Origin of the sequence: Acinetobacter lactucae, assembly GCF_001605885.1 — a bacterium.
Lineage (GTDB): Bacteria > Pseudomonadota > Gammaproteobacteria > Pseudomonadales > Moraxellaceae > Acinetobacter > Acinetobacter lactucae.
In genome coordinates, this window is sequence record NZ_LRPE01000012.1 from 115,344 (window position 1) to 172,395 (window position 57,052).

General features: G+C 37.4%; 63 protein-coding genes and 2 tRNA genes (1 of these 65 running past the window's edge). 22 read left to right on the forward strand and 43 right to left on the reverse strand.

The window, feature by feature from the left end; genetic code table 11:
• Positions 1-177 precede the first annotated feature (177 nt).
• The 5 genes from mutS (at position 178) to AWW73_RS06850 (ending at position 5,737) form a co-directional block, all read left to right on the forward strand.
• A complete protein-coding gene (gene mutS / locus AWW73_RS06830) occupies positions 178-2,817 on the forward strand; it encodes a DNA mismatch repair protein MutS (protein ID WP_062849199.1) in 2,640 nt (879 codons plus the stop codon).
• Positions 2,818-2,878: 61 nt separating this feature from the next.
• Positions 2,879-3,409, forward strand: coding sequence for a GNAT family N-acetyltransferase (locus AWW73_RS06835; protein ID WP_062849200.1), 531 nt, complete (start codon positions 2,879-2,881; stop codon positions 3,407-3,409).
• Positions 3,410-3,752: 343 nt separating this feature from the next.
• Positions 3,753-4,076 (forward strand): ferredoxin FdxA, encoded by a 324-nt coding sequence (gene fdxA, locus AWW73_RS06840; protein ID WP_003650851.1) that lies wholly within the window; start codon positions 3,753-3,755, stop codon positions 4,074-4,076.
• 130 nt (positions 4,077-4,206) lie between these two features.
• The gene (locus AWW73_RS06845; protein ID WP_005802595.1) at positions 4,207-4,929 is read left to right on the forward strand and encodes a D-Ala-D-Ala carboxypeptidase family metallohydrolase; all 723 of its coding nucleotides are present in this window, start codon (positions 4,207-4,209) and stop codon (positions 4,927-4,929) included.
• A 139-nt stretch (positions 4,930-5,068) separates the two neighbouring features.
• The gene (locus AWW73_RS06850; RefSeq protein WP_016144769.1) at positions 5,069-5,737 is read left to right on the forward strand and encodes an O-methyltransferase; all 669 of its coding nucleotides are present in this window, start codon (positions 5,069-5,071) and stop codon (positions 5,735-5,737) included.
• A 116-nt stretch (positions 5,738-5,853) separates the two neighbouring features.
• On the opposite strand, the gene AWW73_RS06855 is transcribed toward AWW73_RS06850, so the two are convergent.
• From AWW73_RS06855 to AWW73_RS06905, 11 genes are all read right to left on the reverse strand, one after another.
• The gene (locus AWW73_RS06855; protein ID WP_002115820.1) at positions 5,854-6,696 is read right to left on the reverse strand and encodes a universal stress protein; all 843 of its coding nucleotides are present in this window, start codon (positions 6,694-6,696) and stop codon (positions 5,854-5,856) included.
• Between the two features lie 155 nt (positions 6,697-6,851).
• Positions 6,852-7,463, reverse strand: a complete 612-nt coding sequence (locus AWW73_RS06860) for a DapH/DapD/GlmU-related protein (RefSeq protein ID WP_062849201.1) — start codon at positions 7,461-7,463, stop codon at positions 6,852-6,854.
• Positions 7,456-8,055 (reverse strand): IMPACT family protein, encoded by a 600-nt coding sequence (locus AWW73_RS06865; protein ID WP_031947863.1) that lies wholly within the window; start codon positions 8,053-8,055, stop codon positions 7,456-7,458. Before AWW73_RS06865 ends, AWW73_RS06860 begins: the two co-directional genes overlap by 8 nt.
• A 95-nt stretch (positions 8,056-8,150) precedes the next feature.
• Positions 8,151-9,347, reverse strand: coding sequence for an HlyD family type I secretion periplasmic adaptor subunit (locus AWW73_RS06870; protein WP_057105265.1), 1,197 nt, complete (start codon positions 9,345-9,347; stop codon positions 8,151-8,153).
• A complete protein-coding gene (locus tag AWW73_RS06875) occupies positions 9,344-11,485 on the reverse strand; it encodes a type I secretion system permease/ATPase (RefSeq protein ID WP_057105266.1) in 2,142 nt (713 codons plus the stop codon). Before AWW73_RS06875 ends, AWW73_RS06870 begins: the two co-directional genes overlap by 4 nt.
• On the reverse strand, positions 11,482-12,948 hold the full coding sequence (locus AWW73_RS19285; RefSeq protein ID WP_062849202.1) for a TolC family protein: 1,467 nt from the start codon (positions 12,946-12,948) through the stop codon (positions 11,482-11,484). Before AWW73_RS19285 ends, AWW73_RS06875 begins: the two co-directional genes overlap by 4 nt.
• Before the next feature lie 274 nt (positions 12,949-13,222).
• Complete coding sequence (lptB, locus tag AWW73_RS06885; RefSeq protein ID WP_031947859.1) at positions 13,223-13,966, reverse strand: LPS export ABC transporter ATP-binding protein; 744 nt, start codon at positions 13,964-13,966, stop codon at positions 13,223-13,225.
• Complete coding sequence (gene lptA, locus AWW73_RS06890) at positions 13,966-14,514, reverse strand: lipopolysaccharide transport periplasmic protein LptA (protein WP_016144762.1); 549 nt, start codon at positions 14,512-14,514, stop codon at positions 13,966-13,968. The genes lptB and lptA overlap by 1 nt, the downstream gene beginning before the upstream one ends.
• Positions 14,498-15,046, reverse strand: a complete 549-nt coding sequence (gene lptC, locus AWW73_RS06895; RefSeq protein WP_016144761.1) for an LPS export ABC transporter periplasmic protein LptC — start codon at positions 15,044-15,046, stop codon at positions 14,498-14,500. The genes lptA and lptC overlap by 17 nt, the downstream gene beginning before the upstream one ends.
• A gap of 37 nt (positions 15,047-15,083) precedes the next feature.
• Positions 15,084-15,623, reverse strand: coding sequence for a KdsC family phosphatase (locus AWW73_RS06900; protein ID WP_016141540.1), 540 nt, complete (start codon positions 15,621-15,623; stop codon positions 15,084-15,086).
• Positions 15,624-15,626: 3 nt separating this feature from the next.
• On the reverse strand, positions 15,627-16,604 hold the full coding sequence (locus tag AWW73_RS06905) for a KpsF/GutQ family sugar-phosphate isomerase (RefSeq protein WP_031947858.1): 978 nt from the start codon (positions 16,602-16,604) through the stop codon (positions 15,627-15,629).
• A gap of 213 nt (positions 16,605-16,817) precedes the next feature.
• Between AWW73_RS06905 and cysS the strand changes: the two genes are divergently transcribed.
• The 3 genes from cysS (at position 16,818) to AWW73_RS06920 (ending at position 19,109) form a co-directional block, all read left to right on the forward strand.
• Positions 16,818-18,239: a cysteine--tRNA ligase gene (gene cysS / locus AWW73_RS06910; protein ID WP_062849203.1), complete on the forward strand. Its 1,422-nt coding sequence runs from the start codon at positions 16,818-16,820 to the stop codon at positions 18,237-18,239.
• A 63-nt stretch (positions 18,240-18,302) separates the two neighbouring features.
• Positions 18,303-18,378, forward strand: a tRNA-Gly gene (locus AWW73_RS06915).
• Positions 18,379-18,647: 269 nt separating this feature from the next.
• Positions 18,648-19,109, forward strand: a complete 462-nt coding sequence (locus tag AWW73_RS06920) for a very short patch repair endonuclease (protein WP_062849204.1) — start codon at positions 18,648-18,650, stop codon at positions 19,107-19,109.
• A 102-nt stretch (positions 19,110-19,211) separates the two neighbouring features.
• Here the strand turns inward: AWW73_RS06920 and AWW73_RS06925 are convergent, their stop codons facing one another.
• The 5 genes from AWW73_RS06925 to AWW73_RS06945 all read right to left on the reverse strand — a co-directional run bounded on the left by AWW73_RS06925 (position 19,212) and on the right by AWW73_RS06945 (position 25,175).
• The gene (locus AWW73_RS06925; RefSeq protein WP_062849205.1) at positions 19,212-20,366 is read right to left on the reverse strand and encodes a hypothetical protein; all 1,155 of its coding nucleotides are present in this window, start codon (positions 20,364-20,366) and stop codon (positions 19,212-19,214) included.
• Position 20,367: 1 nt separating this feature from the next.
• Positions 20,368-22,605, reverse strand: coding sequence for a sensor histidine kinase (locus tag AWW73_RS06930; protein WP_062849206.1), 2,238 nt, complete (start codon positions 22,603-22,605; stop codon positions 20,368-20,370).
• Positions 22,598-23,866, reverse strand: a complete 1,269-nt coding sequence (locus AWW73_RS06935; protein WP_062849207.1) for a DNA cytosine methyltransferase — start codon at positions 23,864-23,866, stop codon at positions 22,598-22,600. Before AWW73_RS06935 ends, AWW73_RS06930 begins: the two co-directional genes overlap by 8 nt.
• 447 nt (positions 23,867-24,313) lie before the next feature.
• Entirely contained in the window at positions 24,314-24,643 is a 330-nt protein-coding gene (locus AWW73_RS06940) for a hypothetical protein (protein WP_062849208.1), read from the reverse strand.
• A gap of 85 nt (positions 24,644-24,728) precedes the next feature.
• Positions 24,729-25,175, reverse strand: a complete 447-nt coding sequence (locus tag AWW73_RS06945) for a winged helix-turn-helix transcriptional regulator (RefSeq protein WP_062849209.1) — start codon at positions 25,173-25,175, stop codon at positions 24,729-24,731.
• Positions 25,176-25,286: 111 nt separating this feature from the next.
• On the opposite strand from AWW73_RS06945, the gene AWW73_RS06950 reads away from it, so the two are divergent.
• The gene (locus AWW73_RS06950) at positions 25,287-26,552 is read left to right on the forward strand and encodes an MFS transporter (protein WP_062849210.1); all 1,266 of its coding nucleotides are present in this window, start codon (positions 25,287-25,289) and stop codon (positions 26,550-26,552) included.
• A 132-nt stretch (positions 26,553-26,684) separates the two neighbouring features.
• Positions 26,685-27,089, forward strand: a complete 405-nt coding sequence (locus tag AWW73_RS06955; RefSeq protein WP_061875821.1) for a hypothetical protein — start codon at positions 26,685-26,687, stop codon at positions 27,087-27,089.
• A 68-nt stretch (positions 27,090-27,157) separates the two neighbouring features.
• Here AWW73_RS06955 and AWW73_RS06960 read toward each other — a convergent pair whose 3' ends face one another.
• The 5 genes from AWW73_RS06960 to AWW73_RS06980 all read right to left on the reverse strand — a co-directional run bounded on the left by AWW73_RS06960 (position 27,158) and on the right by AWW73_RS06980 (position 31,392).
• On the reverse strand, positions 27,158-27,622 hold the full coding sequence (locus AWW73_RS06960) for a DUF6632 domain-containing protein (protein ID WP_031947850.1): 465 nt from the start codon (positions 27,620-27,622) through the stop codon (positions 27,158-27,160).
• Between the two features lie 32 nt (positions 27,623-27,654).
• Positions 27,655-28,059 (reverse strand): oxidoreductase, encoded by a 405-nt coding sequence (locus tag AWW73_RS06965; protein WP_062849211.1) that lies wholly within the window; start codon positions 28,057-28,059, stop codon positions 27,655-27,657.
• A gap of 24 nt (positions 28,060-28,083) precedes the next feature.
• The gene (locus AWW73_RS06970; protein ID WP_062849212.1) at positions 28,084-28,980 is read right to left on the reverse strand and encodes an alpha/beta fold hydrolase; all 897 of its coding nucleotides are present in this window, start codon (positions 28,978-28,980) and stop codon (positions 28,084-28,086) included.
• Between the two features lies 1 nt (position 28,981).
• Positions 28,982-29,923: a metal-dependent hydrolase gene (locus tag AWW73_RS06975; protein WP_062849213.1), complete on the reverse strand. Its 942-nt coding sequence runs from the start codon at positions 29,921-29,923 to the stop codon at positions 28,982-28,984.
• A 215-nt stretch (positions 29,924-30,138) separates the two neighbouring features.
• A complete protein-coding gene (locus tag AWW73_RS06980; RefSeq protein ID WP_062849214.1) occupies positions 30,139-31,392 on the reverse strand; it encodes a mechanosensitive ion channel family protein in 1,254 nt (417 codons plus the stop codon).
• 242 nt (positions 31,393-31,634) lie between these two features.
• Between AWW73_RS06980 and AWW73_RS06985 the strand changes: the two genes are divergently transcribed.
• Positions 31,635-31,997: a hypothetical protein gene (locus AWW73_RS06985; RefSeq protein ID WP_062849215.1), complete on the forward strand. Its 363-nt coding sequence runs from the start codon at positions 31,635-31,637 to the stop codon at positions 31,995-31,997.
• A 4-nt stretch (positions 31,998-32,001) separates the two neighbouring features.
• On the opposite strand, the gene AWW73_RS06990 is transcribed toward AWW73_RS06985, so the two are convergent.
• From AWW73_RS06990 to AWW73_RS07005, 4 genes are read right to left on the reverse strand one after another with little or no spacing between them, the layout of a single operon-like run.
• Positions 32,002-32,646, reverse strand: a complete 645-nt coding sequence (locus AWW73_RS06990; RefSeq protein ID WP_057105775.1) for a glycosyltransferase family 2 protein — start codon at positions 32,644-32,646, stop codon at positions 32,002-32,004.
• Entirely contained in the window at positions 32,643-33,242 is a 600-nt protein-coding gene (locus AWW73_RS06995; protein ID WP_081409524.1) for a class I SAM-dependent methyltransferase, read from the reverse strand. Before AWW73_RS06995 ends, AWW73_RS06990 begins: the two co-directional genes overlap by 4 nt.
• On the reverse strand, positions 33,217-34,011 hold the full coding sequence (locus tag AWW73_RS07000) for a PIG-L deacetylase family protein (RefSeq protein WP_062849217.1): 795 nt from the start codon (positions 34,009-34,011) through the stop codon (positions 33,217-33,219). The genes AWW73_RS06995 and AWW73_RS07000 overlap by 26 nt, the downstream gene beginning before the upstream one ends.
• Complete coding sequence (locus AWW73_RS07005; RefSeq protein ID WP_062849218.1) at positions 33,999-35,012, reverse strand: acyl-CoA dehydrogenase family protein; 1,014 nt, start codon at positions 35,010-35,012, stop codon at positions 33,999-34,001. The genes AWW73_RS07000 and AWW73_RS07005 overlap by 13 nt, the downstream gene beginning before the upstream one ends.
• A 249-nt stretch (positions 35,013-35,261) precedes the next feature.
• Here AWW73_RS07005 and AWW73_RS07010 point away from each other — a divergent pair, with 249 nt between their 5' ends.
• Positions 35,262-35,495 (forward strand): DUF2171 domain-containing protein, encoded by a 234-nt coding sequence (locus AWW73_RS07010; RefSeq protein WP_016144745.1) that lies wholly within the window; start codon positions 35,262-35,264, stop codon positions 35,493-35,495.
• 297 nt (positions 35,496-35,792) lie between these two features.
• The gene (locus AWW73_RS07015) at positions 35,793-36,728 is read left to right on the forward strand and encodes a metal-dependent hydrolase (protein WP_057104705.1); all 936 of its coding nucleotides are present in this window, start codon (positions 35,793-35,795) and stop codon (positions 36,726-36,728) included.
• Between the two features lie 65 nt (positions 36,729-36,793).
• Here the strand turns inward: AWW73_RS07015 and AWW73_RS07020 are convergent, their stop codons facing one another.
• The 3 genes from AWW73_RS07020 to AWW73_RS07030 all read right to left on the reverse strand — a co-directional run bounded on the left by AWW73_RS07020 (position 36,794) and on the right by AWW73_RS07030 (position 39,604).
• Positions 36,794-37,354 (reverse strand): TetR/AcrR family transcriptional regulator, encoded by a 561-nt coding sequence (locus AWW73_RS07020; RefSeq protein ID WP_062849219.1) that lies wholly within the window; start codon positions 37,352-37,354, stop codon positions 36,794-36,796.
• A gap of 868 nt (positions 37,355-38,222) precedes the next feature.
• Positions 38,223-38,561 (reverse strand): hypothetical protein, encoded by a 339-nt coding sequence (locus AWW73_RS07025; RefSeq protein WP_062849220.1) that lies wholly within the window; start codon positions 38,559-38,561, stop codon positions 38,223-38,225.
• Between the two features lie 275 nt (positions 38,562-38,836).
• The gene (locus AWW73_RS07030; protein WP_062849221.1) at positions 38,837-39,604 is read right to left on the reverse strand and encodes a class I SAM-dependent methyltransferase; all 768 of its coding nucleotides are present in this window, start codon (positions 39,602-39,604) and stop codon (positions 38,837-38,839) included.
• A gap of 363 nt (positions 39,605-39,967) precedes the next feature.
• Here AWW73_RS07030 and AWW73_RS07035 point away from each other — a divergent pair, with 363 nt between their 5' ends.
• Together AWW73_RS07035 and AWW73_RS18475 are read left to right on the forward strand one after the other, a co-directional pair.
• On the forward strand, positions 39,968-40,453 hold the full coding sequence (locus tag AWW73_RS07035; protein WP_031944142.1) for an Lrp/AsnC family transcriptional regulator: 486 nt from the start codon (positions 39,968-39,970) through the stop codon (positions 40,451-40,453).
• 178 nt (positions 40,454-40,631) lie between these two features.
• Positions 40,632-40,748 (forward strand): hypothetical protein, encoded by a 117-nt coding sequence (locus AWW73_RS18475; protein ID WP_004793556.1) that lies wholly within the window; start codon positions 40,632-40,634, stop codon positions 40,746-40,748.
• A gap of 15 nt (positions 40,749-40,763) precedes the next feature.
• On the opposite strand, the gene AWW73_RS07040 is transcribed toward AWW73_RS18475, so the two are convergent.
• The 4 genes from AWW73_RS07040 to AWW73_RS07055 all read right to left on the reverse strand — a co-directional run bounded on the left by AWW73_RS07040 (position 40,764) and on the right by AWW73_RS07055 (position 43,737).
• The gene (locus tag AWW73_RS07040; RefSeq protein ID WP_062849222.1) at positions 40,764-41,573 is read right to left on the reverse strand and encodes a pyrroline-5-carboxylate reductase family protein; all 810 of its coding nucleotides are present in this window, start codon (positions 41,571-41,573) and stop codon (positions 40,764-40,766) included.
• A 331-nt stretch (positions 41,574-41,904) separates the two neighbouring features.
• The gene (locus tag AWW73_RS07045) at positions 41,905-42,129 is read right to left on the reverse strand and encodes a hypothetical protein (RefSeq protein WP_031947830.1); all 225 of its coding nucleotides are present in this window, start codon (positions 42,127-42,129) and stop codon (positions 41,905-41,907) included.
• A 220-nt stretch (positions 42,130-42,349) separates the two neighbouring features.
• Positions 42,350-42,565: a cold-shock protein gene (locus AWW73_RS07050; protein ID WP_016144737.1), complete on the reverse strand. Its 216-nt coding sequence runs from the start codon at positions 42,563-42,565 to the stop codon at positions 42,350-42,352.
• 239 nt (positions 42,566-42,804) lie between these two features.
• Positions 42,805-43,737, reverse strand: coding sequence for an LpxL/LpxP family acyltransferase (locus tag AWW73_RS07055; protein WP_031947829.1), 933 nt, complete (start codon positions 43,735-43,737; stop codon positions 42,805-42,807).
• A 240-nt stretch (positions 43,738-43,977) separates the two neighbouring features.
• Between AWW73_RS07055 and AWW73_RS07060 the strand changes: the two genes are divergently transcribed.
• A complete protein-coding gene (locus tag AWW73_RS07060; RefSeq protein WP_016144735.1) occupies positions 43,978-44,595 on the forward strand; it encodes a LysE family translocator in 618 nt (205 codons plus the stop codon).
• 96 nt (positions 44,596-44,691) lie between these two features.
• Here AWW73_RS07060 and AWW73_RS07065 read toward each other — a convergent pair whose 3' ends face one another.
• The 3 genes from AWW73_RS07065 to AWW73_RS07075 form a co-directional block, all read right to left on the reverse strand.
• Complete coding sequence (locus AWW73_RS07065; RefSeq protein ID WP_062849223.1) at positions 44,692-45,237, reverse strand: glycoside hydrolase family 108 protein; 546 nt, start codon at positions 45,235-45,237, stop codon at positions 44,692-44,694.
• Between the two features lie 30 nt (positions 45,238-45,267).
• Positions 45,268-45,657, reverse strand: a complete 390-nt coding sequence (locus AWW73_RS07070; RefSeq protein WP_016144733.1) for a hypothetical protein — start codon at positions 45,655-45,657, stop codon at positions 45,268-45,270.
• A 206-nt stretch (positions 45,658-45,863) separates the two neighbouring features.
• Entirely contained in the window at positions 45,864-46,118 is a 255-nt protein-coding gene (locus AWW73_RS07075) for a hypothetical protein (RefSeq protein ID WP_016144732.1), read from the reverse strand.
• A 674-nt stretch (positions 46,119-46,792) separates the two neighbouring features.
• Here AWW73_RS07075 and AWW73_RS07080 point away from each other — a divergent pair.
• A complete protein-coding gene (locus tag AWW73_RS07080) occupies positions 46,793-47,464 on the forward strand; it encodes an XRE family transcriptional regulator (RefSeq protein ID WP_057106560.1) in 672 nt (223 codons plus the stop codon).
• A 151-nt stretch (positions 47,465-47,615) separates the two neighbouring features.
• Here AWW73_RS07080 and AWW73_RS07085 read toward each other — a convergent pair whose 3' ends face one another.
• Complete coding sequence (locus AWW73_RS07085; RefSeq protein ID WP_062849224.1) at positions 47,616-47,849, reverse strand: hypothetical protein; 234 nt, start codon at positions 47,847-47,849, stop codon at positions 47,616-47,618.
• A gap of 175 nt (positions 47,850-48,024) precedes the next feature.
• Positions 48,025-48,101 (reverse strand) — tRNA-Met (locus tag AWW73_RS07090).
• A 256-nt stretch (positions 48,102-48,357) separates the two neighbouring features.
• Here AWW73_RS07090 and xseA point away from each other — a divergent pair.
• Complete coding sequence (gene xseA / locus AWW73_RS07095) at positions 48,358-49,623, forward strand: exodeoxyribonuclease VII large subunit (protein WP_062849225.1); 1,266 nt, start codon at positions 48,358-48,360, stop codon at positions 49,621-49,623.
• Entirely contained in the window at positions 49,613-49,807 is a 195-nt protein-coding gene (xseB, locus tag AWW73_RS07100; protein ID WP_002119890.1) for an exodeoxyribonuclease VII small subunit, read from the forward strand. Before xseA ends, xseB begins: the two co-directional genes overlap by 11 nt.
• Positions 49,808-50,061: 254 nt before the next feature.
• Here the strand turns inward: xseB and AWW73_RS07105 are convergent, their stop codons facing one another.
• Entirely contained in the window at positions 50,062-50,280 is a 219-nt protein-coding gene (locus AWW73_RS07105) for a hypothetical protein (RefSeq protein ID WP_062849226.1), read from the reverse strand.
• 48 nt (positions 50,281-50,328) lie between these two features.
• On the reverse strand, positions 50,329-50,922 hold the full coding sequence (locus AWW73_RS07110) for a LysE family translocator (RefSeq protein WP_031947824.1): 594 nt from the start codon (positions 50,920-50,922) through the stop codon (positions 50,329-50,331).
• A gap of 438 nt (positions 50,923-51,360) precedes the next feature.
• Here AWW73_RS07110 and AWW73_RS07115 point away from each other — a divergent pair, with 438 nt between their 5' ends.
• Positions 51,361-51,690 (forward strand): hypothetical protein, encoded by a 330-nt coding sequence (locus AWW73_RS07115; RefSeq protein ID WP_016144727.1) that lies wholly within the window; start codon positions 51,361-51,363, stop codon positions 51,688-51,690.
• A gap of 457 nt (positions 51,691-52,147) precedes the next feature.
• The gene (locus AWW73_RS07120) at positions 52,148-52,504 is read left to right on the forward strand and encodes a four-helix bundle copper-binding protein (RefSeq protein ID WP_016144726.1); all 357 of its coding nucleotides are present in this window, start codon (positions 52,148-52,150) and stop codon (positions 52,502-52,504) included.
• Positions 52,505-53,103: 599 nt separating this feature from the next.
• Here AWW73_RS07120 and AWW73_RS07125 read toward each other — a convergent pair.
• From AWW73_RS07125 to AWW73_RS07135, 3 genes are all read right to left on the reverse strand, one after another.
• Positions 53,104-53,511 (reverse strand): GFA family protein, encoded by a 408-nt coding sequence (locus AWW73_RS07125; protein WP_062849227.1) that lies wholly within the window; start codon positions 53,509-53,511, stop codon positions 53,104-53,106.
• Positions 53,512-53,538: 27 nt separating this feature from the next.
• Positions 53,539-53,940 carry a Cu(I)-responsive transcriptional regulator gene (gene cueR, locus AWW73_RS07130; RefSeq protein WP_031947821.1) on the reverse strand — a complete coding sequence of 134 codons (402 nt, stop codon included), beginning with the start codon at positions 53,938-53,940 and terminating at the stop codon, positions 53,539-53,541.
• 75 nt (positions 53,941-54,015) lie between these two features.
• Positions 54,016-56,487, reverse strand: a complete 2,472-nt coding sequence (locus AWW73_RS07135) for a heavy metal translocating P-type ATPase (RefSeq protein ID WP_062849228.1) — start codon at positions 56,485-56,487, stop codon at positions 54,016-54,018.
• A 167-nt stretch (positions 56,488-56,654) separates the two neighbouring features.
• Here AWW73_RS07135 and AWW73_RS07140 point away from each other — a divergent pair, with 167 nt between their 5' ends.
• Complete coding sequence (locus AWW73_RS07140; RefSeq protein WP_081409527.1) at positions 56,655-56,855, forward strand: heavy-metal-associated domain-containing protein; 201 nt, start codon at positions 56,655-56,657, stop codon at positions 56,853-56,855.
• Between the two features lie 57 nt (positions 56,856-56,912).
• Here AWW73_RS07140 and mobR read toward each other — a convergent pair whose 3' ends face one another.
• Positions 56,913-57,052: the 3' end of a phenol degradation transcriptional regulator MobR gene (mobR, locus tag AWW73_RS07145; protein ID WP_062849230.1), read on the reverse strand. The gene runs 1,531 nt beyond the window's last position; 140 of the gene's 1,671 nt are visible here — the last part of the coding sequence; its start codon lies beyond the right edge, outside the window; its stop codon occupies positions 56,913-56,915.

Consider the following 57,052-nt stretch of genomic DNA (forward strand, 5'->3'; position numbering starts at 1 on the left):
AAATTTGTTACCATTACTCCTCTGGAGTGACTCCAATTCGCTTTATACTATGGATGCCAATTCTCAAAGTTCATCCAGTTGTGTTCTTTTCTTGAATAACATCCATCTTTAAAAGACTTGAAATTGGTTAGATGACCAAACGTAAAATATTATTGATTTTTTAAGGGTTTAATACGCATGAATAGCGCTGAAATCATGGCTGACTTATCTTCTCATACACCTATGATGCAGCAATATCTCAAAGTTAAAACGGACTATCAACATGCGTTGCTGTTCTACCGTATGGGTGACTTTTATGAACTCTTCTTTGAAGATGCTCATTTAGCAGCCAAACTTTTAGGCATCACTTTAACCCATCGTGGTAAAGCCAGTGGTCGACCTATTCCAATGGCAGGTGTTCCCTATCATTCGGCAGAAGGTTATCTTGCTCGCCTTGTCAAAGCTGGGCGCACTGTCGCCATTTGCGAACAAGTTGGAGAAGTGACAGGTAAAGGCCCTGTTGAACGTAAAGTCGTTCGTATTCTGACTCCTGGTACATTAACTGATGATGCATTACTCAGCAGTTATCAATCATCTAATCTCGTTTCGTTATGCATTCATCAAAACCAGATTGGTTTTGCTTTACTCGACTTGAGCGCGGGCATTTTTAAAGTTCAACAACAAGATTACAAGCCAGAACAATTGCCTATTGAACTTGCGCGTTTAATGCCAAGTGAAATTTTGATTGATGAAGATTTAGTCGATACCAATATTATTGAACAAATTAAAAAGCACTTAGATTGCCCTGTCACTAAACGTCCGAATGTGGACTTCAACCTAAATAATGCACAAAAAACCTTATGTGATCAGTTTACGGTATCAACACTTTCTGGCTTTGGTTTAGACCCACTGCCTTTAGCCAAAGCTGCTGCCGCTGCACTTATTCACTATGCAAAAGAAACCCAAAAAACTGCATTACCGCATATTCGTTCAATCCAACTTGAACAAAGCACTGACTTTATTGCGCTCGACCCAATCACGCGCCGTAATCTAGAAATTATTGAACCATTATTTGAACACGGAACGTCATTATTCCAACTGGTAAATGACTGCCAAACTGCAATGGGTGGCCGTTTACTCAGCCGCACGCTGATGCAACCTGTGCGTGATACTGCATTACTTGATGCGCGTTTAGATGCGATTGAGCAACTCATTCAGGGATATCACGAAAACCCAGTTCGTTTAGTACTTAAAGAAATTGGTGATATTGAACGTGTGCTTAGCCGTGTTGCATTAGGTAGTGCGCGACCACGTGATTTAGTGCAGCTTCGTCATGCATGTGCACAAATTCCAGCTCTAAGAACGGCGTTAACTCCAGTCATTCAGGCAAAGAAATCTAAGCTATTAGTTCAACTTGATCAAGAACTTGGAGATTTTAAAGCACTTCATCAACACTTAATGGCAGCGATTGTTGAAAACCCTCCTGTATTACTTCGTGATGGCAATGTAATTGCAGAAGGTTATGATGCTGAACTCGACGAATTACGTCAAATTCGTGATCATGCAGGTCAATTCTTAATTGATTTAGAAATTAAAGAGCGTGAACGTACAGGCATTAATACCCTTAAAATCGGTTATAACCGTGTAAGTGGTTACTATATCGAACTCACTCGTGCTCAAGCAGAACAAGCCCCAGCCGACTATATCCGTCGTCAAACTTTAAAAAATGCTGAACGCTACATTACTCCTGAGCTAAAGAGTTTTGAAGATAAAGTCCTGTCGAGCGAGTCACGTGCACTCTCGCGTGAAAAAGCATTATTCGAAGCTTTACTTGAAAAACTTCGTGAAAATATTGCACATCTACAAATGATGAGTTCAGCAATTGCTCAAATTGATGTGATTGCAAACTTTGCTCATCAAGCGCGTCTAAACAATTGGGCACGTCCTGAATTTACCCCGGAAACGGGCATTAAAATTCAGGCAGGCCGCCATCCTGTCGTTGAAGCATTAAATAAAGCGCCATTTACCCCAAATGATACTTTCCTTGATGCCCAGCACCGTATGGCCATTATTACCGGTCCAAACATGGGCGGTAAATCAACCTTCATGCGTCAAACGGCATTAATCAGTTTACTTGCTTATTGCGGTAGTTATGTTCCAGCTAAGGCCGTCAAACTTGGTCCAATTGACCGAATTTTTACCCGTATTGGTTCAGCCGATGATTTATCTACAGGTAAATCTACCTTTATGGTTGAGATGACTGAAACTTCGCAAATTCTGCACCACGCGACCAATCAATCGCTGGTTTTAATGGATGAGGTGGGCCGCGGAACCAGTACCTACGACGGTTTATCTTTAGCATGGGCATGCGTAGTTGATTTAACTAAACGTGTAAAATGTTTATGTTTATTTGCCACTCATTATTTTGAGTTAACCGAACTTGGTAGTGAAGCAGGAATTGATAACTACCATGTTACGGCACAAGAGCTTAACGGTAACTTGATTTTATTGCATAAGGTTCAGCAAGGTCCTGCAAGCCAAAGTCATGGTTTACAAGTTGCAAAATTAGCGGGCATTCCTGCCAATGTTATTAAAGAAGCGCAGAAGCGTTTGCGCATTTTAGAAAAACAGCAGCAACAACATCTACAAACTAGTTTTCAAAATGATTTGTTTGCTCCACCAGATGCAAACGCTGGCTCACAAATCATAGAAAAAGTAGTTGAGATCGAAGTTTCATCCCCTGCTCTAGATTTACTTAAGCAGATTGAAGTCGATAACTTATCGCCTCGTCAGGCACTTGAACAACTCTATGAGCTGAAAGCTGCCCTCAAATCTTAATAAAGCACTTCCGAATAAGCAGGCTTAGGTCTGCTTATTCATATCGGAGAATAATATTTATATGATCTTAAGATCTTTACAAAATTCAGAAATCGATCTTATTTGGCAGCAGATTAGCCGCCGTGAATTAATCACCCAAATGTATATTCAAAACCAGCAACAGCTTGAATTGGTGGATTGTTTTTTTGATGTGCAACATTGGGATTCATATCATCTAGAAAATGATCCACCTAAGCTCAAACAACTCTTTGCACAAGGTTCAATATTTGTCGGTGCATTTGATGCTACAGAAAAACTCGTTGGCGTGAGTGTGGTATCAAACCAAGGGATAGCTGACTATCCTCAAGCTAAATTACTCCACTATTTTTATGTTGATGCCGATCAGCAAGGTCAAGGCATTGGTGCCAAACTGATGCAAGTCGCAAAAGAATCCGCCCAGCAACTCGGCGCAAAACAATTGTATATTTCAGCAACTCCAAGTCGCCGCACTGTAGACTTCTATATGAAACATGGCGCGCAACCATTAAGTGCTCCAGATCAACAACTTTGGCAGCTCGAACCCGAAGATATCCATTTACTGTGTAACGTTTAGCTTTAAAAATTTAAGGTTTTTTTAGTAAAAAACAGAAAATCAAAACTTGTAAAAGAAAAAATGAAAAGTTAAGGCATTTATTAAAATAGGTGCCTTGACTTAAATGACATCTAAACAACTAAATCAAATATTTTTTAAGTTATTGTTTTATAAAATATATTATTATTTTAATTTTACAGATTAGCACTTCACAAGGTTGGAAGAACTGTTTGATTATCAACGTATTAACTTATCTTCATATGCATGAATAAAGAATATCAATAAAAGCAATTGTTTGTTTACCCCTTTTTTGCCTAAAATAAGCTATTCGAAATGAAACCATATTTTTTAGGTAGCTGTCGCCATGACCTTTGTTGTCACTGAAAATTGTATTAAATGTAAATACCAAGATTGCGTAGAAGTTTGTCCTGTAGACTGTTTTTACGAAGGTCCGAATTTCCTAGTGATTAATCCGGATGAATGTATTGACTGTGCATTATGTGAACCAGAGTGCCCGGCAAATGCAATTTTCTCTGAAGATGAGTTACCAGAAGGTCAAGAAGTATTTATTGAATTAAATGCTGACCTTTCTCAAAAATGGCCTAACATTACTCAAATTGGTGACCAGCCAGCGGACCGTGAAGAATGGAACGGCAAACCTGATAAATTACAATATCTTGAAAAGTAATTTCAAAAAAGATCAGCAACCGCTGATCTTTTTTATACCCTATTCAAACATTTCATTGCAAATTCCTCGTAATTTGTGCACTGTTTTGCATTAAAATAGCCGCAATATTTATAAGTGCTTAATTTTTCTTATGCGGAAGTTTTTGCAGAGTCTGGTGCCCTTATGCATAATCCCAGCGGTTATGGTAGGTTGTGTCAGCTCTCCCCAACACACAACAACAGGCAAAACCTCTCCAAGTGGTAAACGAATCTTTATTCCACAAGAGCGCGTTATTATTGAGCGCCCAATTCCCCCTAAAGTTGAGCCTGCCTCATATCGAAGCTGGTTAAGTTCTGGTGAAAATTACCAACGTGTTCGTGAATACGAAAAATTCTTAACCCGAAACAACGTCGCAGGCATTGTGCCAAGTTTTGAGTTATTACGCTCAGCACGTGATTGGCAAAAATGTGGACGCTCTGAATATGCTGTACCTAACCGCGAACTATGGGGAAATTCTTTATCTACCCTACGCGTATTTAAATATTTAGTTGCAGCAAAAGTTCTCACCGACTTTGAAGTGACCTCAGTTTACCGCGACTTACCTTTAAATGAATGTGCAGGCGGCGCAAGCTCATCTAAACATTTATTTAACTCGGCAATCGATTTCCGTATTGGTCCTGAGTTCCCACAAGCTCAAGATTATGCATTTATCGAAAATACCAAGTTTAAACTTTGTCAGTTCTGGGCTCAGCATGGTCAAAGCTTAAATATGGGTATTGGCTTATATAGTTCAGGACAGATTCATATCGATACTCAAGGCTATCGCACTTGGGGACCTGACCTCACCCGAAACAGTTCGATGTGTAATTTCTAATTTAAAAAACTCCTTTCAACTGAAAGGAGTTTTTTTATTGTTCATTTCCCAATCAACCAAAATTTCTTCAACCGAAGATTTTTGCACTCTATGCATAAACGTTTAAAATAGCCCGATCAACATATAGGTAAATTTGATTATGCAGCAGATGTGGACAGACATTGACCAATATATCGATTCACATTTAATTCCCGAAGACCCGCGACTCGAATATGCATTAAAGAATACCGACGAACACGGCTTTTCAAATCATCTTGCAGTGGCACCTAACCAAGGTATGTTCTTGCAGATGCTTATTCAAATGAATAAATGCAAACGAGTCTTAGAAATTGGAACCTTTGCTGCATACAGTACCATCTGGTTAGGCCGTGCTTTACCTGAAGATGGTTATTTACTCACAATAGAAGGCCGTGCTACTCATGCAGAAATGGCTCAAAAAAATATCGACCATGCCAATCTTCCTGTAAAAGTTGATCTTCGAGCTGGTCGTGCCGCAGATATCCTATCTGCAATTGATCCTGAATCTATCGAGCCTTTTGATTTTATTTTCATTGATGCTGATAAACAGGGTTATCCGGAATATTTAGAATTGAGTCTGAAATTTTCAAGATCAGGTACGATTATCGTGCTCGACAATGTTATTCGTGCAGGTGATATTTTAAATCCTGACAATAAAAAACCGAGTATTGAAGGCATCCGTGAAATGTTTAAAGCCTTAGAAAACCATCCACAAATTCTGTCTTGTACAGCCCTACAAACGGTTGGCTCAAAAGGTCATGATGGCTTCGCAATTGCAATTGTGAAATAATGGTTAAAAAATCATCTTTTTTATTTTATTATTTATAATCAATTAATTACTTTTATTACTGTTGCTTTTCCATATAGTTATCCACAAGATTTGCGGATAACTATATGCAAATCTTATTATTTAGCCACAAGTAACGGTACAGTCGCGTTTCGGAATATGGTTGTCGCAATACTTCCCAAGAAGAACTGGTGAATTTTGCTATGGCTAAATGCCCCTAACACAATAATTTGAATGCCGTGCTCTTGTTGGTACTCTAGAATATTCTGCGCGACATCACCATAACGGTAAACAGTGACAACATCGAGGCCCGCTTGTTTAAGGTAATGCTCAGGTTCATTTAATATTTCTGGATGATCACCTACATACACCAAATGACATTGCAATGTTCGCAATAAGTCACTTTGAGCAATACGGCGCATCATTTTTTGACAAGTTGGCGAGTATTCATAAGCAAAGATAAAACGGGTTGGGACTTTAAAGTTTTCACCAATCGTCAAAACTGTACAGTTAGCCCCACGAATAAAGTTTTCGACATTACTACCAATTGGTTTATGTTTTTCGGCAGCTCGCTCCCCGACTCGACCTAAAATCACAATGTCATTTTCGTGTAAGAGATTAAAACTTTGTTCTAGAAAATCGCCTTTTTCTTGGATTTTTGAACTGGTAATTCCATGTTTTTCTTGAATAAGATCAGAAATATGGCGGAGTAAATTATTACTATAGTCTAACGCGAGTTCACTTTGTTTTTGCTCTAGCTCAGCTAACTCTTTTAGTAGCATTGCATTGCTTTCAAAGCCGATTACCCCACTAATTTCACCAAGATGATAACTGGCTGGGTAATAGTCCAGAATTTGTAGTAATACAAGTTCCCGTCCGGTTGCTTTAGCAACCCATGCTGCTGCATCCGCAATAGCATTAATACACGGTGATGAATCAATACACGCAATAACACGGTTCATGTTAGCCTCTCTTCTTCAGGTCTTTTGCCTTGGAGATTATTATTAAAACTTAGCTTTAACTTAACATAGATAAAAATTGGTATGTTAAGGTTTATGTATAAAAACCAACTTTTTTGTTTAAAGATCAAACATTTTATTACATTCTTAAGACTGCATTATTCCCTTAAACGAATAAATTTTGCTGGGTTCCCACCGACAATATGGTACGGCTCAACATCTTTGGTCACCATACTATTCATCCCGACCACAGCATGTTTACCGATTTTTATACCGTCTTTGATGCCCACATGAGCACCCAACCAAACGTCCTGCTCAATTTCAATTCCTTTGGAGCTAACAGGCTGTTGGTAAAGTGGACGATCTAACTGCATCCCATGATCAAATGCATATAAGTGGCAATATGCTGCAATACGGACTTGGTCATGCAATTTTATGCCGGCTCGTCCACCATCTAAAATACAATGATGGTTAATCGCGACTTCGTTACCGATTTCCAGCGGTCCATGCAAGGTGCAATCAGCCGCAATAAAACTATTATCCCCAATAATAATTTTGCGACCTGGTTCAGCAAAAATATGTGCTAGTGGTGAAATAAAACAATTTTCACCAATCTCAACAGTTTCCATATCCATTAAATAAGCTTGATATTCTTTTTGCCACTCTTCAGCCCAAGCACGGTTTTTAGGTTTTAAACTCCAATATAACCATGGCATATAGTTTAAGCGGTGCTTATGTTGCTCACGATATTTCAATAAGGAATCAGTCATCTGTTAATTCCTCTTCAATTTTTAATTCTTCACGACCACGTGTTACGTCTCTAAGTTTTAAGGCGAGCGGTTCAATTTGATGTATTTGTAGCCTTGCTTCGATATCTACACCCGTAGCAGTGTAGCTTTCCTGATATTCAATTTGTTGTTGAGTAAGCTCATATTGGAATATCGCCCACTCATTAAAATGACAAGAAAAGTAAATCGTTTTCTTGGCAATGAGTTCAATACGTTCAGCCAACAATAAACATTGTCCAGCACAGCCACCGTATGCTCTAACAAGACCACCTGTTCCCAGTTTTATACCGCCATACCAGCGGTTAACCATCACAATAATATTGGTCAGGTCATTCCCTTCAATAGTCGCCAAGATTGGACGGCCTGCTGTTCCTGACGGTTCACCATCATCATTAAAGCGTACGTTATGCCCAATTTTCCACGCCCAACATTGGTGAGTGGTCGAGATATCCTTATTGTGTTCTAAAAATTCTTTAACCTGCTGTTCATTTTCTACTGGCGCAGCAATCGCCTGAAATCTACTTTTTTTAATTTCTTCTTCAAATGTAATCTGTGATGCAATCGTAAAAGCCATAAATTAAATAAAGCATAATAAAAATCAAATTATAACGTGAATTTAATAGAATCAAACCTATAAAAAAAGCCCCGAATCTCTCGGGGCTTTTTTTATTATCTTTCTCGTAACGCTTCTTTGGCTTTATTAAATGGTTTAAGCAAGTAATCGAGTACCGTTTTTTGACCAGTACGAATATCTACTGTTGCCACCATACCCGGTGTAATACCAAAAGCCTTACCTTCTTTATTGTAAAGTTTGTCGGAATCAGTGCGGATATAAACACGATAATAGAATTGGTCTTGTTTCACTTCATCACGAATCGTGTCTGGTGAAATAACCGTAACCTTACCTTTTAAACCACCATAAATTGAATAGTCATAGGCTGTGATCTTAACCAATGCTTCTTGGCCCGGACGAATAAAAGCAATGTCACGCGGCAAAATACGCGCTTCAATAAGCAGCTGTTCGTCAATCGGTACAATCGTCATCAATTTACCGTTTTGCGGAATCACACCACCATGGGTAGTGACTGCAATTTCTTTTACAACACCACGTACCGGTGCTCTGAACACTGCACGATCTAAACTGTCGGTACGACCCAGTACAACTTGTTGTTGCGTTTCAATATCAGTATTGGCTTTTGATAACTCTTCACGAGCCTTAACATAATACTGGTTCTGCGCATCATTCATTTTGTTTCTAAGGTCATTGGCTTCACGACGTAAACGTAAAACCTCGACCTCACTTGCTGCACCTTTAGCAACTAAAGGTTCAGTCATCGCCAATTCTTGTTGTACCAGTTGTAACGCTTGTTTTAAGCCAGCAATGGTCTGTTCTAAATCTGCACGACGAGACCGATATAGCGCTGTTTCTTCATGTACCAGCTTTGGTTCTTTCATCACAATTTCAGGAAAAACCAAAGGTGTACCATTTACTTCCGCACGTAAACGCGCTGCTGTTGCTTGAGCCGAGATCAGTAAAGATCTTGATTCACCGACATTTGATGCAAAACGGGTTGGATCAAGCTGAGCAAGAATTTCGCCTTTTTGAACAATGTCACCTTCTTGTACATTCAGCTTGGTTAAGATACCGCCTTCTAAAGACTGGATGACCTGCTCTTTAGAAGATGGAATGACTTTACCTGTACCGGTCGAAACTTCTTCAAGTTTAAATACCCACGCCCAGATAAAGAAAATCACTAAGCCAATGCCCACAATCCAGATCACTAAACTGGCACGTGGTAAGGGTGGCTCACTATAAGATACATTCATTGAACGGGTGAGTTGTTGTTCTTGTTGTGGTTCGCTCATGAATTACCCCCTTGGCTCACTTGTTTTTGTTGGGCTGTTGATTGATTCAGGACCTGATCTCTTGGACCATCCATCACGATTTTGCCTTCATTCACGACAATAATACGGTCCACCAGTTCTAATACAGCGCGGCGGTGTGTTGCAACGACCAAAGTACGATGTGCCAGCCAACCTTTTAAATGATCAATCAGTTGTTTCTCTGCCACGTCATCAATGGCTGCTGTCGGTTCGTCTAACAATAAAATGTTAGGTTGACGAATCAACAAACGAGCCAGTAACAATGCTTGTTTCTGACCACCAGAGAAACCAACACCACCTTCTAAAATCAGGTGATCAAGCCCTTCTTTTTTCTCTTGAACAAAAGGTAGTGCACCCGTTACCACTAATGCACGAAGAATCTCTTCATCCGTTGCAAGCGGTGCGCCCAAAGTGAGGTTTTCACGAATCGTACCGTAGAAAAGATGCGCATTCTGGTTGAGTAAGCCCATATCACGGCGTACATCAGACGGATCAATTAACGAAAGATCGAGACCATCTAAATGTACTGCGCCTTGAGTTGGAACTTGCATACCAGATAGAAGCTGAAGCAGCGTCGATTTACCCGCACCATTACGCCCCAATATTGCAATTTTTTCACCAGCACGAATTTTTAAATGACGAATGGCCAAACTTGGTTTCGGGTCTTCTTCTCCATATTGGAACAAGACATTTTTTAGTTCATAGTCGCCATTTAAAACTGCCTTGTGTACCAGATGCGAACGGTCAGCCTGATCAATCGGACGCTGCATGAGCTCATCCAGGCTTTGTTTTGCAACTTTCGCTTGCTGTAAACGACCTAAAACACCTGTAATTTGGGCAATCGGCGCTAACATGCGTGAAGATAAAATAGAACAGGCCACTAATGCACCTGTGGTCATTTCACCTTCCATCACAGCAAAACATCCAACCAAAACCACAATTGCATAAGTTAAACCTTGCAGCATTTGAGTCCATGCCATTAAGGTTCCGACAATTTTACGCTGTCTCATCCCGATATCGGCTGAAACTTCATTCATGTGGTTCCACTGGTTTTGGAAACGTGACTCAGCACGTAATAGCTTGATGTCTTCAATACCCTGCACCGCTTCAACAAGAATTGCATTACGGATTGAAGATTCTCTCATACCCTCTTGTGCAAGTTGTGCCAGTTTCTTCTGTACTAAAATACCCGGCAAAATCATGAGCGGCACAACCAGCAACATCACCCAAAATAAATTTCCGCCAATAATCGCAAAAATGATCAGGAACAGGAAAAAGAATGGGAAATCGGCAATCGCACTAATGGTGGTTGAAGTCACTAACTCACGAACACCTTCGAGCTCACGAATCTGTGAAATAAAACTACCGGTAGATTTTGAACGGTCTTTATTTTTGATGCGTAATGCATGACCAAATACACGGTCAGAAACACGCAAGTCGGCACGTTTACCAATAATATCGGACAAATACACTCGTGATATACGTAAGGTGAACTCGAAAATGGCAGCAATCAGTACACCACCAGCCAACACCCATAAAGTCGGGATAGACTGTGAAGGTACAACACGGTCATAGACTTGCATTGAGAAAATAATGGTCGCTAGCGCCAGTACATTGGCAATAAGCGAGGCAAACATAATATCAACGTAGCGCTTCCAGTCTCTTAGAACAATTGACCAGAACCAGCTTGCTTCATATGGCTTGATATATTCGTCAATACGTGCGTCGGGAATAGAGGTTTCAGGACGCAGGATATAGACATTCTTAATTGTTGTTTTTAAGACATCTAAGCTTAAATTTTGGGAAAGGCCATGATCTCCACTAAACTGGATACTGACATTTCCTTGTGTATCGGCCTTATCAATGACACCGATCTGTCCATCATTGAACTCAACCATGACAGGTAAACGCCATGGGTTAAGCAACTCTAAAGAAAAAGGTACTTTACGTAAATTGAGTCCGACCTGACGTGTAATGAGCTGTAAAATATCGTCTAGGTTTTGATTTTGGTTCCAGTCAAGTTGTAAACGAATTCTTTCTTCTGAAGGCTCAATTCTATAATGTTTAGCAATCGTTAAGACCGCCTGTAACCAGGGCTGGTAGTTTATTTTTGTCATCATGGTTGTACTTCGAACCCCTGAATTGAAATATTATTTAAGTCATAAGCTTGGCGAGAACGTCCTGTTGCTGCAATGTACTGAACAATACTGCTGTAGATATCATAACGTGCAGTTTCGAGTTCTGAGTTAGCACTATGAATGGCCTGTTCGGCATTCAATAAATCGACCAATGAACGGGTCCCGAGTTTGTACTGCTCTTGATAAAGCTCTCGTGTACGAACCGTAGTTGCTTGGCGGTTGGCTAAAACCTGCATTTGGCGTTGTTTATTTTCAATTTGCTCACGGCTGGTTCTAATCTGATCAAGCACATCTAGATAGACAGAATTCACTTTAGACTTAGCGGCTTCTTCTGCATAACTTGCCATTTTTACCTGAGAAGAAACTGCTCCACCTTGATAAAACTGACTGGTGGCTTCAAGCATGACCGAACTATATAGGCCGTCATCTTCATCATTATTTGGATTTTTGCCATTAATCGCCTGACTTAAAGAGCCTTTAACTGCCAACGTTGGATAACGTGTTAAACGTGTCTGCTCTTTTTGGGCTTTAGCAACCTCAATGCCCGCTTGTGCAGCGATCATTTTTGGAATGGTATTGAACTCAGGTTCGCCATATAAATCAGAAACTTTCACTAAATCATCTGAAATAATCCAACCTGTTCGAGAAACATCGCCACCCAATAATGTTCTTAAGTGTTGCTGATATTGTCGTAACAATGATTGTTGAGCAATCAAACCAGACTGAGCAGCTTGCAAATAAGATTGGGCTTGAATTGGATCGGCTTGGCTACTAATACCTGCGTTTGCACGTAAATTAGCGATTTCCTGAATTCGCTGAATACCTGCAATTTGCTGTTCGGCAATTTTATTTAATTGAAGATAGCGCTGAATATTGATAATCGACTGTGCGACATCAAGTGCAATATCATCGATACTGACCAACACATTGGCCTGCTCGACTTGCAGCTTGGCTTTCTCCACCGATACGCCAGATTTCACTTTACCAAAATCATAGAGCATTTGCGTTGCGTTTAAAGTCAATAACTGCCGACCACGCTCCCCACTACCCAAATCACCTGTGGTAATACCACCTGAAATTTGTGGATAGTAACCCGCCTTCGCAACATCAATACCAGCATTTTGGCCAGCTAACGTTGAAATAGCTTGGGAAATATCAGGGTTACGTTGGATCGCGATTTTCACCGCTTCCTGCAGAGTCATTTTTCTAGATGGCAAACTTGAATAAGATGAAGCTGCTCTATCATTGAGTTGAACAGTCGGAAACTCCTGCACTCTAGAACGATCTAGCTTAAAATTACTCAACTCTTGCATCTTAGCGACTTTAAATTCATCACTACTTTTAGGGGTAAAAAGTTGTGACAAGTTGTCTTTCAAGGTGTGATATTGCTCACTTGGTTTAGCAGCATATATCACCATAGGTACATGCAATGTAGTTAAAAGCATCAACCCTTTCAGGAAAGCCGGCTTTTTACATGTCCTTTTTACTCTTCTCTGGTTATATCCAATCATGCTTGTCTTGTTGATCTTGTTTGTTATCGTTTAAAAGCTTTTACATTCTACATATTTTTTTGCATAAAGAAGCATAAATGCAGGAATAATTCACACATTATTTTTCAATCAAATGAAGCCACCAAATTATTGTTTTTTAAAAAATAAATATAAAAAAGCTAAAAAGAGGCACTGACCTCTTTTTAGCCAAACAGATTAACTTTTTTGTTTAAACTGTAAAATCGTCACCTAAGTAGACTTTACGTACCTGCTCATTATCCAGAATTTCTTGTGGCGTACCTTCTGCAATTACTGAGCCTTCGCTCACAATATATGCACGTTCACAGATTGCCAAAGTTTCACGTACGTTATGGTCAGTGATGAGCACACCAATACCACGATCTTTTAGGGTCTGGATAATGTCTTTAATATCTCCAACCGAAATTGGATCGACACCAGCAAATGGTTCATCAAGTAACATAAACTTAGGATCAGCAGCCAATGCACGTGCAATTTCAGCACGGCGGCGTTCACCACCAGACACACTCATGCCTAATGAATCTTTAATATGACTGATTTTAAAGTCATTCAATAATTCAGTAAGACGTTGCTGGCGCTGTTGCTTATTTAAGTCTTTGCGTGTTTCTAAAATAGACATAATATTTTCAGCAATGGTCAGCTTTCTAAAAATAGAAGCTTCTTGCGGAAGATATCCGATTCCTTTACGTGCCCGTTCATGCATTGCTAAATCAGACATATCAAGATCATCAAGGTGAATTTCACCCTTGTCCATACGCACGAGCCCAACAACCATATAGAAGCTTGTTGTTTTTCCTGCACCGTTCGGGCCAAGCAAACCAACAATCTGTCCACTTTGCATACTAAAAGATACGTCTTTGACGACCCAACGTTTACTATAGTTTTTTGCTAAGTGCTTAATACACAAAGTTTGGGGTTGAAGAGCTTGTTGCATTAGTCACGCGCTCCTGGGAAACTTTTTGAAGTTGATGGCGGAATAATAATTTGAACACGGTTTGATGAGGAACCTTGAGCTTCAACATCACCTTTATTCATACTATATTTCAATGAGTTACCACGAATACTTGAACCATCTTGATATAAATATGCACCACCGGTCAAAGTAATAATGCCTGTATCTGCATTATAAACAATGGTTTGACCCTCGCCTCGTGCAACGCCCTTGTCAGCACTGATTTGCTGTTGGAATTTAGATGGTCTACCTTTGGCAGTAATGGTTTGAATTTCGCGTTTAGAATTTAGCGTAGCAACAATTGAGTCAGCTTGAAGCTTCATCGTACCTTGCTCAATTACGACATTACCCGTATAAGTCGTTAAACCTGTTTTCTCATTATAAGTTGCACGGTCTGCCACTAACGAAATTTGTTGGTTACGGTCAGACGGTAAAGCAAAAGTCGAAGCAGATGATAAAGCAACGAATGTAATTACCGCAGCTTGTTTTAGGAAAGCTGAAGAACGTTTTAAATTAAGACTTTGGTACATACTTTCCTCGAATATTAAAAAATTCGTACTGACCATTATTCAAATTAGCTTTTAATCCTTTGCTGACAAAATCGCCTTGCGGAGATTGAACAACCACTTGATGGTCTGTTTCAATTTCTCTGGTTTTTGGATAACCCGTTAACTCATCGGTACGGAATTCAATCTTCCCTTGTGGCGCCAGTTTAGTTGCGACCACATCACCCGACAAAATAACTTTGCGGTTATCATCGTAGCCATTTGCCTGTTTTGCAAAGAATGTTGCATCAACTTTGCCATCTTTATACATCGAGGCATTAAGCTGATCCAACTTTGATGTTTTTTGTTGCATATCCTGTTCAAGCTGACGAACTTCAGCACGAATATACAAATTGCCTTGATCATCAGTTTGAGTCAAATGGACGCCCTGCGCTGAATATGTCATATTCTTGGCAGAACCAATGTCTAGTTTTTTTGCCTTGCCACTATAGTAGTAGTAACCACCACTTATAGCAGCAACCACTACAGCAACAATTGATAAAACTCTGGTATCCATGAGCAGGAATAGCCTACCTTTTTAAGTAATCTTATTATTAATGCGGTACTGCAAGATATTTTTCAAGAAGTTCTTGGTAAATGCCTTTTGCGATCAGCAACATATCACAGACTTCACGCACAGCACCACGCCCACCCATCGATTGCGTAACCAAATGCGCACGGCGACGTACTTCTTCGTGACCATTTGGCACAGTAACACTCATACCTGCGATTGCAAAAGCCGACAAATCAGGCCAATCATCGCCCATATATAAGCAATCTGAAGGCAAAATATTAAACTGTGCACATGCTTCACGCAGCGCAGAACCTTTGTCTTCACGCCCTTGAAAAACTAGATCTACACCTAAATCAGACATACGTTTTTCAACAATATTACTTTTTCGGCCTGTAATAATGATGACCTTCATGTTCGCTTGCTGCACAAGCTTCATGCCTAAACCATCACGGATATCGAATGATTTAATTTCATCGCCACTATTAGTTAACGTTACAAAGCCATCACTCAAAATACCATCAACATCCAGAACCAATGCCTGTAAATGACGTGCTTGTTCTAACAATGCATAAGATGCCATTGATTAATTTACCCCTGCCTGAATAAGGTCATGCATACTAATTACACCAATCACTTTATTATGGTCATCGACCACCACAAACTGACTAATTTTTTTCAGGTTAAGCTGTTGTAGAGCTTCTACCGCACGTGCTTCTTGAGAAATCGTTGATGGTTTTTTTGTCATCACTTCTGAAACAGGCAAATTCACATCAAAACCTTGCTGTTTATCAATTAAACGGCGCAAGTCACCATCGGTGAAAATACCAAGCAAATGTTCTTGTTCATCTACAATTGTGGTCAAGCCTAAACGCTTATTAGAAATTTCATAAAGCACTTGATTCATTGGTGTATCTGGTGAAACTTTTGGCAGTTCATCGCCTGTATGCATCAGATGTTTCACATGTAAAAGTAAGCGTTTACCCAACGCTCCTGCTGGATGCGAGCGAGCAAAATCATCTGCGGTAAAACCACGTGCTTCAAGTAAAGCAACAGCCAGTGCATCACCCAAAACTAAAGTTGCTGTCGTACTCGAGGTAGGCGCCAAACCTAATGGACATGCTTCGTCTGACTCACCTAAAGTTAAAGCAATGTCAGCGTTTTGTGGCATTGGACCTTTATCATCACGGCTAATGGTAATGAGCGGTACGCCAAGATGTTTGATTAACGGCATCAACATCATGATTTCATCACTTTTTCCAGAATTGGAAATCGCAATTAAAACATCACCACGAACCAGCATCCCCAAATCACCATGTCCAGCTTCGCCCGGATGCATAAAGAAAGATGGTGTGCCAGTTGAGGCAAAAGTAGCAGCCATTTTACGGCCAATATGCCCTGACTTACCCATGCCAGTGATCACAACACGACCTTTACACTGTAACAATATTTCACAAGCTCGGTTAAAACTGTCACCAATTTGTGTTGCTAACACGTCTAAGGCTTGTTGCTCAATACGCAATGTTGCTAATGCGCTGCTTTGGAAATCTGTAGGATTGGGCATACGAGTTTGACTCAAAATAATTGATCTGATCTCTTGTGAAGATCGGTGATTTTAATCAAAAGATTTGGGGGCATTCTAACATAACTCAATCACCTACACGTTTTTAAATGTATAAGATTTCACAAGCTTATAAAATTCTTGCATAAACCTTTGTGAAAAATGATGCATCAGTTATGATGTAACACTGTTTTTGTTGAGTGTTTGAAAACCCTTATGCAACCGTTTGTTTTATATAACTCTGAGCAACGAAAAAAAGTTGAATTTGTACCTCGCAAAGAAGGTCACATCGATATGTACGTATGCGGTATGACCGTTTACGATTACTGTCATATCGGGCATGCTCGAGTTATGGTTGCATTTGACTACATTATTCGTTTCTTACGTAGTCAAGGCTGGAAAGTTCGCTATATCCGCAACATTACCGACATTGACGACAAAATCATCAAACGTGCAAACGAGAATGGTGAAACAATCCAACAACTCACCACTCGTTTTATCGATGCAATGAATGAAGATGCAGCGAACCTAGGCTGTTTAGCACCTGATGAAGCACCTAAAGCAACTGAATATATTGATCAGATGCAAAATATGATTGGCAATTTAGTCAACAAAGGCGCTGCTTACCCTGCTTCAAACGGCGATGTTTATTTTGAAGTCACTAAATTTGAGAAATATGGTCGCCTCTCTGGTCGTAAGCTTGATGATATGCAAGCTGGCGCAAGTGAACGCGTTGATGTAGAAGTTGAAAAGAAACATCCTTTTGACTTTGTACTTTGGAAACATGCAAAAGAAAATGAACCATCTTGGGCATCTCCTTGGGGTAATGGCCGTCCGGGTTGGCACATTGAGTGTTCTGCAATGTCGACTTGCTGCTTAGGCAATCACTTTGACATTCATGGTGGTGGTTCAGATTTAATGTTCCCGCATCATGAAAATGAAATTGCGCAAAGTGAAGCTTCGACTGGCGAACAATATGTAAACTACTGGATGCATGTTGGCTTCATTAACGTTGATGGTGAAAAGATGTCTAAGTCTTTAGGCAACTTCTTTACAATTCGTGACGTGATGGAGAAATTCCACCCTGAAGTGATCCGCTACTTTATTGTGTCTTCACACTATCGTAGTCCTGTGAACTTCTCTGATGTGGCACTCAAAGAAGCAAAAACATCTTTGACTCGCTTCTATCACTCATTTAAAGCTTACCAACAAGTGTACGGTCAAACGATAACTGAAACGCTTGATCAAAGCTTTATTGAACGTTTTAACAATGCGATGTGTGACGATTTCAATACTGCTGAAGCAATGGCGGTATTGTTTGAACTAAACAAAGAATTAAACCGTGCTGTAAAAGAAGAGCAAGCTGACCAAGCGACTGTGCTTTATTCGACATTACGTCACCTCACCAACATTTTAGGTTTGGTACAACACAATGTAGATGATTTCTTAAAATCAGATATTGGACAAGAAGCGCTTGCTTTGTCTGATGCTGAAATTGAAGATTTCATTCAACAACGTGTTGATGCGAAAAAAGCAAAAGACTTTGCTAAAGCAGACGGTATTCGCCAGTCTTTACTCGACCAAGGTGTGGTACTTGAAGATACTCGCCAAGGTACAGTTTGGCGTCGTGCTGATTAAACGTTCAATTAGATCACAAGAGTGTTGACACTTTAATGAAACACTCTATAATGTGCTCACATTGCGGGAATAGCTCAGTTGGTAGAGCATAACCTTGCCAAGGTTGGGGTCGCGAGTTCGAGTCTCGTTTCCCGCTCCAAAATTTAAAAACCACTTAATTCGAAAGAATTAGGTGGTTTTTTTATGGATTGGTGGTTAGCTTTGACTAGTCAAAATCATATTAAATAAACAACTTATATTCTGCTGCAACACAATGAAATATCAAAACTCATCTTTCCATGAGTTTCTAACTATCGGGTGTGATATGCATTTACATCTCACCTACTATAAAGCAAAAAAAGTATATATCCTTCATAAGTTCAAGTACTGCTAAACTGATCGTTATTAAAAAATAAGGTATAAACAATAATGGTAGATATTGTCGATAGCGCAACGCGTAGCCGTATGATGTCAAATATTAAAGGAAGAAATACAAAACCAGAATTGCTCATCCGTGGCCTTCTTCACGCACAGGGCTTCCGCTTCCGTATCCACCGCAAAGACCTACCTGGTAAACCTGATATTGTATTACCAAAATACAAGGCTATCATTTTTATACATGGCTGTTTCTGGCATGGGCATCAGAATTGTCGGTTGTTCAAGTTACCGGCTAGCCGTACCGAATTCTGGGAAGCAAAAATTTCTAAAAATCAGGAAAATGATCTGAAAGCTAAAGACCTTCTTTTAAATAGCGGCTGGAGAATATGTACTATATGGGAGTGTGCGATACGTCGTTCTAAAAAAGATCCTGTAGCACTTATAGATATCCTTACAAAATGGCTATTGGATTCAGAACCATTACTAGAAATAAATGAACAAATAATTTCTTAATAGAAGGCTAGTCTACCCCCTATTAAAGAATTAATTTATTTAGAAAAAATCAAGAAATTGTATAGCCCCCCATACTATTCATATAGTTTTTAAGTATTCACGTCATACATACATAGCTATTTTTTCTTCCATAAAACTAGAATAATCAATATCTGGTTGTCCTTGTCTCGCATAATAGCGAGAAAACCTAGCTTGAATATTATTTAAAAAGAAAGGGGAAACTCGAATTATAATTGAGCTATATTCGTTAGCTAATTTTTCAGGTTCGACTGAAGTAATAGATCTAAATAGAACAGTCCCCCCCTTAAAATCAAAAGCATCTGGTAAAAAGTGATAGTACTCCAAGACATCTTTAAAAATTTTATCTAAACACTTCTTAATAGTTTTAGGTGAGCGGGACAAATTATCCATTTCTAAAACTTCTTGTAATGATTTTTCTAAAGGTTGAATTTCAGCTAAAAGAACACAATTAGTTTTTGGTTTCATGGTAATTACAGGTTCCCCATCAGATGATTTTTTAACCTCTCCATTTTCATCTTTTTCTTTGTAAGCTCTAGGTACGAGATCGCAAGCAGGTGTAAGAACTAAATAATCTGTTTTATCTTTACGAACAATACATCCGGGGCTTATGATTTTTGAAATAGGCGGATAAATATACATTTCTTCAACAAAAACTTTGCTTGAATCTTCTTCAAGATATTGAAATAAATGATTTATTGTATGTCTTAATAAAGCTTTTTTTGTTTCCTCCAAATTATTTCCTGAATGGTCAATCCATCTTTTCTTTTGTTTATTAATATTATTATGAAAAACATTATACATGTATTCTTTTAACAATCCTTTCCCCCCTAAAATATCTAATATTCCTGAAGATTTTATTTTTAGAAAGTTATCTATAATTTCCTCATTAGCAACCTCCCCTTTAACCATTATATCAATGAAGGGATGGCTTGATATTACCGGATCTTGTGTACCAGTAAAGACCACTGTTGGAATAATAATTTTATTATTAGAAAAATATTCAATTACTTGCAAACCACTTTCTTCATTTTCTGAAGCCTGTGTTAATGCCATGTCTACAATTAATCCATCACAACCTATAATATCTAAAATTTTTGATTCAAATTCAGATAAATTTCTACATTTAATAATATCTATTTTGACTTTAACCTGTCTCTCAAAAACCTTACAGGATCTTTCAAAAGTTTCAATTGTAGTTTGATCATCTTCAATTAAAGCTAATTTTAAATAATTCATATTATTTTCCTAACAACAAAAATAAAGCACCCTCATCTGACTCTTGTGCTTTTAACTCCAAACCATTTCTATCGGCAGCCTCACCTGCAATAGAAAGCCCCAATCCAGTACCTTCAGTCTTTTTAGTAAAACCTGGTTCAAAAATAGCATTTGATTTAATACTATCTACATCAATCCCAGGTCCATTATCTTTATATAAAATTATTGGTTTACCCTCATCGGAGCCTTCATATATCTCAATTTTACGAGACTCATTAATCTGACTTAACCAATAGATACTATTCTCAATTAAATTCGCAAATATAATATCTATATCTTGCTTCCAACAAAGTAGGGTTTGATTTTTATTTATATTAATTTTAACCTCAATATTTAAATTATTTAAATCATTAGAAAATAATTTTAAAGCATCATCAATACATTTATAGACAAACTCTTGCTTTCTATTTCCTCTTTTTGCAGCGGCTAGAGGAGATATTTTGCTAAAAAGCTCTACAAAATCTTTTGAGTTTTTATTAATTCCTTCAGCTATACTCAAAATTTCATTCAAATCATCTTCATTATTGTTTTCAATATAACTTTGTAAGAAGAATTTAAAACTAGGTATTTCGTTTTTAAAGAAATTTAAAGGTCTTCTGCCTTCATGCAAAATCTGATTTATAATTTTTCCTAACATAGCTTGAGTCTGGTATACAGAAACGGCTTTGCGTATTTCTTCTACGGCTTTATTCTGCTCTTTTGATTTCTCATCTATAGATTTTAAAATTTTATCAGAGGTCTCCAAAGAGACACCCTCTTCATCTAAAGATTTCTTAATATCAAACTTCAAATCATCAAAATTAAATAACTTTTCGAATTCTTGTTCAATTTTTAAAGCAGGTCTCGAAAGTCCATTAATTTTTCTATAATTAAATCTTCGGGTTTCTAACTCAGCAATTACTTGCTGAGTAGCATTCATTAAATCCTCATAGGCTCTATTATCTTTTAAACCATCACGAGCACTTTTTTCTATTAAATTAGAGTCTTCTTCTGATTGTATCTTCACATAACCAATTACTTGGTTAATACCTATTCTCATTGAAGGATTTTGAACACGTCGGCTATCTAATAGTAACCAATCATATCCAGGATCACCTAATGGTCTAAGTCGAAAGCCATTTCTAAAAACTCCCAAACCATTGTATTCATCTAATAAATTTTTCGCATCAGTCTTAGTAAACTCTTGAACTTTTTTCTTCCCCTTAGACTCACCCAATTCTAATTGAGTATTTTCAATATTTTTAGTTAGGCTTCCTCGCTTAATTAATGATAACAGTGATTCAGGATCACGGTCATAAACCCTAATATCAAAAATCAACTTTCCACAATTTAGTGGAGAGTTTCTCATATAAGATTTATTATCAATAGTTACAGCTTCTTTAAATTGGAAACTGATTTCTTCATTCGGGATATTATCTGTCTTTTGACAAGAATAAATTAATTTCCCTGTACCATCTTTTTCAACTGTTCCAGATATTCGATAATCAAAATAATCTACAATCGGATATGATTTAATTTCAGTTTTTTTTATCACCTCATCATTGTTATCACTTTCTACCTCGAGATAAATATTAAAATTTAAATTCTTATTTTCATTACTTCTGCTTAAATCTAAAGGCACTACCAACTTTTTTAATTCAAAAATCAATTTATTAACTTGTTTTTCAGTCCATTCACCATAAAATTTTTCATCACCAAAAATCTCAATTGTTGTACCTTTCTTCAAATTATTATCAGTAATTGTCTCTACTTTAATATCAACTTGATCTAGATACTGGGCTTTCTCAAACTCACTCCAGCACAAAGAAACTGTAGTACATTCTCCTTTTTCAGTTACTGTTTGAATTTTTAAAAGATCTCCTAATAATGCTACCGCATATCGACCGACTCCTTTACGGCCTTGCATTACTCGTCCATTTCTGGTGGATTTTCTCTTCAGCTTATCATCAGTAGAGGGAACTAACCATTTTAATAATACATCATCACGAGACATACCATGACCATAATCAGTTATGATAATTTTATAATTTTTATTTGAATTATCTTTATTAATTTTTATATCTACTGTTGGTGAATCAGCGTCAAAAGCATTTTTAACTAATTCTATTATTGCAGCGGCATGGTCTTGAATTAGCTCTCTTCCAATCGTAAGTATGTGTCGCCCAGCTGGTCTTATTATAATTCTTTTATCTTCAGCCATTTAAATACTCCATAATTTTTTCTGCAATTTTATTTGCTAATAGAACGGGCACAGCATTACCAATTTGTTTATAGGCACTCGTACGACTAGGTTTCCCACTTTGACTTTCAAAGAAATAATCATCAGGAAAAGTTTGTAGTCGTGCAGCCTCACGTGGAGTTAAAGAGCGATTCTGCTCAATATCAGGATGAATATAATGATGTCCATCCTTTGCCATATGTGCAACTACTGTATGAGATGCAGCTAAATCACCAGCGACCACTTTAAAACGATCAGTAAAAGATTCACTAAATTTATGACTTTTTAATTTATTTGGCAAGTCATTATAATTTAATCTTTTTTTACTATTATTCCAAATATCCACTGCTATACGATAAATTTCCAAATCTTGTGTAGTATTTGGACGAGCTTGATGCCATGTTACTGGTAAATCTGTATGTATATTTGCTTGTAATAACCAATGACTATAATTTTGGGAAACTTCACAAGGTAAATGACTTCCTTCGCCAGCTTTTATTTTTGGTAGATCTTCCAATGCATCCCAAACCATAGCATTTAAATCAATTTTCAAAAGCTCTGGATAGAATTCCTTGTGTTCTACACCTCTTTTACCAATTAGAATTACACGCTTTCTATTCTGTAAAACCCCATAATCTGCAGCAGTTAATACTTTATATTCAACAGCATAACCCATTTCATTGAAGAGATTAAACATCTTCTTAAAATATGAATCACCATTTTTATCTTTTGCAGATAGGAGCCCGAGTACATTTTCAAAAACAAAATATTCAGGTTCATATTTTTTTAAAAATTCAGCGTAATAAATATATAAATGGTTACGAGGATCATTTTCCATATTTCCACGCGCTCTTCCAATGACTGAATACGCCTGACAAGGTGGTCCACCAACGATAATATCTAATTTTTTACCATTTAAAAATTTATCAACTTTTTCAAAAATAGATTTTAAACTTTGAGGACCAATAAATTCATTTATAACTGAGTCTAGAACCTCTTTAGGCACCATTCCCCAAAACTCATTACGTGTAATATTTCCTTCTAGATAGTCTTTATAAATATCGACTTTATTATTATCTTTTAACCAATGATATGCTTGGCGTGTTTTTAAAGTAGCACAAGCCGCTTCATCAGCTTCCACATGCGCTACCGGCATAAAACCAGCTTGAATAAATCCTTCGGAAAGCCCTCCAGCACCGGCAAATACATCTAAAAATCTGAAAGAAGAGCTAACGGCAGTCATACCACAAATACACCTTTTTTTGTAAAAGCAAGAGTGCCAGGATAAATGAAGTGTTTCAAGAGGAAAATTTAACTTCCCTGTCCACAATGGGTATTTTTCCGTCGAAAAATATTATTTTGTTATATATATGCAAATACAAAGAACACTTATCCAAGCTGTGTAAAACAAATTTAAAAATTTATAATCCAATATCGACAATGCAACACTGTCAAGCCACTTTTAACATCGTTACATGCATCTGACTGCGAATAGTCTTCTCGTACCATCTCAAGCCATGACTGGATTACTATATGCGCCAGAAGTAATGCCGGTAAAACTCTTTTGATCCAGCCATAGCTGGAGTTATGAGTTTGAGCTCCACTTCCCGCTCTAAAATTAAAAAACCACGTAGTTTAAAAAAAATTAAGCGGTTTTTAGTATCGGTTAGTTAGCTATTTTCACTAACCCTCACATACTTTTAGCCAATTCTTTTGCCAAACATTGCTCATGCCAAGTGGTTTGAAAGTTCTCGACAGCTTTTGACTTAATGAGAGGGTCTTCAAATAGCTTTGAAGAATATGCAGATTTGATAAGCTCTTGGTAAAGTTGTTTGGCTTGTTGCTCTTCAAGATGATTGGCGATGTCGTGTAACTCTTTAGCTGGCACTTCATGTTGTCTTGCATCCATCACGCCACTCGCTGCTTTCTTCACAGTTTCACAGTAATGAAGTTCCATTGCTTCTGATGCTGCATAACATTGAATTGAAATTGCGCTGATAAAGAGGAATATAAATCTCATAATCTCACCTTAATTTGACGCGCAAGGTTATCAACTAATCTGCCCAAATTTAAGTTAAAAAAGGTTATTTTTGTTTTGTCTTATTTTATTTCACCTTTTGCACTTGAGTGTCAGAAGCTTTTAGCACTTCTCCATCTGCTGCGACTGGCGCCATAAATGGAATTTGCTGACCTGTATTTTTATCAATTAATAGAGAATAGTGCTCTCCACTTTCAAATAGGTTGTGCTCTCCCCATTGTCGTAAAGCTACAATTACTGGAAACAAACTCTCTCCTTTAGCGGTCAATACATACTCCTGATAAGCCGTGCCATCTGAAGCATCTTGCATTTCAAGAACACCTGCATCGACTAATTTTTTTAGTCGGTCAGAAAGTATATTTCGCGCAACGCCCAAGCTTCGCTGAAAATCTCCAAAACGGCGCATTCCATCAAAAGCATCACGCACAATAAGCAGTGACCACCGATCTCCAATGAGATTGACGCAACGCGCAACAGGACAAGGTTCATCTTTTAACAATATAGAGTTCGCCATTGAGTTTCCTTACCAATCATCAGTAACAAGTTATCTAGTTGCATTTTAAAACTAGCAGGTCTAACATTCAACTAGTTGCATTTTAAAACTAGATTGAATGGATTTTGGCCCATGAAAGCATCTCTTGTATCTTCAACTTCACGCGCAGAAAGCGATAAACCGCTTTCGATCATACCTCGTAACGTAATTTTTCTGTTCGCTATTGCAAGTGGTGCAAGCGTAGCAAATGTCTATTATGCACAGCCTTTGCTCGACATATTAGCCAAGGACTTTAATGTTAGTCATGCTGCCATTGGTGGTGTGGTTACAGCTACTCAAATAGGTTGTGCCCTAGCCTTGGTGTTTTTAGTGCCGTTGGGTGATTTGGTAAATCGGCGTCGTTTAATGGCTATTCAGTTATTGGCTTTGATCTCGGCTTTGCTCATGGTTGGCTTTGCTCACTCTACCATTGTTCTCTTAATAGGAATGCTTGCGGTGGGTTTACTCGGCACAGCCATGACTCAAGGGCTTATTGCTTATGCTGCAAGTGCTGCTGCCCCACATGAACAGGGCCATGTTGTTGGTACTGCACAAAGTGGTGTGTTTATTGGGTTACTGCTTGCTCGTGTATTTTCAGGAGGAATTAGCGATATAGCGGGTTGGCGTGGTGTGTATTTTTGTGCAGCCATCATCATGTTCATGATTGCATTCCCCCTTTGGAAACGACTTCCTCATTTAAATATTCAACCCAGTGCCATGCGCTACCCGCAGCTTCTGGCGTCTATGTTAAACCTGCTTCGACAAGAAAAAGTACTCCAAGTGCGAGGTGTTTTAGCTTTACTCATGTTTGCGGCATTTAATATTTTTTGGAGCGCATTGGTACTACCATTAAGCGAGCCGCCTTATAGCTTCTCGCATACTGTAATTGGGTCTTTTGGACTTGTTGGAGTGATTGGTGCTTTGGCTGCTGCACGTGCGGGTTACTGGGCTGACCGCGGATATGCTCAGCGTACAAGCTTAGTAGCACTCGTAATATTACTGCTCGCTTGGGGCCCACTTTCACTTATGGCCTACTCCCTTTGGGCGCTAGTAATTGGCATCGTATTGCTAGACTTGGGTGGACAGGCTCTACACGTGACCAATCAGAGTATAATTTTTCGCACTCGCCCAGAAGCGCATAGCCGTCTTGTTGGTCTATACATGCTCTTTTATGCAGTGGGTAGTGGACTCGGTGCAATTAGCACCACAGCGACTTACGCCTATGCTGGTTGGTTTGGCGTGTGTGCCTTAGGTGCAGGTGTTAGTTTGTTGGCGCTCATATTTTGGTGGATGACACGACACACCGCTGCTCAAGACACAAATGAAAAAGATAACAATATACAAATAAACAAACTATAATTTAGGATGACTCTCGTCAGTGAATAAAGTTCTTAAGTCTTAATTTGTTAAGCTCAAGCGGTAATGGAATGAAATCTTCTCTAACAATCTAATGATTGATATGCAACATTAGTCCATTACTATCAAAAATATATGGAAGCCCCTATAGGAACAAAATTGGGTATTAATAATAAATTAATCTGCATAGTTGTCTTTGCTCTTCTTACAGGTTGTCAGCAGCAAGAAGCAGGTGAAGATATGAGTGCCGTAAAACTCCCTGTTTATCAATCTAATGGTATTTCTGCTTCAGCACGCCTAAAAGGAGCTTTACAGTTAAAACAAGAATGTCTTTATGTGAACGATATCCTGATTATCTTCCCTGAACACACTGCTCAGTGGGACTCTAAAAAACAAACTTTAAGCTATAAAGGCAAGCATATCGCTATAGGCAGTGAATTAGATATTGCTGGAGGTTTTGGTAATTTTCAGCAAGACAACCTCCGCATTAAACATTTGAGCCCAATGTGTGATCATCAAAATATTTGGTTTGCCGGATGATTTATAATCAGGAGAGCAGATCCAATTTTCGCTCTCCGTTTTAACTTTTAGGCTTTAAGTCAAATACGTTAACTATTCTCTGATTTATATATTTTTCTAACAGGCAACCAAAAATAAATATAAATTAATAGAAGAACCCACCCCAACAATACATCTCCAATTAAGTGTGGAGATTCGTGTGTCATGACTAGCCCCATAATCAACATCGCGCCAAAGTGAGCAATATTTGCAATCATAGTAAATTCAAAAAACATATAGTTTTTTAGAGGTTCATTGGCGGCTTTTAATAAAAACCAGCCCCATACAATATAGATAGCTGAGATCATCAACTCGTAATGCTCACCTCCACCATGCAACTCTCCCCAGCGAACTAATCGAACAAGAAATTTACCCCATTCAAACTGAAGTAAAATTGCAGGAATATTTAAAAAGATGAGAAGTGCTGCCCCTGCAAAAAATAAAAGAAAGCTAATTCCCATAAATTTTGCGACTAAACTGAATCTCGATATTTTTATCTGATGAGTTGCTGACATAACTTATATCCTCATTGATATAAAACATTAATTTATAATTTTAAGAAGCACGTAATCGACGAGTTTTGAAAATACCCAATCCTTTTATTCAACCCTCTAATTGCCTGCTTACCCGGATGATTTATTTGCATCCAGACTTCACTACCACCCGATTTAGCAACGTCTGCCCATTCTTTGATTAAGGCAAAATCTTTTTCATTTTCAATAATAACATTGCCCGGTTCACCAATTGCTCTAGAGTCGATCATCACGTTACCCGTGATTAAAACCCCAGCTCCTGATTGCGACCAAGTTCGGTATAGTTGAATCAACTTTTTACTTGGTCGTCCATCTGGATGGGCCAGTCCTTCACTTAAAGCCGATTTAATCAGCCTATTCTTGAGTGTAAAGCCATCTTTTAAAGTAAAGGGTGATGCCAGTTTTAATTCGTTTTTCATTTTAGACCTCCAGCTTTATTGTTTTTACGCAGTCAGCTTTTGAATATAATTACGAATAGGCGTTGCAACTAAATCCGGATGGCTTGCGATCCCCCAATGACCTAACGGAATATCGGTACGTGTAAAAGATGAATTCACCCATCGGTCTTGTTTATCGACAATATGCTGGGGCACAAAGCGATCTTTAGTCATTGATAAGACATGTATAGGCACTGATGTATAACGCTTCTGTGCATTTAATAATGGCTTGAATAAATTTAGGCGATAAAAGCCTAAACCACGTATTCCATTTTTAAGTTGATTAGGATGACGTGTAACCTTCTTCCCCTCGAGTTGAGAAACCACTTGTGGCCATATTTTTGATAGCCCCAGATACCAGCTTAACTCTGGAATAATTGGAATATTAAAAAAGAGCATATAACTCGAAGAGACCATTTGTTTGACAGCAGCAAACATTTTCGCAGGCTCTTTACTGTTCAGATTTTCTTTGAACCACATGCCGGCATGATCAATACTCGGTGCTAAGGCCGTATAGCTTTTGATGTAATCTTTTAATTTGTCATCAAGAACAGCAGCCCACCCTTGTAATGCCCCTAAATCATGTCCAATTAGATGTACAGGTTGATTAGGACTTGTTTGTTGAATCACTTCCTTCAAGTCAGAAACGAGATAATCCATGTGATACCCTGCTTCTGATAATGGAGCACCAGATAAACCTGTACCTCGAACATCATAAGTGACAATATGAAAATCAGACTTCAGTAATGAAGCCAGTTCATCCCATACTTGCGCCTCATCAGGATAGCCATGAATAAAAACTAAGGTCTCAAGATCTGCTGTTGACTTCCCCCACTCATAAACAGATAGAGTCACATCAGCAGCCTGAATGTATCTTTGTTGTTTTTCAATATTTGTATTCATCTTAGCTCACCAATCCTTTTTGTATTTCTTCATAGAGTTTGACTGCTGGTGAGCGATTTATATAATCCAGTGCAAGCTCGGTTGAACCTTCATAGAAAGGATGGTACGCAGGCTTAAAGAAGTTTTTAGCAATTGTGATAAACCATACAGGACTTGGTACTAGTCCTTGAGCGCTTGCTTTAAACCACTCCCTCCAAAAATTCGGATGGATTAAAGTCTGTTGGGACTTAGGTATCGTCTGATCTACTGCAGCTAGCTCTTGTGTTCCTTTAACCATTAAATAAGTAAAAATGGGTGCCACTATACTCATGATTGCAGCCCGCAATGCATAGCTACCACCCAAATGTTCAAATAAATCAAAAGCTACTGTTCTGTGCTCAACTTCTTCTGCACAGTGCCACGTAAATAAATCACTTACCGCCGGATCGCAACCTTTTTCTTCCCAATGTGCTTTCGTTAAAACATATTGACCCAATGCACAAGTGTAGTGTTCAGCGGCAGCAACAATGCCTACACGGAACAATAACCAAGACTTTTGCATACGCTGTGGCAAAACCTTGCCAAACGGTTTATCTGCAAGCATGTAGTCAAATAATTCCATTACTCGCTCATACTGCTTTTCAGTATCAATGCCATAACGTTGTATATATTTTTCAATGGACTCTTTATGCGCTTGAGCATGAATGGCTTCTTGACGAATAAAAGTTTCTACATCTTTTTTTAATTTTTCATCGGTAACAAATGGCAATGCTTTGTTAAAAATACGGCAGAAAAAGTATTCCCCCCTCACCAAAGTAAAACTGAAATGATTTACAGCATGACTTCCAAGCGGAGACTGAGGAATCCAGTGCAACGGGGAATGATTCCAGTCAAAGGCAACACGGCGTGGAAATAATGGCCATAAAGTTTTTGATGCCATATCTTTGAATGTGTTTGGTTGCATGTTCTTTTTCTCTTACTCAAGACAACTACACATTAAGTTCTAAAATAGAACTTGTTAATATCTTTAAAGGACAAATGCTATGTCAGAATAGTCAAATGCCTTATTAGAACTTTGAAAATAAGTGTTGAAAATTAAAGGCACAAAAGAAATAGATTAAAAAAAGCCCTCATAATGAGAGCTTTTAATGAAGCAAATTTTTACATCTAATGTGGGAATTAAACTTCGGTTGGGCTAATTTCTGACGTTAATCTTTGCAAATCATGACCCGAAGGCGCTTGGTAAACACGTAAACCAAATTCAGGAAGAATCGCAATTAAATGGTCAAAAATATCTGACTGAATTGCTTCATAAGAAACCCATGCAATCGTGTTGGTAAATGCATAAATTTCTAACGGCAAACCTTGGCTTGTTGGCTGTAACTGGCGAACCATAATGGTTTGGTTTTGAGCAATACCCTTGTGCTGGCGCAAGTAAAATTCCACATAAGCTCTAAATGTTCCAATGTTGGTTAGACGGCGCTTGTTGTAACGAGATTGATTGCTTAATTGCTTATTGAACTCTTCAATTTCAGATTGCTTTGCATCAAGATATTGGTCTAACAGTAAAAACTCTTTGAGCTTTTGCTGCTCTTCATCGCTCATGAAATGCACGCTACTTTGATCGATAAAAAGTGAGCGCTTCATTCGACGGCAACCTGAGTTACTCATGCCTCGCCAGTTTTTAAATGTATCAGTAACCAGCTTATTGGTCGGAATGGTGGTATAAGTTTTATCAAAATTTTGAACAGTTACAGTATGCAGTGAAATATCAATGACATCACCGTCAGCATTTAAAGATGGCATTTCAATCCAGTCACCAATGCGCACCATGTCATAAGAAGCAATTTGGACACTCGCCACTAAAGACAAAATGGTGTTTTGGAAAACCAGCATTAATACCGCTGCCATCGCACCAAAACCTGCAAGTAAAGTGAACACATCCTTTTTAAGGAATGTTCCCAAAATCATCAGGCCACACACCACAAATAAAATGAGTTTAACGAGCTGTAAATAACCTTTAATCGGTTTGTTTCTAGATTTTGGATTACGCTGATAGATCAGATTAAATATATTTAATATTTCACTGACCGTAAGCGCGAGTGTGAGAAAAATGAATGCTTGCGCTGCCATCTCTACAAAAGCAATGAACTTTGGAGATAGATGAGGCACGGTTGCAATACCATTCATAATCACAACAGCAGGAACAATATTTGCAAATCTTCTTATGACGCTATGCTGAGCAAAAATAGACTGATTTGGTGATTTAAGCTTTGTAACTAAATGACGAACGCCCCGAACAATAATACGTTTGGCAATAAAATTTGCGATTGCTGCAAATAAAATCAAAATAGTGAGTGAAACAAACATCTCTAGCCAAGGATATTGGCTTAACTCACCCCGAATATCGCGAAAAAAATTTAAAAAATCCAAACCTATACACCTTAAAACTTTATTTTCAGTAATTTTAAGGGCTAAGGCATTTGATCATAAGGTTTGTTTACATATGTAGTCATAAATACAACAACTAAGTTATATACCCTGCCCGAACTTAATTATGATCTGTTAATTTTAGAACCTTACCTGCTTATGGTTTAGACCAATTATATAAAGTAGATCGAGCCTATCGGTTCATCTAGAATAATACGATAAACAAGTTATTTTGGTTCTCGTGAGTGAAGTTTTCTGATTTTTTGACTTTTATTGGTGTGGTCTGGTTTAGCTTATTCTTTATCTATATTGCTTGGATCTTTTTTCTTAAAAGTCTGGTTCAAAGATTTTTAATTTATAAGCGAGGAATAATGACTTCTGCCGAGGTCGTATATTTTCAAGACTCATTAGCTAAGGTGCAATATCGCCCTTTATGTTATATCAAATTGAAATTTCAAACTGAGCAAAGCCAAATCATTACTGAAAATCTAAAGGTGCTTATCGCCGAAAAAAATCATCATAAATATAAAGTCGGTAGCATCATCAATATTAAATATGACTCTAAAAATTTAAAGAACATTTCTATATTGGGCGAGGTCATGCTTTAAATCATTAGAGATTATTTAAAAAGTAAGATAATCCCTGCGGCGCACGTCCATTTAAGCGACTGCTCGTTGTCACTCGAACCAAATTACTCCAAGTAATATTGCAACAATGCTTGATCAATTTTTTGATTAAAGACACATCTTCATGACATGAAATAGGTTCAAAGCCACCGACCAAAAGGTAGACCTCTGCGCTAAAACTTAAATTTGCCCCGTGAATATGCGCATGGTCCATCTCATCTTGATAATGTGCTAAATATTTTTCCCGCTTAGTGATAGAGAGATGACTAAAATCGTCTAGCGTTACAGTGCCGCAAATTGCATCTGTGGGTTGATGCTGGATTTGGTAGCGTAGCCAATCAGGGCTGACGACCGTGTCTGCATCTGTACATGCAATCCATGTAACCCCTCTCTCAATTAAATGGCGAATACCTAAGTCTCTCGCTTGCCCAACACATGCATAGTCGCATTCAATCCAATTGATTTGATGGCTTTGTACGATTAACCGCGACTGATCTGTACAGCTATCGAGTACAACAAGCACTTCTACGTCATAACCACTGATGTTATCTATCGCAACCTGAACAGATTGCAGACAGGCAGATAGATAGTATTCTTCGTTATGCGCTGGAATGACGATACCTATTTTCATCTTAGTTTTTCCTGCTGTGCTAAAGAGGAAGTATTGGCCGTCCACAAATCGATCATAAAATCTGGATCGTTTAAGCTGAGATAGTGGTGAAATGGAAAATGTTGCTGAAAACTTTGATGAACTCGCTCAGCATTTAATTCAAAATCTTGGATTTCATGTCGCCAATGGCAACACAGAATTTCACCGTCATCATTTAAACTATGTTTTAACTTTTCAATAAACTGGTGCAATTCATCTGCTGACAAGTAATAGGCCATCTCACTAATTAAAATTAGGTCAAATTTTTGAATTGAGTAGTCTTCAGGTATTTTTCTATTTTCAACAACAACATGCTCAAATTCTTTTAGACGTTCAGATGCCAAGCGAACAGCACTCTCAGAAACATCTATACAGATCAATTGCTCAGCTCTTTTTGCCAAATGAAAACTTAAATGTCCGTTTGAGCAGCCGACTTCTAGCACCTTTGGATAGCGAGGTTTTGTCAGCAGTGCGAGACAAATTTGTCTTTTACGTGCTTCATACCAATGAGTGTCATAGCCCCATGGATCACTGTTATGACGATATAAATCTTCAAAGTACATGCGAGAATGAATCACTCAAATAAACCTCATAAGGCATTAAAAGACGATTAATCGCACTTGGAGATAGCACTGCGGCATTCCCCGTGCTTTCATCTGCTTCTAGTTGGGTTTTAAACTGCAAAATTGCTTGTTGTTTTTTAGTTAGCTGTTCTTGTGTTAATGAAAATGCTTTTGCTCGGTGCCAATCAATTCGTGGGTCTAAAGGCTTTGCCCAATGCCAAGCCCAGATTAATACGTGTAAACATAGTAATTGCTTCGCAGTCGCATAAGCTTGTACGGTTTTCCCTACTGCTTCATGGTCTGGATGTCCATCAAACTCATAACTACAAATTAGAATATCGTCGGCTTGAACCATCTGATCTAAACTCTGCCAGAGTTGCTCGGTTTGTAAATGAATCTGACCATCTAACAAATTAAACTCTACATGCTCGGTTGACTCTGCTGCGCCTAAACACTTCAAGGCAACCAAGCTTTCTTGCGGACGAAGAACATTGAGCTGATCTGGAGGATATTTTGTAGAGTTAGGATGGCTTTGTGTGCCGTTACTCACAGCTAAAATTAGAATCTTACAATTTAGTTCGATGAGTTGCTGCATTAACCCACCACAGCCAAGCACTTCATCATCAGGATGTGGAGCGACAATCACCACCCTTTTAGAACGAAATAACTCAAGATCTAAAGGCGCTAGCGGATGATCTTTAAATGCCTTTAACCATTGCTCTTTGGCCGTGCCCTCACCAAAAATAACACGGTCTTCAACCAAAGGATGCTTTAAAGTTCCCATAGGCTTTGCTCCGACACACAGAGTTCTGCAATTTGTTCATAGTCAAAAGCAGCATGACTTTGTCGTATAAACACAGGCAAATCTGCCATGAGCTGAGCAAATGTCGCATCTTCACAAAAAGGACGAGCGCCTAAGGCTTTCCCTACTCGCTCAATAATGCTCAGACAGCATTGTTCTGTTTGGGCTCGTAATATCCGTATTTCCCGCTCATGGCTTAGCGTTGGTTCATGGTCAATCAATTCAGCAACATATTGAAAATATTGTTTGGTGATTTCTAATTGCTGAGCGACCTCGCCTAAATATAATTTTTTATATGGGTTAGGATTTGCCTGACAGCTTTCTTGCAAATAACCAGCTAGACGCACGGCGGCACCATACCAACAAGCCGCAACACCTGCTGCACCATGCCAAAAACCTGGGCGTTTCAAATAACTGTTTGGCTCACCAACCGATTGAACAGGCGTATTTTTAAAAGTTACTTGCGCGGTCTGTGTTGCATGCATGCCTACCGCCTGCCAGTGGTTTAAATCGGTCGTAATAGATGGATGGCTTAAGTCGGCAATACAAAGCTGCGCCTGCCCTTGCTGATCTTTATAACTCATTAAAGCTTTTTGGATAAACTCAGCACCAGAGCACCAAGGTTTTATGCCATTACAAAGTTGGTTAGTGACTTGCAAAGGCGCTGGTCCGCCATCGGCTGCCCAAACCGCCCAACTCTTGTTATCTATTTCTTGTTGATAGCCCAATTCATTTAAAATACTTAAGGCATCGCAATGAGATTCAAAAAGCTTAGCTAGACTTAAATCAACCCCAGCAATCTGCCCAAAAAGTTGCCAGCGTTGATAGGTATGACCCGAAGCTGGATGGGGTAAATTTTTCGCTACATTGATCAATTGATAGAGCAAACTAACTCGCAGCTTGTTTTTAACTTCAGCTGGGGCAGCTTCAAATTCACTTAAGATACTCAATATCGTCATGTTTATAGGTATTTTGATATTCATTACGATTAATTATTTAAAAGTATTGAATTAACACTATCTGAACACATCTGTTTAATTAAACACGTAAATTGTAATAAAAAGATAAATATTATTAGATTTATATCTAATTATTTCATTGTTATTCAAATGCACCTATTAAGTGAACTTATAATCCGATCATGTAAGGTTTATTAAAAACTCAACATTTTGCCCATTATTTAAAGTAATTTAGTTTCTACCGTTTTTCTATTTCCAAAGAAGAGGTCTAAAATGAATACTTTAAATATTAATGATATTAAAAAACATGCCGACGTTATTGCTTCATGTGGCACAAAAGTAGGGACTGTCGATCATCTTGAAGGTGAAAATCAATTAAAGCTAACTCGAGATGAAAACGATCAACATCACCTTATCCCAACGGCATGGATTGGGGAAGTGAAAGAAAACCAAGTCATTCTGAATAAAAATTCAGAAGAAGTTAAAGATCAGTGGCAAGCGATCTAAGCTTCAAGCACGGCGAGTTATTCACCGTGGACATTTATAATTAAAATATTTCACTATATAAATATAAATGAGTAGGCTTAAATTATTTCAAGCCTAAATTATAAAAATGAAGGCTCCTTTTAACTAAGGAGCCTTTTTTATTGCATAAGCCCCAAAATCACCAAGTTAGGTTGCTTTTTATCTGAACAAACCATTCAAAGAATATTTTTGTCCCTTAAGCACATGGTGATTAAGTTGACTGAATGCTAAAAATGACCCATTCGCATTAAATGAACAATTATGAATAGGGTGACGGATATGCTCACAGGGAATCATCAGCTTAAAGCCAGAAAAGTACATTTTGATTTTGCAGAGTCATCCGTCTGCTGGATGCCGAATGATCCGCTATGCTCACATGTCGCTAATGGCATCAACATGCTCCTGCCGGCTGGTGAATTTTGGTTTTGCCGAGTCTTTAATAAAACCCTGCCCTTGATTACCGATGAAACATTAAAACAAGAAGTCATCGGATTTGTCCGCCAAGAAGCTGCGCATGCACGTGCCCATGAAAAAGCACAAGATTTCTTACGCGAAAATGGTTACGACATTCAAGAAACACTTAACCGTGCCCATTTTGTTTTTAACATTTTATTAGGTGACAAACCTTTAGGCATACCATTTTTAAAAGGCGAAAAGCTTGATGAATATTGGTTACTTTTCCGAGTAGGCGTGATTGCTGCAATCGAGCACTTTACCGGAACCATTGGTCAGTGGACACTCGATAGTAAGTCTTGGGACAAAGCCGACCCTGCTATGGCAGATTTATTCCGCTGGCATTTGGCTGAAGAAGTTGAACATCGCTGTGTTGCTTACGATTTATTTGAGCATCTCTTAACAAACAAATTTGGTTTTTATGTGTCGCGCCAAGTGATTATGGCGGCGGTTTTTCCACTGTTTATTTACTTCCTTGCTGACTTTGCCCGTAGTCTAGGTAAGCAGGATTTAGAGCACGAAGATATTCAAAAACTAATGCGCCGCGGCTACTTCAAAATTATTCGTGAATTTGAGAAAACTGCGACTCGCTCAGACAACTTACCGACCATTAAATATTTATGGAAAGCGACGTTAAGATGGGTTTCTCCAAAATTTAACCCGCTTCATGAGGGAGACACCGAGCAAGCTTTAGCTTATATGGCTCGATCACCTGCGGTTCAATATTTTGAAGGAATGGCACAAACTGCAAAACCTGTGTAATGAAGCTAGACGCTTATTTTAATGCTAAGAAAAGCCTCTTTTTAGAGGCTTTTTTCGTTTATGGGCTACTTAGACCGACACAGATTAAAAAGAAATAATCGAACAAGCGCACTTTCATCGATGTTATTTTTTTCAAAAAGCCGAAACATCGCCCCGTCAATCATACATAAAAACATGTAAGCGTCTTCAATCGAAGCCGTAGTTTTGACGGTTAAAAGCAGTTTATAAATTTCATTGATGAGCCAAGTTCGGTACTCGATTGTAACGCCATAGGCCTTGGGATAGACCCTTTTAATTTCAAACATTGCCTTAAATGGTAAATGATATGGCCCTTCTAAACTCGCATGTAAAAAGTAAATTTGCTTAAGCTTATCGAGCACCATCAGTTCATTATAGGAATAGAGAATTGAAAGCACTTTGTCTTTTAGCGTGTCTTTTTGGAAAGTGATACACCTCTCGATCAGCCGTTCTTTGGAGTGAAAGACATTATAAAAAGTGGCTTTGGAAACTTTGGCTTCACTAATAATTCGATCGACACCGACCTTATGAAAGCCATACTGATTAAATAAGTCTTTTGCTGTGTGAAGCACTTTCAATGCTGTAAAGGAAGATTGTAAATTTGGCATAGATATACCGCTTAAAATAATTTTTTGTTGTATATAAAAGAGATAGAAATGCCGTCACTCTTAAAATGAGTGCTAAAAACAGGCATGCAAAAGCCGCACAAAATGGCGTGCTCACCTATCTCAAGTTTTATAGTTGCTATGATTTAGTTGTAACGATTCTTAAGGCGTAGAAAACCTAGAGTCGATTAAACCGTTTTAAAGACTGTTCAAGCGGTATGAATAGAGAGACTTTGGCAAAGGCCAATAAAGAAGAAATAGTACGCATGAGCGGACTCCTTTGGCTATAAAGAAGCTTCACTACATTACTGTCAAATAATGGTGGTGAAACGAGAGAAGGTTGACAGACTGATAGCCAAAAGATCAGCACACCCGAAGGTGTCCCCCTCCCGTTCCACCGCAGAGGGGGCACGCAGGGATGCCCACAAAAAAGAAAAACTTTTTCGTGTGCGTTGGCTATCCGACCTGTCAAAGTCGGCTGGCAATGTGGCCAGCAGGCAAAGGATAATCGGAGGGGTTTAGAGTGTCAATGTGATATTGGATAGAAAATAATTGAATAAATATTATTTTTCATTGGATTAGAATATTTTATTACTATATTAGAAATTCATTATTTAGTAAAAATAATAATAGAACAAAAGAGGGTTAGCAGACTGATTTACCCAAAAATCAGCACATCCGAAGATGTCCCCCTCCCGTTCCACCGCAGAGAATAATAAGAGAAATTTTAAGTGTCAATGTAATATTAGGTGAATTCTTAAAGTTTATTATCTAGTTTAATTGGCGAATTATATGAAGTAATACACCGATAAAATGGATAATTAAATCCATCTTATCGGCTTGCTAGAATCGGTTTTTAAAACCTTATTTTTTATTGTTTAATATATTTTGGAAACTCTTTTAAAACCTTATGACAAAAGTGGCCTTTTGTATCTTCCTTCTTACGTACTTCAAATTCTTTCATACCAAATTTCATGACTTCTCTGCCGTATTTTTCGCCGAGATCATGTTTAGTGCATTTTGCAGCAGCCTCCTTTAACTCTTCCGAATAATAGTGATAATTACAATCAAGTTGAGCACGGCTTAAAAAACCATGTAGCTCTACTGCTTTCTCACACTGTGTTTGCTCTAGAAGATTTCTAGACTCTTGAGCAGCATAAATTGATGTTGCTACGAATAAATTGAAAATTGTTACTAAAAGATTACGCATTATTTCCCCGAAAAAGTTATTAAAAGTATTAGTGATAATATTGCGGGCGTATTAAATAATAATTATTTATAAGTGTCTATTAATAATAAAGAAAATGGCATAACCCTCTTCTCTTTTGAATACTTAATCACCTTAATAAAATTGGGTGATTAATTTTTATCAAATAAATGATATTAAATTTGTTTTATAGCGATCTTTAATATAATTCAAGAAAAGGGTTCGAGTGATATTTAATTCATTTCTAATCTACTAAAACCCTTACTCATTTCAGCGCTTTAAAACCCTAATTTCTTAAAGACAAAATAACCCACATGGCTTTCAAAGCTACCGTCATTTTGAATTTTGAAATATTTCTTCACAAGGTCAGATGAACCTTCCTGTAAATAGCGTAAAGTTTTGATTTGATCTTCAGGGGTTTTCATACGCTGAACCCAACTATCAAAGTCTAACGCAAGCGTTTGTTTATCTAAGCCTACCAAGTCAAAGCCCGCATCTTCAATGAAATAGACCCACTCTTTCACACTATAGTTTCGTACATGACTTGGATCTCGAATAGTTTCGATAGTCTGTAAAAACGTATCTAATATGGGCGAGCTAGAGCTAATAATGTCTACGAAAATGACAATGCCATCTGGCTTAAGTACGCGGTTTACTTCCTTCATGGCAGTCGGAACATGCTGCCAGTGATGCGCTGAATATCGGCTAATAACCACATCAAACTGCTGATCGCTAAAAGGCATATCTTCAGCAATGCCCTGCTGCACAAAGATGTTTTTTAGTTTGCGTTGACTGGCAGCCTTAGACACGGTATCTAACATTTCATGAGATAAATCGTATGCAAAAACAAGGTCAGCATGTGGAGCAACATTGTAGGAGACATGACCACCACCACAGCCTAAATCAAGAACCACAGCCTTTTCAATTTTCTGAACTTCATTAATAAATTTATTAAATTCAATTCCTTGAGAGTGAGCTTGGCTGTTTAAATAATCGATAGATTTATTTTGGTATTGTTTTTGATTTATATCGTGCTGGGTGATCATAACCTTGCTCCTATATGCAATGAAATTAACATAAAGGAAAAGTTAGATAAAAAATAATGATTAGTTTTTCTTCAATTAATAAATAAAAGTTATTATTTAATTTGTTTTCATACGTTATACCAGTTCATGAAAATACTTTTAATAATTTATAACAAATCCGCAAAGAGCACTGTTTAGTCACCCTTACTGAAACAGTGCTCTTTGCTCCATCTCAACCTCTATCCAGAAAGGTTTGATGCATAGAAATAGTGTATGTACCTTTGACTCAAAATGTTTCCTGTATTTTTTAATATTTTTAAATGTTCGCAGCATAAAAATAAAGTATATTTAGATTTATCAGAAGATTCTTCTTTGGTTTATATTTTGAACAGAACAGAATACACACTAGATCGTATAGATCGGAAAATTTTATCTGCATTACGTGGAAATGGCCGTTTAACCGTTGCCCAATTGGCCGAAGAAGTAGGTCTCTCATCTTCTCCATGCTGGACACGACTGAAACGTCTAGAAACTTTAAAAATTATTGAAGGCTATACAGTAAACGTAAACCAAAAAGCGATTGGTATTCACGAAGTCTTTTTCATTGAAATTACTTTAGAGCGCCACGATGACGAAATGCTAGAAAATTTCAGTGAAGCATTAGCAGATATACCTGAAGTTGTTGAGGCGCATCTTGTTACAGGTGACTACGATTATCTGGTTAAAGTAGCAGTCAAAGATGCTGACCATTACGAAAGATTTTTAAGGAAGAAACTTTACTCGATTAAAGGAATACGCCACACCCGTTCGACCTTTGCCCTACGCCCTCTCAAATCTGCCAATACAGCCGATTTAATGCTAATTGAATAGAAGAGTTAAACACTTACATATAAGTGTTTAATTTATTGATTTTAAAATCTTTATTAAGGGAAAACCAAGAAAATATAACAGATTAAAGTTCTGTTATATTTTTTTTAAAAAATTCTGTATCTATGATTACAGCCTCCTCTTCTTCAAAATGTAATTAATCTGAATTGGAGGCATCGCCATGAACATTTTGAAGAAAAAAAATAAAGCCAGTTTTGTATTCTTTATTATTACCCTCTACTCTTTTATTGGGTTTGGCTTAGGTTTCATTATTTGGGAATACTTTTTAAAGGCTTAGTTTGCTAAACAAGAGTCAGCTAACCTCAGAAATAATTTCTGAAGTAATTTCTTTACTACGATGATATGCGGCCTTCATTGCTAAACGTATATCATCAGATACATTTCCTAGTTCAAACATTCTGAGTGCTGATTCGGTAATTCCGTTAGCCAATGTCACCTTTCCACACAAATCCGCTGGCGGAACATTACTTTTACGAATCATTTCAACTGCACCACTAGCCGCTTGGAGTGCTAAATCTAGAGCAAATTGTTTATCGAGCCCTAAAGAAACCCCTGTTTTTATCATACTGTCTAAAATATAGAAAAAGTAAGCTGGTCCCGAACCAGAAAGCGCAATAATTGCATCGGTTTGAGTTTCCGATGGTGCCCAAAAAGTCTGTCCCGTTGCAGAGTACAGCGTTTCAATTACGTCTTTATCGAGTTGGTCCATTTGCTCGGAAGCAATAAGTACATGCGTACCCGTATGCGTAAGTACAGGTGGATTTGAAATCACACGAACAATTTTTTTCGACCCCGTCAAACTGGATAAGCTTGCAATATCAACCCCAGCCATCATGGAAACTATAATTTTACTTGCCAACCATTTTTTTAGCGGTACAAGTGTTTCTTTTAACTGTTTAGGTTCTAGTAGCAAAACCACAATTTCAGCTTTTTTTAATCCATTTTCCCTTTGCTTTAAGGCATTTGTATCATTAATTTTCTTCTCTTCAATCAAGTGTATTTTTTCTTTTTTAAATCCTTTTAAAACCAGTCCTCCTATCAAAGCTAAAGCTAAATTACTACTGCCAATAAAACAAATATTAGGTTGTACTGCACTTAACATTTAAAATGTTTTCCTTTCTTAAGAGAGGCTTATAACAATAAATATTATCTATACTTTAATTATGGATATTAAATTAATAATGATGGCCTGAATAAAGAACCCATTTTAATAAATATATTATTAAAATGGGTTTTGTTTTATTTGCGCAATAAATAAAACAACTTTAGCTTAAGCCTAATGTAGTAGCTTCGATAGTAAATACCACATAATAATTGTTTAATGTATGTAAGTATTGATACAGTATTGTAAAAACTTCTTATATAAGATTAAGAGAACATAATAATAGTTCAATTAAGCGTATAAACAAGGCTGAACCTAATAGTTAAGGTATTCAAATACTTTCTTTTTTATTTTCTAAAATTCTCTCTGCTTTTCTTATAGCTTGTTGTAAATCAATATCTTCGCAAACCCAAAAAGTAAAAATCTGTCCAAACAAGTGAAAGTGCTGCTTAACGTAACGGGAACTATTGTCTGAGTAATGCTCTTCAATCTTAAAAAAATCATTATGATTTTCTATTTTTTGACCGTCAAAAATACCGCCAATACAAATATCCATTTTAATACCATACACCTAGTAAATTATATTTTAACATAAAATTTAGAAGCACTTTTAAGAGAGTATTTTTATAATTTTTTTATTTTAAATCTAAGTTTGATTAAAACTTATAAAAAGCCCACAAAAAGTGAAGTGGGCTTTTTTAAACTCTACTAAAACGCTTTAGACTTAAACATATTTTATTTAAATAATATATTTAAATCAATTAGACGCTCTATTTTTATGAATTTTGAAGAATTACAATATTTGAAGCCTGTGGGCCTTTTTTGCCTTGTACTACAGTGAACTCAACACGTTGGCCTTCGATAAGAACTTTAAAACCTTGTGTTTGAATATCGGTAAAATGAGCAAAAATATCTTTACCTTCATCAGTTGCAATAAAACCAAAACCTTTAGTTTCATTGAACCACTTTACTGTACCAGTAGAATTAGACATGTTTTAATCCTGAATCTTTAAAATATTATAACTTATTATTGGGGAAACCAATTTAACTAAAAAATAGACGTGAAAACTTAAATGACTGAAAACCGAAGGATTATAAATAAAACTACGAAAAGAGAAATTTATGATGACAAGAATATTTTGTTAGTTATGCTCGATAATACACGCTTCAAAATCATTTGCAATCGATATTCAACATAATTAAAGCAACAAAAATCTATACTTCTTTATCCTTAATAAAACTTCTGTTCACCAGCAGGACGTGTCTTAAAGCGTCGGTGAAACCACATGTATTGTGTAGGAGCAATACGAATTTGATTCTCAATAATCTTGTTTACCCTTTCAGCATCACTGACTTCACAACCACTCGGAAAATTTTCGAGTTTAGGCTCTACCAAAACGTGGTATTGAGGATTACGGATATCACCACTACGGTAAAAATATAAAGGGACAGCTGCTGCCTTAGAGATATCCATTAGTCTGCGGTGTGCTGTAACAGTAGCGGCTTGAATACCGAAAAATGATGCCATGACACCCTGTTTTAAGCCAAAGTCCTGATCTGGGCTATACCATATTGCATGGCCGTGTTTTAGGTTTTGTATGAGTCCACGCATGTTGTCTCGAGCAATCTGGTTTTTATACACTCTCGCACGACTACGATGAATCAGAAAATCTAAAAACGGATTATTTTGAGGTCGGTAAACCACGTCCATATTAAAGAATAAAGTACACGCCGCTCCACCTGCATCTAAAAGCGTACTATGGGTACCTAATAAAAGTACGCCATTTTCCTGATTATTAGTTAAATTTTCTAAACCATCTATGTGAACACGGCTTTTAAACCAATTTGGGCAATACCAAGCATTTAGAGCTTCAAATACACCCGTTAAAGTATCAACAAAAACCTGTTTAGCTTTTGCCTCAATTTGCAAAGGTGTTTTTTCGGGAAAGCAAGCTTCCAGATTTCGTAGCGTCGTTTTGCGTCTTGAACCTAAAAATTTCCAAGCTATTTTTGAAAGGACATCGGCGAGGCGCCATTGAATAGCCCAAGGTAACATCGCAAATAACATCAGAATAAAAGCTAGAAACCATATACCCCAATATTTAAACGATAAAAAGGAAAATTGAAACTCGCCAGATTTAAACTGCCGTTCATTTTTCGTCATACTGTAGATTTCTTGAGATATAGACTTAGCATACTAACATGCTCAATTTTTAACGTTGTGTGTTTATGTTGCTTTCACTTTTATAGTTTTATCTGCCCTATTTATTTTATATAAATCGATATTTTAAATATTTAATCTATTTAAGACTTAAATATACATAACCTTCTGTATACATCGATTATTTTCTCATTTAAAGTAACCACACAATCTTGCTTCAATTGATAAATAGGATATATCAGCGTGAGCGGTCTTTTAGTATTTATAACAATTGCATTTCTTACCCTACTAAGCCCAGGACCGGGAGTTTTATTTACTGTCACAAATTCAATTAACTATGGTGTTAAAACTGCTTTATTTGGAATAAGTGGTTTAATTATTGGTATGTTTGTGATTGCGGTAATTTCCGCTAGTGGTGTGGGACTTATTATTACCAGTAATCCTACTATTTTTACCGTTTTAAAGTTTATTGGTGCATTTTATTTAATGTATTTAGGGTATAAAAACTTCACCAAAAAGCTTCCAACACAAGAGTTAATAAGCAATCAACAAAACAATCAAGCTGTAAGTAAATCTAAACTGTTTTATCAAGGCCTATTTGCATCATTACTGAATCCTAAAACAATTGTATTTTTTATTGCGCTCTTCCCTCAATTTATTGACATAAAGAAAGAAATTTTAAATCAATTTTTAATTCTTTCTTTAACCTTCTGTTTTATTGGATTTTTAATTCATTTAGTTTATGCAAATTTCTCTTCGATTTTTAAAGAGAAGATGTTAGCTGGGAATAATTTTTCCATCCTCAATAAAATTAGTGGTGCTATTTTCTTTCTTCTTGCAGTTTTACTCATCACCCAATAAATCATTACTCGCCTTATAATTCATTAAAAAGCCTTAACTCATGGTTAGGCTTTTTAATTCTTTTGATCTTTAAACATGTTTTCATCTAATACATTTTTAGAGTGTCACTCTGTTTAATATCCAACCGTAAAAGAACTCTTCGTAGTTAGGATTGTTCTCTGTAATTTCGATATAACGCTGCCCTTGCATAATATTTAAGATACGCACTAACACTTTTTCTCCCTCTTTATGACGTCGGTTTAAATAGGAGCTAAGTGCTTGCAAACTAAGAGGCCCGTATTGGCCATCTACAGCAAGATTTGGCCAGCCTTCCTTACTCTGCTTATTTAACAGGTTTAAAGCACGTTGTAATAAAGGCTTCGCAAAACTCACCCCACAATTTACAGCGGTATCGAATAACTCTTCTGCAATAGCTGGGCTAATCTCATTAATCTGGTCAAACTGAGGCTCAAACCAATATTGTTGCTTATAAATAGATTTAGCCACGGCTAATGGTAAATCTTGCATATCACCTTGATATCCGTTTGATCGAGCAACTGCTTCTGTAATACCAAATTTAGTCGCATGACCATGATCTGATGGATGGTTAACATATCCGCCTTCTCGGCGGATCATTGATTCTAAGTATTGATCGATATTCATTTTATTTTACCTATATGTTTAAAGCTGTCTTTAGCTATTTTGAAGATCATCTTTTGCTTTTTTTAAGTCTTTGATGACCTCTACAATCGTTTTACCTTCTTGTTTATTGATGAAATTAAATACCCATCTCACAATAGCCCAGCCCGGCAAACCACAAATGAAGAAGAATCCAGATAGGGTAATCATTCCCCAAATATTGGATACCCATTCATGTAGGTTCCATTTCATAATAATAAAGGAACCTCCTGTCAGGCTTGAAACTACGGTACAGATGAGAGCAACAATCCATTCTTGTGGAGAACGAGGAAAACGCATCATTAATACAACTGCCACAACTAAGCTGACTGCCAAAGCCACCATAATTGCAATACTATAAAAATTTAAAAATGTGGCTAACCCACTGGTTGAAATTGTTTCCATGACATTGTCCTGCTTTAAAGGGTGTAACTTGAAAACTCAGCGCAATAATCAGCTTGTTGTTTTCAGGTTTTAAACACCCTTAGTTTTCTTTATTACAGTCAATAAAAAACACTAACGCTCTTAAACCGCGCTAAATCGCAAGACGAACTTATCCTTGACCCCATATTTCAGGGGTCCAAGAAAGAATGTTTGTATGCTAAAGCCTGTTAGTGTGCACCGTTTAAGGCTTGTTCAATCAACTCAATCACTGTGATTGCACCGATCGCTTTTTGCATAGAGACTTGATCATCGAATTCGAATGCTTCATCTTCAAGCTCATTTACAATCTGCTTTGCCTCCTCGAGTGCTCTTTTTATTTTTTGTACCTTATATTTGTTTACGTCTTTTGCAATTGTTGGGACATACCCTCCACGTTTTGCATTTTTAAGTTGTTTAGCTCTGTTCTGCATTGCTGTAGTCATTCACTATCTCCAACTCGACTCACTCGATTAGTAAGGCATCTTTATCGTTTGTTATTCTTAAAGTTTTGATACATTCTTTGAGCAATATAGCTAAGCTATTGCTACAAATGTGTGTTCGAAACGTTTCATCTGGTACAACAATGATAAAGATCCAAACCGCATGCAATTAAGCTACTAATTTATAATCAAATCTTTCCTTTTCTAAAAATGTAAAAAAGTATTAAAGTTTTTAGAATTAAGCATTCTTTATACTTTAATTTTTTGACCAAAAAGTTCATATAAGGCTTTGCCGTATATCGGAAACTTTTGTTAGAGCTCGCAATCTTTGTTAGATTCTTCATGTTCTTGATACCCTTTATCGACGAACATTAAGCCTGATCCACGGAATCGGGCTTTTTTTTATTCCAATTTTTGTTTTGATAGCCAGTTTGCAAATATTATTTGAGCTATCTCCCTTTTATTTTGCTACCTATAGAAACAAAATAAATTTAGCTTTTATCTCAACTCATTGATAAAGCGATAAATCTTGATTTAGATACGATTTAAACTTTATCTATTCATTTGAAGATATAACTGATATTATAACTATAGTTATTATTAGTCAATAACTATAGTTGTTTTACTCGATATAACTTTAGTTATATATTTGTTATAAGTTTACTGGTGTAATCATTATGGCTCTGAAAGACCGTTTAAAAGACTCTAGACTTAAAGCCAAAAAAACTCAGGCTGAAGTAGCAGAGGCCGTAAAGATGTCTCAGCCTGCTTATCAGGCTTTAGAGTCTGGGAAAAATTTGAAATCTGCGTTTCTCCCTCTAATCGCCCAGTTTTTAGGTGTGGATGGTTATTGGTTAACAACTGGGAATACTGAAGATTCTTTTAGTGAAAGCGATGTATTTAGCCCTACTGTGGTGAGTGCAGAATCTACTGAGCAATATGTCTGGATTGAAGTAGTAGAAGCTAACTTTTCTTGCGGGACTGGCGAATCTATTGAATTTCACTTTGATGCTATTAATGGAAAAATTCCTTTTCCTGCCTCATTCTTTAAAGAAAAACGTGTTGCTCAAGAATGTATGCGTATTATTAAAGCTAAGGGCGATAGCATGACCGACTACATTAAAGATGGAGATTTGGTGGGTATTGATATCTCTCAGACTGAAGTCATTGATGGGGAGATTTATGCGGTTTACTTTGCTGGCGAAGGAATGATTAAGCAAATTTTTAAAGAAGCAGATGGTTCTTTAATTTTGCATAGCTTAAATGAAAAATTTAGAGATCGACGGGTAACTGAAGAGAACGGGAAAAACTTTAAGGTTATGGGTCGCCAGTTCTGGCGAGCAGGTTAATTTAGTTATTAAATATAGCTAAAATAATAATGTAATATTTTTATTTGCTTTCATTTTTTTATAACTTTAATTATTTTCATACCCTATAGACATAAAAAAACCTATCTCCTTTAAAAGAGATAGGTTTTCTTGCTTTATGACCATGGTCTTATCAACAATATGTATTTAAACGATAAAGTTGATTAAATCCGGTATAGAAGCTTTTACCATCTTGGTTTAACTCAATTTCTTCACCAGACTGAAGTTGAATTTTTTTACCAACTTCGACCCAACGATATCCATCGAGAGAGTTTTGCTTACGCACATGAGGAACAATCCTCACATTAATTTCATTGCCATTTACGGCTGTGGCAATCTGCCACTCATTTACTATATTCACAATCATTCACTCATCACTGAGCTCATGTGATTTTACGGTATGTAATTAGAACGCTAGATTTAGGGTATGGACATTTCGTCTAGAATTTAATATTTAGCTTTATATAGGGTTATTTATAAGCTAATTGCTTTTCATAATTTTCGTATTATGAAAAGTGGTACATCACAGAGCATAATATTTTTGGATGCGGGAGTCGGATTTGAACCAACGACCTTCGGGTTATGAGCCCGACGAGCTACCAGACTGCTCCACCCCGCAATTGGAAGTAAGCTTTATACGCTCATATATTTTATAAAGCAAACTTTATTTTTTAATCGGTTGTAATTATTAAGAATTCTCTTTTTATTAATTTTTCTTTTTAACCATTCGGTCTATACAGTTATCTCAATTTCCAGCTTTTAATTGTTTAAATTGTTGTATTTATTTTAAACAGAACCTGATATTCATAAACAACAATTGCCTTGGTTGGGTGGCTTTTATACTATCTAATTTGGCCCTTTAATTTTTAGCTCGTATGTCTGAACCTCAGTTTTCCCTTAGTGAATATCTCGGCACAGTTCAGGAAGTCATACGTGTGGCTTTTGATGAGCCGGTTTGGGTAAAAGCAGAAATCCGAAATTTAAATGTTAAAGGTGGCCATTATTATCTCGAACTCGCAGAAAAAGATGCAGAGACGGATAAAGTCATTGCCAGCTGTAAAGCCACGATCTGGAAATTTTCAGCAAGTAAAATTGTTCTAAAGTTTGAACGTGAAACTGGTATCGAAATCTCAAGTGACTTAAATGTGCTCATCAAAATTAGAGCACGTTTTGATCCTCAATATGGATTTTCAGTCAATATTGAAGAGATCGACTCAAGCTTTACATTGGGCGAAATTGCTAAACGTTATCAGCAAATTATTGAACGACTTACTCAAGAAGGTTTAATCCATAAAAATAAACTTCTTCCCACTCCTTTTGATATTCAAAATGTTTTAGTCATTGCCCCTCAAAATGCTGCGGGTTTAGGTGACTTTAAAAAAGATGCAGATGCTCTTGAACGAAATGGGGTTTGCCATTTTGTATATCACACCGCGACATTTCAAGGAAATACGGCTGCAACTAGCTTGATTGAGTCTTTAGGTTCAGGTTTAAGACAATGGGCCAGCACGTTTAACTTTCCGCCTGATTTGATTGTGATTATTCGCGGTGGTGGTGCTGTAAATGACCTAGCTTATTTAAATGATTATGAACTTGCGGCCCTACTTTGCAAACGCAGTGTCCCCGTTTGGGTGGGCATTGGGCATGAAAAAGACCGTACAATTCTTGATGAAATTGCCCATCGCTCATTTGATACGCCTAGTAAAGTGATTGCTGGTATTCGCAACCATATTGTTGAACGCGTACAAGAAGCTGTAGATAGCCTACAAACGATTAAACTGCTTTCTCAGCATCAAATTACGATTTATCAAAGCAAGAATGATCAACTGCTTCATCACATTAAAGCCTCGGCACAAGGCCAACTTAACTCGGCACATCGTCTGCTTGACCAGATGAAGGAACGTATTCAGTTTAGCTCACAACAACAAGTTAAATTTTCATTAGCCCAAATTGAATCTTTAATGAAAGAAATCCTTTTGCAAAACCCGAAACAGGTTCAAGCCAAGGGCTACGCAATTGTTAGATCAGAAGGAAAAGCGATTCGCTCTATACATCAAATTTCAAGCCCCGCCATTGCCATTGAGATGCAAGATGGTGTAGTTGAAGCCAACATTACACAGGTGATTCCAAATGAAGAATGAAGAGTTAACGTTTAAAGATGGTCATGACATTTTGAAGAAAAATGCCGAATTACTTGAATCTCAAGAAAGCCCAGATATCGATAATTTAATGAAAATTGTTGAAGAGTCGATTACAGCTTATAAAGCGTGTAAGTCACGCATTGAAGCGGTTCAACAAGCTTTAGATGAGACATTTAAAGAATAAAAAAAGCCCACTCCTACTTCTCATTGAAGGAATGGGCTTAGTGAAATCCACTTAATCCTGAAATGCAAAAATGTGGATTAGGTCACATTTTCACAAAGGCATAGTCCCATAACCATTTTAGATGTTCAATATTTTAATTGTGTCTATACGTTAGTTTGGCTTAATTTTCACCACATCTTAGTTAGAACAACTTCTAATGAGATCATACCAAATACAAACTCTGCTCATGGTTATTGTTAAATTTAATTTAAGAGTTATTCCTCACTGAATGGACCAATTAACTGATAGATTTTGCCGTCTTTAGGGTTTTCATAGAGCAAATCCATATTCGGTAAAATAATATCATCATTAATTTCAATATGTTCAACGCTCTTATGAAGTTCAAGTGCGTGATCATTCATGGATCTAACTTTTGCCAAAGCAATTGATTCTTTATCAAACTGATCCTTGATAATTACTTTTAATCTTGTCATAAAAATCTCCTGAAAAATAAATTTTTTAATATAAATAATGGGTTAAGTTTAAAATGAGCTAATCGCAGAATAGGCGATTGGCATAGCAAAAAAAGTTAAAATAAATGCAGCCGTACGTTGTAAATTACGTTGGTTTAACCAAGTTACTTTATTTGAAATTAATACGGTTCCAAAAGCAATCCATAAAAATGCAATGGGTGTAATTAATGATAAAAAAATAGCAATATGAACAAAATATACGTGAAGCACTTCCCATGCTGCATGTGGAAAAATAGCAGAAGCAAAGAGTAAAGCTTTAGGATTTAAAAGTGTTGCAACAAATAAAGCCCTAGGCGTAATCAAGGGGTTGTCTAATTTAATGTCATGTGTTGATGTTATCCAAAGTTTAAATGCAAGGTAGAGAATAAAAGTTGCACTTATTAACTTTAATAAGGCAGGAAGCCAAGGGATAAAATGTGAAACTGACTCAAGCAAAATACCCCATGAAGTAATTGCAATGAGATAGCCCATCACTTCAGCAGGAATAAGTTTAAGAGACTGCTTCACCCCTGCTTGTATTCCAGCCGAGGCTAACAATGTATTTGTTGGGCCTGGAGTCAACAAAATGGTGACAACAAGTCCAATAAACATAAATGACACCATAGGCAACGAACTCTTTAGTTATGCTAGGCGAAATATGTCAAAAAGGAATATCTATTGTCGACATAATGGTTGTAACAAGAAATATTGAATTTTATTTTTTTAATTCTAAAACAAATAATTAACTCTACCTGACTACAAATTCACTTACTATTTCAATAATTTTAAATATGCAAAATCCATCACAGAAATATAGAATAATCGCTATTTTTCTCCTCCTGAAACAACTAAATCAAGCTTTTTTTCTCAAAAAAATAAGCTGTTATTTTTAATATTTCGCACTTATTTAGTTTACTTATTAATCGATTTTCTTACTTGAAATTTGAAAATTGATCAATATATAAACAACTAGAAATCGTGATTTTTACTGAATATGATGTCCTGCTCCCATCAATTCATTGATCGCCGCTTTCATCACATAAATCAGATGATGGAGGAAGCATGATGAATGCTTATGTTCGCCCTCATCCAGATGGTTTTAAATCTTATTTAGGCAAGAATCAAAAAACCGGACTCTACATGGTACGAGTGGGTTGGACGGTTTATGAAATGAATGGCAATGGCTCTGTGCTGTACATTGTCAAAAATGAAGATACGATTCCGTTGGATGTAGAAAAGTTTAAAACTGATCGTCCCAAAATTTATGCTGCTCTTCTAAGCGAAGTTCAGTTTCAACGCAAGAAGCAACTTGCGATTGATCTCCAGCAATCAAACATCCCTTCTTATGACCGTAAAGCCTACAAAAAACGCCGTGGCTTTATAAACTCCTAAATCTACTTCTTAGCTTGAAACTCATATAGAAAAAGCACCCGAAGGTGCTTTTTCTTTTAACGACCAGTTGTAATTAATACGAGCATACTCAGTATTAAAGTGCTTAATGATCGTTTGCAATGTATGTGGACTTCATGCTCAGCTCCGTGAGCGTATTGATTAACGTTTTCCATTTCGTGTGCCCTTAAAGTTCACACTGATAATTTGCACAATTTTCAAACAATAAGAAATTAGCCAAAAGTATTATATCGCATCAAATTTTGAACCTAATTTTATATATTCCTCATCTCGATCCGATCTAAACAGAGTAGATGTAACATTCTTATACGAGGTTAACCCCTATTGAGTGTTTGTAGACCTTTCATTTCAAATGCCCCTATTAAAGAAATGATTTTATAAAATAAAAAAGATAAAAATATTCTGTTTTTTAATAATAGTCTTCGACAGGAGAATTCTTATGGAAATTCAACAAGAAACAAACTCCTCTTTATTTTGTGATACCTCCACCTCAATTCAAGCCTGCATTGAATGTATGATTGCTTGCAAAACTTGTGCAGCTGCATGTTTGCAAGAAGAACATGTAAGTATGATGCGTGAATGTATTAAGCATTGCATGACATGTGTAGAAACCTGCCAGCTTTGTACTTCTTTAGAACTAAGAAACTCTGAGTTAGCAGAACCAGCAATGCAACTTTGTGCAAATGCATGCCAACTCTGTGCAGCAGAATGCGGCAAACATGATCATGAACACTGTCAGGTTTGTGCAAAAGCATGTTTAGCTTGTGCTCAGGCTTGTCTAGCCTATCGTGCCTAAATAATTTTTACATATTTAAAGCCTACGCAATCTTTAGATCGTAGGCTTATTAAAATATTTTAAATAACAATAAATTATATCTTTATTATTTAAGAATTACTTTTTTATAGATATAAAAAAAACCCGCATCTTGGGGAAGAATGCAGGCTCTTAGATCTCCCACAACGACCATGAGTTCATTATTAAACTTGAACTTTAAACCGTTAACCAAATGTACCCTTAATAAAAAAAAATTGCAATACAGAAAAGTCTGTATATTTGAAATATTTTATTATTTTTACATTACTTTTTCATAAATAGTTTAAAAATATAAGATATTTCCACATAAAAAATAGGTTTTCTACAGGCATTAAAAAAGCCCGTTTCACGGGCTTTTCTGCAACGGTGAGCAATATAAGCGTTGTGTCTATCCAACTCTTGTTTGCTCTTTGCTAGCTATATGTAAGGTCTTATCGTATCTTTTGCCCTGTCCCAAGTTTCCCTGTGGATCGAGGAGATATTACGATTACCTTAGGTATATTTATAGCACATTATTTATTCATGGCTAGTGCTGTTCACGTTTTTTTACAAATGAATAAAATATGATCAGACCTTAATATTTAAAGGTCTTCTACTCCATTTGGATATTGGCGAGCATTATCGCAAATTGGATACCACTTCACTTTTGAAGACACAAAAGCATGAGAAATCACTGATGTCGGTATTTCTTCATTAATCAGCCCTACCCTTAAACGCACTACCTCAGGTTTATCTAAACGTTCACTCCAGACTGGTGAACCACAAGTTTTACAGAACATTCTCTTTTTGTTTGGAGAAGCAAAGTAAGCTTGTAAAAGATTTTCACCTTGAACAATATTTAAATCACTTTTTTGTACTTGAGTGATGGCAGCAAAAGCAGCCCCTTGTGCTTTTTGGCATTGCTTACAATGACAAACCATGATGGGAGTTAATTCAGCATTAATGTTGAGTTGAATGCCATTACAAAGACAAGTAGCTGTATAAGTCATGATTTTACCTTTTTATTTTTATGGGATTTAGTTTACGCCCACCCCTTTTTCAATATGATCTAAAATGGCACAAGAAGCATGCTGGTCACCACAGCAATCATCGGCAGAGGCCTGTAAGATATTAACCATCTCTTGGAGATGAGCAATTTTTTGCTTTAATTCGGCAATGTGTTTAACAGTTAAGGCTTTCACCTCTGCACTATGCCGATCGGTATTTTTCCAAAGTGAAATAAGTTCTTTCATCTGTTCTGATGAAAAACCTAACTCTCTGGCATGTTTGAGAAAGTTCAAAGTCTTAAGGTCTGTTTCTGAATAAATGCGATAACCAGAAGCAGAACGTTGAGCTGCCTCAAGTAAACCGATTTCTTCATAGTAGCGAATCATTTTCGCCGAAATGCCCGAATGTTTGGATGCCTGACCGATATTCATCTCACACCTCAAATATTAAATTTGGTTTAAGAGCTGCTGTCATGATCTTAAACCAAAAGTTGATTTTCAGCACCCTTACTGTACTGGCGCATGAAAACGTTTTAAGCGTAATGCATTGCCTAAAACAAAAACCGAAGAAAGTGCCATCGCACCTGCTGCAAACATAGGTGAAAGTAATACACCAAATGCTGGATATAGTGCTCCTGCTGCAATGGGAATCAGAGCAACGTTATATACAAATGCCCAGAACAAATTTTGGCGAATGTTTCGCATAGTTGCTTTACTTAATGCAATTGCATTTGGTACACCTTTTAAACTGCCTGACATCAACACAACATCGGCAGCTTCAATCGCAACATCTGTTCCTGTACCAATGGCTAAACCGACATCTGCTTGCGCCAAGGCTGGTGCATCGTTAATGCCATCACCTACAAAGGCCAAACGCCCATATTGTTTTTGCAGTTGGCGAACTGTGTCCACTTTGCCTTCGGGTAAAACCTCTGCCACAACTTCATCAATGTTCAGCTTTTTGGCAATTGCTTGCGCCGTATGACGGTTGTCTCCTGTAATCATTGCAACCTTTAACCCAAGCTGATGCAAGGCCTCAATCGCAGCATAGGTGGTTTCTTTAATAGGGTCTGCAACAGCAATAATTGCAGCAAGTTTCTGATCAATAGCAACGTATAGCGGTGTTTTGCCTTCTTCACCTAATTGAGCAGCAATCGTTTGGAATGAATTAGTGTCTAAACCAAGTTGGTGCATATAACGGTCTGCGCCAATTTGTACTTTTTGACCTGAAACTTCCGCTTCAATACCTGAACCTGTAATCGAGTTAAATGCTGTTACGGGTAATAAGTTTAGGTCTTCGCTTTCTGCTGCTTGAACAATCGCAAGTGCAATCGGGTGTTCAGACTTGGCTTCAACCGAGGCAACTAAAGTTAGCACTTGTTTACGTTCAAAGCCAGATTGCACATTAAAGTCAGTCAGTGTCGGTTTGCCTTCGGTGAGTGTGCCCGTTTTATCAACTGCAACCACCTGCGCTTCTTGTAAAAGCTGCAAAGCTTCCCCTTTACGGAACAGAACCCCTAACTCGGCACCACGACCAGTACCGACCATAATAGAAGTTGGTGTTGCAAGCCCCATCGCACAAGGACAAGCAATAATCAGTACCGCAACAGCATTCACTAAACCAAAAGTCAACGCAGGTTCTGGCCCAAAAATAAACCAAACCAAGAAAGTAATTGCAGCAATTAACATGACAGCCGGTACAAACCACATGGTGACTTTATCGACTAAACCCTGAATCGGAAGTTTAGAACCTTGAGCTTGTTCAACCATGCGAATAATTTGTGAAAGCACAGATGAGCTACCCACTGCGGTTGCCCGAATGTTTAGAGTACCGTTCTGGTTGACTGTACCACCGACCACCTGATGCCCTACTATTTTTTCAACAGGAACAGGCTCACCCGTAATCATAGATTCATCAATGTAGCTGTGTCCGTCAACCACTTCACCATCGACTGGCACACGCTCACCCGGACGAATTTCTACAATAGTTCCACTCACTACTTCGGCAACTGCAACTTCCACTATTTGTCCATCACGCTGAATGCGGGCTATTTTAGGCTGCATTCCAACTAAATGCTGAATAGCTTGTGAAGTGCGTCCTTTGGCTTTGGCTTCAAAATATCGTCCAAGTAAAATTAAACTGACAATGACAGCAGCCGCTTCAAAGTAAACATTGACCGTGCCTTGTGGTAATACCTGCGGCATAAAGGTTGCCACGACTGAGAAACTGTAGGCAGCTAAAGTTCCAACAGCGACCAGCGAGTTCATATCTGGCGCCAAACGCCATAAGGCTGGAATCCCTTTTTGGTAAAAACGGCGACCAGGAAAAACGAGTACTAATGTGGTCAAAACAAACTGTAAAAGCCAACTGTTATATTGACCAATCGTGTGCATGACCCACATGTGAAAAGCTGGAATGAGATGTGAACCCATTTCCAAAATAAACACAGGTAAAGCCAATACAATCGAAATGATCAAATCTTTTTTAAGCTGATCTAACTCTGACGCTTTTTTATCGAGTTGCTCATCTTGATTTTTTTCAGATGCTTTCGCGTCATAACCTGCTTTTTTAACGGCGCGAATTAAGTCTTCGACATTGACTGAAGTATCTGCCTGTACCCAAGCTTGTTCTGTTGCTAAGTTGACGGTTGCCTCTTGAACGCCATCTACTTTTTTAAGCGCTTTTTCAACACGGGCAACACAAGAGGCACAAGTCATGCCCTCAATAGACAACTCTACTGGTGCAGCTTTTGGCACATCATAACCTGCTCGTTCAACTGCTTTAACCAGTGCTTCGCGCTGAATAGGTTGATTTGAATAAACAACTGCTTTTTCTGTTGCCAAATTAACGTTGGCAATTTCTACATTTTCAACTTTCTTAAGTGCTTTTTCGACACGACCTACACAAGAGGCACATGTCATTCCCTCAATTGAGAGTGTTTCACTATATGCTGGCAATTTTGTGTTTTTTGAGTCCATTAAACACCTCTGCAAATCTGCAAAATTTAATATTCTGTATCGAGCATACAGATTCCCATCATGGGAAGGTCAAGCATATTTTTTTTAAAAAATTGGTCTTGACTTTACAATCATGACAAGGTTTAGACTCAGTGTTATCCAAACAAATATCTCGTTCTTGATGGAGTATGAATATGAAATTACTTATTGAAAATATGACTTGTGGCGGCTGCGCTCGTGGTGTGACTGCGACGATTCAAGATGTCGATCCAAATGCAAAAGTAGATGTAGACTTAGCGACAAAAATCGTGACTGTTGAAAGCAGTGAAAGCGTCGATAAAATTACCGAAGCGCTGGATGAAGATGGTTTCCCAGCGAAAGTGCAATAATGAATAAGGCCTAACGTTTAAAGTTAGGCCTTTATTTTTGAGCGTGTTGATATTGACTCAAAGCTGAAATTTTTTAATTCGATAATCCAGTGCTGCCCGAGTTAGCCCCAATAAACGTGCCGCTTCAGACACATTATGATTTGCCTTTTTTAAAGCCGTTAAAATTAACTGCTTCTCATGTTCTTCTAAATTAAACT

Bases quoted from the DNA above. Each gene is read 5' to 3' on its own strand.
- mutS (WP_062849199.1), top strand. From the start codon at position 178: ATGAATAGCGCTGAAATCATGGCTGACTTATCTTCTCATACACCTATG.
- AWW73_RS06835 (WP_062849200.1), top strand. From the start codon at position 2,879: ATGATCTTAAGATCTTTACAAAATTCAGAAATCGATCTTATTTGGCAG.
- fdxA (WP_003650851.1), top strand. From the start codon at position 3,753: ATGACCTTTGTTGTCACTGAAAATTGTATTAAATGTAAATACCAAGAT.
- AWW73_RS06845 (WP_005802595.1), top strand. From the start codon at position 4,207: ATGCGGAAGTTTTTGCAGAGTCTGGTGCCCTTATGCATAATCCCAGCG.
- AWW73_RS06850 (WP_016144769.1), top strand. From the start codon at position 5,069: ATGCAGCAGATGTGGACAGACATTGACCAATATATCGATTCACATTTA.
- AWW73_RS06855 (WP_002115820.1), bottom strand. From the start codon at position 6,696: ATGAACCGTGTTATTGCGTGTATTGATTCATCACCGTGTATTAATGCT.
- AWW73_RS06860 (WP_062849201.1), bottom strand. From the start codon at position 7,463: ATGACTGATTCCTTATTGAAATATCGTGAGCAACATAAGCACCGCTTA.
- AWW73_RS06865 (WP_031947863.1), bottom strand. From the start codon at position 8,055: ATGGCTTTTACGATTGCATCACAGATTACATTTGAAGAAGAAATTAAA.
- AWW73_RS06870 (WP_057105265.1), bottom strand. From the start codon at position 9,347: ATGAGCGAACCACAACAAGAACAACAACTCACCCGTTCAATGAATGTA.
- AWW73_RS06875 (WP_057105266.1), bottom strand. From the start codon at position 11,485: ATGATGACAAAAATAAACTACCAGCCCTGGTTACAGGCGGTCTTAACG.
- AWW73_RS19285 (WP_062849202.1), bottom strand. From the start codon at position 12,948: ATGCTTTTAACTACATTGCATGTACCTATGGTGATATATGCTGCTAAA.
- lptB (WP_031947859.1), bottom strand. From the start codon at position 13,966: ATGCAACAAGCTCTTCAACCCCAAACTTTGTGTATTAAGCACTTAGCA.
- lptA (WP_016144762.1), bottom strand. From the start codon at position 14,514: ATGTACCAAAGTCTTAATTTAAAACGTTCTTCAGCTTTCCTAAAACAA.
- lptC (WP_016144761.1), bottom strand. From the start codon at position 15,046: ATGGATACCAGAGTTTTATCAATTGTTGCTGTAGTGGTTGCTGCTATA.
- AWW73_RS06900 (WP_016141540.1), bottom strand. From the start codon at position 15,623: ATGGCATCTTATGCATTGTTAGAACAAGCACGTCATTTACAGGCATTG.
- AWW73_RS06905 (WP_031947858.1), bottom strand. From the start codon at position 16,604: ATGCCCAATCCTACAGATTTCCAAAGCAGCGCATTAGCAACATTGCGT.
- cysS (WP_062849203.1), top strand. From the start codon at position 16,818: ATGCAACCGTTTGTTTTATATAACTCTGAGCAACGAAAAAAAGTTGAA.
- AWW73_RS06920 (WP_062849204.1), top strand. From the start codon at position 18,648: ATGGTAGATATTGTCGATAGCGCAACGCGTAGCCGTATGATGTCAAAT.
- AWW73_RS06925 (WP_062849205.1), bottom strand. From the start codon at position 20,366: ATGAATTATTTAAAATTAGCTTTAATTGAAGATGATCAAACTACAATT.
- AWW73_RS06930 (WP_062849206.1), bottom strand. From the start codon at position 22,605: ATGGCTGAAGATAAAAGAATTATAATAAGACCAGCTGGGCGACACATA.
- AWW73_RS06935 (WP_062849207.1), bottom strand. From the start codon at position 23,866: ATGACTGCCGTTAGCTCTTCTTTCAGATTTTTAGATGTATTTGCCGGT.
- AWW73_RS06940 (WP_062849208.1), bottom strand. From the start codon at position 24,643: ATGAGATTTATATTCCTCTTTATCAGCGCAATTTCAATTCAATGTTAT.
- AWW73_RS06945 (WP_062849209.1), bottom strand. From the start codon at position 25,175: ATGGCGAACTCTATATTGTTAAAAGATGAACCTTGTCCTGTTGCGCGT.
- AWW73_RS06950 (WP_062849210.1), top strand. From the start codon at position 25,287: ATGAAAGCATCTCTTGTATCTTCAACTTCACGCGCAGAAAGCGATAAA.
- AWW73_RS06955 (WP_061875821.1), top strand. From the start codon at position 26,685: ATGGAAGCCCCTATAGGAACAAAATTGGGTATTAATAATAAATTAATC.
- AWW73_RS06960 (WP_031947850.1), bottom strand. From the start codon at position 27,622: ATGTCAGCAACTCATCAGATAAAAATATCGAGATTCAGTTTAGTCGCA.
- AWW73_RS06965 (WP_062849211.1), bottom strand. From the start codon at position 28,059: ATGAAAAACGAATTAAAACTGGCATCACCCTTTACTTTAAAAGATGGC.
- AWW73_RS06970 (WP_062849212.1), bottom strand. From the start codon at position 28,980: ATGAATACAAATATTGAAAAACAACAAAGATACATTCAGGCTGCTGAT.
- AWW73_RS06975 (WP_062849213.1), bottom strand. From the start codon at position 29,923: ATGCAACCAAACACATTCAAAGATATGGCATCAAAAACTTTATGGCCA.
- AWW73_RS06990 (WP_057105775.1), bottom strand. From the start codon at position 32,646: ATGAAAATAGGTATCGTCATTCCAGCGCATAACGAAGAATACTATCTA.
- AWW73_RS07000 (WP_062849217.1), bottom strand. From the start codon at position 34,011: ATGGGAACTTTAAAGCATCCTTTGGTTGAAGACCGTGTTATTTTTGGT.
- AWW73_RS07005 (WP_062849218.1), bottom strand. From the start codon at position 35,012: ATGAATATCAAAATACCTATAAACATGACGATATTGAGTATCTTAAGT.
- AWW73_RS07010 (WP_016144745.1), top strand. From the start codon at position 35,262: ATGAATACTTTAAATATTAATGATATTAAAAAACATGCCGACGTTATT.
- AWW73_RS07015 (WP_057104705.1), top strand. From the start codon at position 35,793: ATGCTCACAGGGAATCATCAGCTTAAAGCCAGAAAAGTACATTTTGAT.
- AWW73_RS07020 (WP_062849219.1), bottom strand. From the start codon at position 37,354: ATGCCAAATTTACAATCTTCCTTTACAGCATTGAAAGTGCTTCACACA.
- AWW73_RS07025 (WP_062849220.1), bottom strand. From the start codon at position 38,561: ATGCGTAATCTTTTAGTAACAATTTTCAATTTATTCGTAGCAACATCA.
- AWW73_RS07030 (WP_062849221.1), bottom strand. From the start codon at position 39,604: ATGATCACCCAGCACGATATAAATCAAAAACAATACCAAAATAAATCT.
- AWW73_RS18475 (WP_004793556.1), top strand. From the start codon at position 40,632: ATGAACATTTTGAAGAAAAAAAATAAAGCCAGTTTTGTATTCTTTATT.
- AWW73_RS07040 (WP_062849222.1), bottom strand. From the start codon at position 41,573: ATGTTAAGTGCAGTACAACCTAATATTTGTTTTATTGGCAGTAGTAAT.
- AWW73_RS07045 (WP_031947830.1), bottom strand. From the start codon at position 42,129: ATGGATATTTGTATTGGCGGTATTTTTGACGGTCAAAAAATAGAAAAT.
- AWW73_RS07050 (WP_016144737.1), bottom strand. From the start codon at position 42,565: ATGTCTAATTCTACTGGTACAGTAAAGTGGTTCAATGAAACTAAAGGT.
- AWW73_RS07055 (WP_031947829.1), bottom strand. From the start codon at position 43,737: ATGACGAAAAATGAACGGCAGTTTAAATCTGGCGAGTTTCAATTTTCC.
- AWW73_RS07065 (WP_062849223.1), bottom strand. From the start codon at position 45,237: ATGAATATCGATCAATACTTAGAATCAATGATCCGCCGAGAAGGCGGA.
- AWW73_RS07070 (WP_016144733.1), bottom strand. From the start codon at position 45,657: ATGGAAACAATTTCAACCAGTGGGTTAGCCACATTTTTAAATTTTTAT.
- AWW73_RS07075 (WP_016144732.1), bottom strand. From the start codon at position 46,118: ATGACTACAGCAATGCAGAACAGAGCTAAACAACTTAAAAATGCAAAA.
- AWW73_RS07080 (WP_057106560.1), top strand. From the start codon at position 46,793: ATGGCTCTGAAAGACCGTTTAAAAGACTCTAGACTTAAAGCCAAAAAA.
- AWW73_RS07085 (WP_062849224.1), bottom strand. From the start codon at position 47,849: ATGATTGTGAATATAGTAAATGAGTGGCAGATTGCCACAGCCGTAAAT.
- xseA (WP_062849225.1), top strand. From the start codon at position 48,358: ATGTCTGAACCTCAGTTTTCCCTTAGTGAATATCTCGGCACAGTTCAG.
- xseB (WP_002119890.1), top strand. From the start codon at position 49,613: ATGAAGAATGAAGAGTTAACGTTTAAAGATGGTCATGACATTTTGAAG.
- AWW73_RS07105 (WP_062849226.1), bottom strand. From the start codon at position 50,280: ATGACAAGATTAAAAGTAATTATCAAGGATCAGTTTGATAAAGAATCA.
- AWW73_RS07110 (WP_031947824.1), bottom strand. From the start codon at position 50,922: ATGGTGTCATTTATGTTTATTGGACTTGTTGTCACCATTTTGTTGACT.
- AWW73_RS07115 (WP_016144727.1), top strand. From the start codon at position 51,361: ATGATGAATGCTTATGTTCGCCCTCATCCAGATGGTTTTAAATCTTAT.
- AWW73_RS07120 (WP_016144726.1), top strand. From the start codon at position 52,148: ATGGAAATTCAACAAGAAACAAACTCCTCTTTATTTTGTGATACCTCC.
- AWW73_RS07125 (WP_062849227.1), bottom strand. From the start codon at position 53,511: ATGACTTATACAGCTACTTGTCTTTGTAATGGCATTCAACTCAACATT.
- cueR (WP_031947821.1), bottom strand. From the start codon at position 53,940: ATGAATATCGGTCAGGCATCCAAACATTCGGGCATTTCGGCGAAAATG.
- AWW73_RS07135 (WP_062849228.1), bottom strand. From the start codon at position 56,487: ATGGACTCAAAAAACACAAAATTGCCAGCATATAGTGAAACACTCTCA.
- AWW73_RS07140 (WP_081409527.1), top strand. From the start codon at position 56,655: ATGAATATGAAATTACTTATTGAAAATATGACTTGTGGCGGCTGCGCT.